At 53.8% G+C, this 57,437-nt stretch carries 55 protein-coding genes and 1 tRNA gene (2 of these 56 only partly in view); 30 read left to right on the plus strand and 26 right to left on the minus strand.

Annotated elements, in window-relative coordinates; genetic code table 11:
- Positions 1 to 103: the start of a magnesium transporter CorA family protein gene (locus CSR02_RS00605; RefSeq protein WP_183172665.1), read on the minus strand. The gene continues 1,088 nt to the left of window position 1, outside the view; only the first 103 of its 1,191 coding nucleotides appear in the window; it begins with the start codon at positions 101 to 103; the stop codon falls past the left edge of the window.
- Positions 104 to 367: 264 nt separating this feature from the next.
- On the opposite strand from CSR02_RS00605, the gene trpB reads away from it, so the two are divergent.
- The 10 genes from trpB to CSR02_RS00655 all read left to right on the plus strand — a co-directional run bounded on the left by trpB (position 368) and on the right by CSR02_RS00655 (position 12,976).
- Positions 368 to 1,612, plus strand: a complete 1,245-nt coding sequence (gene trpB, locus CSR02_RS00610; RefSeq protein WP_052013506.1) for a tryptophan synthase subunit beta — start codon at positions 368 to 370, stop codon at positions 1,610 to 1,612.
- On the plus strand, positions 1,609 to 2,442 hold the full coding sequence (gene trpA, locus CSR02_RS00615; RefSeq protein ID WP_099540084.1) for a tryptophan synthase subunit alpha: 834 nt from the start codon (positions 1,609 to 1,611) through the stop codon (positions 2,440 to 2,442). Before trpB ends, trpA begins: the two co-directional genes overlap by 4 nt.
- Positions 2,443 to 2,475: 33 nt before the next feature.
- Positions 2,476 to 3,729, plus strand: a complete 1,254-nt coding sequence (locus CSR02_RS00620; RefSeq protein ID WP_099540086.1) for a TIGR03862 family flavoprotein — start codon at positions 2,476 to 2,478, stop codon at positions 3,727 to 3,729.
- Positions 3,726 to 5,204 (plus strand): ATP-binding protein, encoded by a 1,479-nt coding sequence (locus CSR02_RS00625; RefSeq protein WP_099540087.1) that lies wholly within the window; start codon positions 3,726 to 3,728, stop codon positions 5,202 to 5,204. The genes CSR02_RS00620 and CSR02_RS00625 overlap by 4 nt, the downstream gene beginning before the upstream one ends.
- A 52-nt stretch (positions 5,205 to 5,256) precedes the next feature.
- Complete coding sequence (locus CSR02_RS00630) at positions 5,257 to 6,441, plus strand: ATP phosphoribosyltransferase regulatory subunit (protein ID WP_099540089.1); 1,185 nt, start codon at positions 5,257 to 5,259, stop codon at positions 6,439 to 6,441.
- Positions 6,442 to 6,506: 65 nt separating this feature from the next.
- Positions 6,507 to 7,796, plus strand: coding sequence for an adenylosuccinate synthase (locus CSR02_RS00635; protein WP_042787086.1), 1,290 nt, complete (start codon positions 6,507 to 6,509; stop codon positions 7,794 to 7,796).
- A 221-nt stretch (positions 7,797 to 8,017) separates the two neighbouring features.
- A complete protein-coding gene (phoB, locus tag CSR02_RS00640; protein WP_099540091.1) occupies positions 8,018 to 8,707 on the plus strand; it encodes a phosphate regulon transcriptional regulator PhoB in 690 nt (229 codons plus the stop codon).
- Between the two features lie 20 nt (positions 8,708 to 8,727).
- Positions 8,728 to 10,035, plus strand: coding sequence for a sensor histidine kinase (locus CSR02_RS00645; protein WP_099540093.1), 1,308 nt, complete (start codon positions 8,728 to 8,730; stop codon positions 10,033 to 10,035).
- Positions 10,036 to 10,109: 74 nt separating this feature from the next.
- Positions 10,110 to 11,144: a phosphate ABC transporter substrate-binding protein PstS gene (gene pstS / locus CSR02_RS00650; protein WP_099540095.1), complete on the plus strand. Its 1,035-nt coding sequence runs from the start codon at positions 10,110 to 10,112 to the stop codon at positions 11,142 to 11,144.
- A 164-nt stretch (positions 11,145 to 11,308) separates the two neighbouring features.
- Positions 11,309 to 12,976 carry an OprO/OprP family phosphate-selective porin gene (locus CSR02_RS00655; protein ID WP_042787082.1) on the plus strand — a complete coding sequence of 556 codons (1,668 nt, stop codon included), beginning with the start codon at positions 11,309 to 11,311 and terminating at the stop codon, positions 12,974 to 12,976.
- Between the two features lie 77 nt (positions 12,977 to 13,053).
- Here CSR02_RS00655 and CSR02_RS00660 read toward each other — a convergent pair whose 3' ends face one another.
- A complete protein-coding gene (locus CSR02_RS00660; protein WP_042787081.1) occupies positions 13,054 to 13,494 on the minus strand; it encodes a hypothetical protein in 441 nt (146 codons plus the stop codon).
- Between the two features lie 236 nt (positions 13,495 to 13,730).
- Here CSR02_RS00660 and CSR02_RS00665 point away from each other — a divergent pair, with 236 nt between their 5' ends.
- A complete protein-coding gene (locus CSR02_RS00665; RefSeq protein ID WP_099540097.1) occupies positions 13,731 to 14,582 on the plus strand; it encodes a glycosyl transferase in 852 nt (283 codons plus the stop codon).
- 49 nt (positions 14,583 to 14,631) lie between these two features.
- Here CSR02_RS00665 and CSR02_RS00670 read toward each other — a convergent pair whose 3' ends face one another.
- Positions 14,632 to 15,927, minus strand: coding sequence for a histidine-type phosphatase (locus CSR02_RS00670; protein ID WP_099540099.1), 1,296 nt, complete (start codon positions 15,925 to 15,927; stop codon positions 14,632 to 14,634).
- Positions 15,924 to 17,246: a hemolysin family protein gene (locus CSR02_RS00675; protein ID WP_042787078.1), complete on the minus strand. Its 1,323-nt coding sequence runs from the start codon at positions 17,244 to 17,246 to the stop codon at positions 15,924 to 15,926. The genes CSR02_RS00670 and CSR02_RS00675 overlap by 4 nt, the downstream gene beginning before the upstream one ends.
- A 226-nt stretch (positions 17,247 to 17,472) precedes the next feature.
- Here CSR02_RS00675 and acuI point away from each other — a divergent pair, with 226 nt between their 5' ends.
- Positions 17,473 to 18,456: an acrylyl-CoA reductase (NADPH) gene (acuI, locus tag CSR02_RS00680; RefSeq protein WP_099540101.1), complete on the plus strand. Its 984-nt coding sequence runs from the start codon at positions 17,473 to 17,475 to the stop codon at positions 18,454 to 18,456.
- A gap of 79 nt (positions 18,457 to 18,535) precedes the next feature.
- Here acuI and CSR02_RS00685 read toward each other — a convergent pair whose 3' ends face one another.
- A complete protein-coding gene (locus CSR02_RS00685) occupies positions 18,536 to 19,267 on the minus strand; it encodes an SDR family NAD(P)-dependent oxidoreductase (RefSeq protein ID WP_099540103.1) in 732 nt (243 codons plus the stop codon).
- Positions 19,268 to 19,309: 42 nt separating this feature from the next.
- The gene (gene argC / locus CSR02_RS00690; protein WP_099540182.1) at positions 19,310 to 20,230 is read right to left on the minus strand and encodes an N-acetyl-gamma-glutamyl-phosphate reductase; all 921 of its coding nucleotides are present in this window, start codon (positions 20,228 to 20,230) and stop codon (positions 19,310 to 19,312) included.
- A gap of 72 nt (positions 20,231 to 20,302) precedes the next feature.
- Between argC and mazG the strand changes: the two genes are divergently transcribed.
- Positions 20,303 to 21,286 carry a nucleoside triphosphate pyrophosphohydrolase gene (gene mazG, locus CSR02_RS00695; protein WP_099540105.1) on the plus strand — a complete coding sequence of 328 codons (984 nt, stop codon included), beginning with the start codon at positions 20,303 to 20,305 and terminating at the stop codon, positions 21,284 to 21,286.
- 52 nt (positions 21,287 to 21,338) lie between these two features.
- Here mazG and CSR02_RS00700 read toward each other — a convergent pair whose 3' ends face one another.
- From CSR02_RS00700 to CSR02_RS00710, 3 genes are all read right to left on the minus strand, one after another.
- Positions 21,339 to 21,866, minus strand: a complete 528-nt coding sequence (locus CSR02_RS00700) for a DUF2501 domain-containing protein (protein WP_099540107.1) — start codon at positions 21,864 to 21,866, stop codon at positions 21,339 to 21,341.
- Positions 21,867 to 22,123: 257 nt separating this feature from the next.
- A complete protein-coding gene (htpG, locus tag CSR02_RS00705) occupies positions 22,124 to 24,001 on the minus strand; it encodes a molecular chaperone HtpG (protein ID WP_042787072.1) in 1,878 nt (625 codons plus the stop codon).
- A gap of 121 nt (positions 24,002 to 24,122) precedes the next feature.
- Positions 24,123 to 25,034, minus strand: coding sequence for an N-formylglutamate amidohydrolase (locus CSR02_RS00710; protein WP_099540109.1), 912 nt, complete (start codon positions 25,032 to 25,034; stop codon positions 24,123 to 24,125).
- A gap of 68 nt (positions 25,035 to 25,102) precedes the next feature.
- Between CSR02_RS00710 and CSR02_RS00715 the strand changes: the two genes are divergently transcribed.
- Positions 25,103 to 25,177, plus strand: a tRNA-Val gene (locus tag CSR02_RS00715).
- A gap of 94 nt (positions 25,178 to 25,271) precedes the next feature.
- On the opposite strand, the gene CSR02_RS00720 is transcribed toward CSR02_RS00715, so the two are convergent.
- From CSR02_RS00720 to CSR02_RS00760, 9 genes are all read right to left on the minus strand, one after another.
- A complete protein-coding gene (locus tag CSR02_RS00720; RefSeq protein WP_042787070.1) occupies positions 25,272 to 25,472 on the minus strand; it encodes a hypothetical protein in 201 nt (66 codons plus the stop codon).
- 1 nt (position 25,473) lies between these two features.
- Positions 25,474 to 25,854 carry a hypothetical protein gene (locus CSR02_RS00725; RefSeq protein WP_099540112.1) on the minus strand — a complete coding sequence of 127 codons (381 nt, stop codon included), beginning with the start codon at positions 25,852 to 25,854 and terminating at the stop codon, positions 25,474 to 25,476.
- A gap of 52 nt (positions 25,855 to 25,906) precedes the next feature.
- Entirely contained in the window at positions 25,907 to 26,254 is a 348-nt protein-coding gene (locus CSR02_RS00730; protein WP_099540184.1) for a hypothetical protein, read from the minus strand.
- A 65-nt stretch (positions 26,255 to 26,319) separates the two neighbouring features.
- The gene (locus CSR02_RS00735) at positions 26,320 to 26,793 is read right to left on the minus strand and encodes a hypothetical protein (protein ID WP_099540113.1); all 474 of its coding nucleotides are present in this window, start codon (positions 26,791 to 26,793) and stop codon (positions 26,320 to 26,322) included.
- Complete coding sequence (locus CSR02_RS00740) at positions 26,790 to 27,296, minus strand: hypothetical protein (protein WP_099540116.1); 507 nt, start codon at positions 27,294 to 27,296, stop codon at positions 26,790 to 26,792. Before CSR02_RS00740 ends, CSR02_RS00735 begins: the two co-directional genes overlap by 4 nt.
- A 48-nt stretch (positions 27,297 to 27,344) precedes the next feature.
- Positions 27,345 to 28,733 (minus strand): CotH kinase family protein, encoded by a 1,389-nt coding sequence (locus CSR02_RS00745; RefSeq protein ID WP_244176705.1) that lies wholly within the window; start codon positions 28,731 to 28,733, stop codon positions 27,345 to 27,347.
- On the minus strand, positions 28,726 to 29,136 hold the full coding sequence (locus CSR02_RS00750) for a hypothetical protein (RefSeq protein WP_099540117.1): 411 nt from the start codon (positions 29,134 to 29,136) through the stop codon (positions 28,726 to 28,728). Before CSR02_RS00750 ends, CSR02_RS00745 begins: the two co-directional genes overlap by 8 nt.
- A complete protein-coding gene (locus CSR02_RS00755; protein WP_099540119.1) occupies positions 29,136 to 30,281 on the minus strand; it encodes a tail fiber domain-containing protein in 1,146 nt (381 codons plus the stop codon). The genes CSR02_RS00750 and CSR02_RS00755 overlap by 1 nt, the downstream gene beginning before the upstream one ends.
- A gap of 5 nt (positions 30,282 to 30,286) precedes the next feature.
- Positions 30,287 to 31,012 carry a hypothetical protein gene (locus tag CSR02_RS00760; protein WP_099540121.1) on the minus strand — a complete coding sequence of 242 codons (726 nt, stop codon included), beginning with the start codon at positions 31,010 to 31,012 and terminating at the stop codon, positions 30,287 to 30,289.
- A 346-nt stretch (positions 31,013 to 31,358) separates the two neighbouring features.
- On the opposite strand from CSR02_RS00760, the gene CSR02_RS00765 reads away from it, so the two are divergent.
- Positions 31,359 to 31,571 carry a hypothetical protein gene (locus CSR02_RS00765; RefSeq protein WP_099540123.1) on the plus strand — a complete coding sequence of 71 codons (213 nt, stop codon included), beginning with the start codon at positions 31,359 to 31,361 and terminating at the stop codon, positions 31,569 to 31,571.
- A gap of 64 nt (positions 31,572 to 31,635) precedes the next feature.
- On the opposite strand, the gene CSR02_RS00770 is transcribed toward CSR02_RS00765, so the two are convergent.
- Positions 31,636 to 32,736, minus strand: a complete 1,101-nt coding sequence (locus CSR02_RS00770) for an acyltransferase family protein (protein ID WP_099540125.1) — start codon at positions 32,734 to 32,736, stop codon at positions 31,636 to 31,638.
- Positions 32,737 to 33,018: 282 nt separating this feature from the next.
- Positions 33,019 to 33,411: a hypothetical protein gene (locus tag CSR02_RS00775; protein ID WP_042787184.1), complete on the minus strand. Its 393-nt coding sequence runs from the start codon at positions 33,409 to 33,411 to the stop codon at positions 33,019 to 33,021.
- 126 nt (positions 33,412 to 33,537) lie between these two features.
- Between CSR02_RS00775 and CSR02_RS00780 the strand changes: the two genes are divergently transcribed.
- Entirely contained in the window at positions 33,538 to 34,320 is a 783-nt protein-coding gene (locus CSR02_RS00780) for a DNA/RNA non-specific endonuclease (protein ID WP_099540128.1), read from the plus strand.
- Between the two features lie 407 nt (positions 34,321 to 34,727).
- Entirely contained in the window at positions 34,728 to 36,944 is a 2,217-nt protein-coding gene (locus tag CSR02_RS00785; RefSeq protein WP_099540130.1) for a hypothetical protein, read from the plus strand.
- Between the two features lie 195 nt (positions 36,945 to 37,139).
- Here CSR02_RS00785 and CSR02_RS00790 read toward each other — a convergent pair whose 3' ends face one another.
- Positions 37,140 to 37,487 (minus strand): DUF3147 family protein, encoded by a 348-nt coding sequence (locus CSR02_RS00790; RefSeq protein WP_099540132.1) that lies wholly within the window; start codon positions 37,485 to 37,487, stop codon positions 37,140 to 37,142.
- Between the two features lie 147 nt (positions 37,488 to 37,634).
- Here CSR02_RS00790 and CSR02_RS00795 point away from each other — a divergent pair, with 147 nt between their 5' ends.
- Positions 37,635 to 38,324: a YfdX family protein gene (locus CSR02_RS00795; RefSeq protein ID WP_099540134.1), complete on the plus strand. Its 690-nt coding sequence runs from the start codon at positions 37,635 to 37,637 to the stop codon at positions 38,322 to 38,324.
- A 9-nt stretch (positions 38,325 to 38,333) separates the two neighbouring features.
- Here CSR02_RS00795 and CSR02_RS00800 read toward each other — a convergent pair whose 3' ends face one another.
- Positions 38,334 to 38,543: a hypothetical protein gene (locus CSR02_RS00800; RefSeq protein WP_099540136.1), complete on the minus strand. Its 210-nt coding sequence runs from the start codon at positions 38,541 to 38,543 to the stop codon at positions 38,334 to 38,336.
- Positions 38,544 to 38,613: 70 nt separating this feature from the next.
- The gene (locus CSR02_RS00805; protein WP_099540138.1) at positions 38,614 to 40,029 is read right to left on the minus strand and encodes a helix-turn-helix domain-containing protein; all 1,416 of its coding nucleotides are present in this window, start codon (positions 40,027 to 40,029) and stop codon (positions 38,614 to 38,616) included.
- A gap of 130 nt (positions 40,030 to 40,159) precedes the next feature.
- On the opposite strand from CSR02_RS00805, the gene CSR02_RS00810 reads away from it, so the two are divergent.
- The 9 genes from CSR02_RS00810 (at position 40,160) to CSR02_RS00850 (ending at position 51,185) form a co-directional block, all read left to right on the plus strand.
- Entirely contained in the window at positions 40,160 to 41,722 is a 1,563-nt protein-coding gene (locus CSR02_RS00810; RefSeq protein ID WP_042787057.1) for an MmgE/PrpD family protein, read from the plus strand.
- Between the two features lie 32 nt (positions 41,723 to 41,754).
- Positions 41,755 to 42,921, plus strand: a complete 1,167-nt coding sequence (gene prpC / locus CSR02_RS00815; protein ID WP_099540140.1) for a bifunctional 2-methylcitrate synthase/citrate synthase — start codon at positions 41,755 to 41,757, stop codon at positions 42,919 to 42,921.
- Entirely contained in the window at positions 42,918 to 43,847 is a 930-nt protein-coding gene (prpB, locus tag CSR02_RS00820) for a methylisocitrate lyase (protein WP_099540142.1), read from the plus strand. Before prpC ends, prpB begins: the two co-directional genes overlap by 4 nt.
- A gap of 55 nt (positions 43,848 to 43,902) precedes the next feature.
- The gene (acs, locus tag CSR02_RS00825) at positions 43,903 to 45,888 is read left to right on the plus strand and encodes an acetate--CoA ligase (protein ID WP_099540144.1); all 1,986 of its coding nucleotides are present in this window, start codon (positions 43,903 to 43,905) and stop codon (positions 45,886 to 45,888) included.
- A gap of 220 nt (positions 45,889 to 46,108) precedes the next feature.
- Entirely contained in the window at positions 46,109 to 47,371 is a 1,263-nt protein-coding gene (locus CSR02_RS00830; RefSeq protein WP_099540146.1) for an MFS transporter, read from the plus strand.
- Positions 47,372 to 47,411: 40 nt separating this feature from the next.
- Positions 47,412 to 48,569, plus strand: a complete 1,158-nt coding sequence (locus CSR02_RS00835) for a thylakoid lumen protein (RefSeq protein WP_099540189.1) — start codon at positions 47,412 to 47,414, stop codon at positions 48,567 to 48,569.
- A gap of 96 nt (positions 48,570 to 48,665) precedes the next feature.
- On the plus strand, positions 48,666 to 49,220 hold the full coding sequence (locus CSR02_RS00840) for a DUF1643 domain-containing protein (RefSeq protein ID WP_099540148.1): 555 nt from the start codon (positions 48,666 to 48,668) through the stop codon (positions 49,218 to 49,220).
- 136 nt (positions 49,221 to 49,356) lie between these two features.
- Entirely contained in the window at positions 49,357 to 50,640 is a 1,284-nt protein-coding gene (locus CSR02_RS00845) for an aminopeptidase (protein WP_244176706.1), read from the plus strand.
- Complete coding sequence (locus CSR02_RS00850; RefSeq protein ID WP_099540152.1) at positions 50,637 to 51,185, plus strand: hypothetical protein; 549 nt, start codon at positions 50,637 to 50,639, stop codon at positions 51,183 to 51,185. The genes CSR02_RS00845 and CSR02_RS00850 overlap by 4 nt, the downstream gene beginning before the upstream one ends.
- Positions 51,186 to 51,254: 69 nt before the next feature.
- On the opposite strand, the gene CSR02_RS00855 is transcribed toward CSR02_RS00850, so the two are convergent.
- The 3 genes from CSR02_RS00855 to CSR02_RS00865 form a co-directional block, all read right to left on the minus strand.
- The gene (locus CSR02_RS00855; RefSeq protein ID WP_099540153.1) at positions 51,255 to 52,268 is read right to left on the minus strand and encodes a cell envelope integrity EipB family protein; all 1,014 of its coding nucleotides are present in this window, start codon (positions 52,266 to 52,268) and stop codon (positions 51,255 to 51,257) included.
- 96 nt (positions 52,269 to 52,364) lie between these two features.
- Positions 52,365 to 54,152 (minus strand): aspartate--tRNA ligase, encoded by a 1,788-nt coding sequence (aspS, locus tag CSR02_RS00860; protein WP_099540155.1) that lies wholly within the window; start codon positions 54,150 to 54,152, stop codon positions 52,365 to 52,367.
- Between the two features lie 122 nt (positions 54,153 to 54,274).
- Positions 54,275 to 55,342: a threonine aldolase family protein gene (locus CSR02_RS00865; RefSeq protein ID WP_099540157.1), complete on the minus strand. Its 1,068-nt coding sequence runs from the start codon at positions 55,340 to 55,342 to the stop codon at positions 54,275 to 54,277.
- A gap of 158 nt (positions 55,343 to 55,500) precedes the next feature.
- Between CSR02_RS00865 and CSR02_RS00870 the strand changes: the two genes are divergently transcribed.
- The 3 genes from CSR02_RS00870 to ychF form a co-directional block, all read left to right on the plus strand.
- Positions 55,501 to 56,121: a 50S ribosomal protein L25/general stress protein Ctc gene (locus tag CSR02_RS00870; protein WP_042787181.1), complete on the plus strand. Its 621-nt coding sequence runs from the start codon at positions 55,501 to 55,503 to the stop codon at positions 56,119 to 56,121.
- Between the two features lie 100 nt (positions 56,122 to 56,221).
- Entirely contained in the window at positions 56,222 to 56,803 is a 582-nt protein-coding gene (pth, locus tag CSR02_RS00875; RefSeq protein WP_003625001.1) for an aminoacyl-tRNA hydrolase, read from the plus strand.
- Positions 56,803 to 57,437, plus strand: the 5' portion of a protein-coding gene (gene ychF / locus CSR02_RS00880) for a redox-regulated ATPase YchF (RefSeq protein WP_003625000.1). The gene runs 460 nt beyond the window's last position; only the first 635 of its 1,095 coding nucleotides appear in the window; its start codon is at positions 56,803 to 56,805; its stop codon lies beyond the right edge, outside the window. Before pth ends, ychF begins: the two co-directional genes overlap by 1 nt.

Here is a 57,437-nt window from a genome sequence, read left to right on the forward strand (position 1 = left end):
GGTCTAAAAGGTCCAGCCATACGGCATCGGCTGCGTCGGCTGCGGTCTCAATAGCCCGTGCGGGCATACCAGGCCGGTGGGCCAGGAACATGCGATTCTCCATTGTGTGCGTGTGCGCTACCGATGGCAGGTAGGGCCAACGTTTTCTGAGCACTGGGTGTCAGATGGCGGTCTGGGCTGCAAATATTCAACACTCTATAAATTATGAGACCTTCTGCATGTTTCTGACAAGGTTACGTGGTTGCAGGGCTGTGCAACGCCTTGCGGTATCTGGTAAGCCTGCGGCTTCGTTATGACAGGCGATGTCAGGCTTTAGCATATCTGGCAGGCGCGGTTTTTTACGCGGTATGGGAGCGGCAGACCAGAAATGGCAGATCCGAAGGAACACGGCACGTCAGCGGTGCAGAGCAATTCCCTCCGGCACCAGCCGGATGAGCGAGGGCATTTTGGTGGGCGTTTTGGGGGCCGTTTTGTGGCAGAAACCCTTATGCCCCTTATTCTGGAACTGGATGAAGCCTATAAGGCCGCCAAGGCGGACCCGGCGTTTCATAAAGAGCTGGAATATTATCTGAAAGATTATGTCGGCCGCCCCAGCCCGCTCTGGTTTGCCCAGCGCATGACAGAAGAACTGGGTGGCGCTAAAATTTTTCTTAAGCGCGAAGAACTCAACCATACGGGCTCCCACAAGCTCAATAACGTCATGGGGCAGATTCTGCTGGCGCGGCGGATGGGCCGCACCCGTATTGTGGCGGAAACCGGGGCAGGCCAGCATGGTGTGGCCACCGCAACCGTGTGTGCCCTGTTTGGCCTGAAATGCGTGATCTACATGGGTGCGACCGATGTAGAACGGCAAAAGCCCAACGTCTTCCGCATGCGTCTGCTGGGTGCGGAGGTGGTGCCTGTTACCTCTGGCGCAGGCACGCTGAAGGATGCCATGAATGAGGCCATGCGGGACTGGGTGGCCAATATTGCCGATACCTACATGCTTATTGGCACCGTGGCAGGCCCGCATCCGTATCCGGCCATGGTGCGTGATTTCCAGAGCGTGATCGGCACGGAAACCAAGGCCCAGATGAAGGCCGCTGAAGGCCGCCTGCCCGATATTGTGGTGGCTGCCATCGGGGGTGGTTCCAACGCTATGGGGATTTTCTATCCGTTCCTGGACGATAAATCTGTGCGTCTGATTGGTGTGGAAGCGGCTGGCCACGGGCTGGATAGCGGCAAAACCGCTGCCTCAATCGAACGCGGCCGCCCCGGCGTGCTGCATGGCAACCGCACCTATCTGCTCCAGAACGCAGATGGCCAGATTGAGGAAGCCCATTCCATCAGTGCCGGGCTGGATTACCCCGGTGTGGGGCCAGAACATTCATGGCTGCATGATGTTGGCCGTGCAGAATATGTGGGCATTACGGATAACGAGGCGCTGGATGCCTTCCAGCTTTGCACACGCATGGAAGGAATTATCCCTGCGCTGGAATCCGCCCATGCCGTGGCCTATGCCGCCAAGATTGCGCCAACACTTTCCAAGGATACCCTGCTGGTGGTCAACCTTTCCGGCCGGGGTGATAAAGATATCTTTACTGTTGCCGAACATCTGGGGGTCAAGCTGTGAGCCGTATAGCAGCCCGTTTTAAAGCCCTTGCCGCCCAAGGCCGTGGCGCGCTTATTCCGTATCTGGAAGCGTATGACCCGGATTGGGAGACCTCGCTCGAACTGCTGCGCAAGATGCCAGCCGCCGGGGCGGACCTGATTGAAATTGGCATGCCTTTTTCAGATCCTTCAGCCGATGGCCCGGTTATTCAGGCCGCCGCCCGCCGTGGCCTTAAAGCCGGAGCCACGTTGGCAGGCGTGCTGGATATGGTTGCGGATTTCCGCCAGCAGGATAACGAAACGCCTGTTATCCTTATGGGGTATCTGAACCCGGTAGAATCCTATGGGTATGAGCGTTTCTGCCGTGATGCCGCAAGTGCAGGTGTGGATGGGCTGATTCTGGTGGATCTGCCACCAGAGGAAGCCGATGTGCTGGCACCATTTGCCAAGGCCAACAAGCTGGATATCATCCGCCTTGTGGCGCCCACCACATCAGACAAGCGGTTGCCTTATGTGCTCTCTCACGCATCTGGCTTTGTCTATTATGTCAGCATCACGGGCATTACGGGCACACGTTCCGCCACCACGCATGATCTGGAAGAAGCCATTCCACGCCTGCGTAAGGTGACAAAACTGCCTATCGCCATTGGGTTTGGGGTGCGCACGCCGCAGCAGGCCGCCAATGCCTCCAGCATAGCAGATGGCGCGGTTGTGGCCTCGGCCCTACTTTCCACTCTGGCAGAAACGCTGGATGACAAAGGGCGTGCTACAGCCCAAACCCTGCCGCGCGTGCTGGCACAAATTGAAGATCTGGCAAAAGCCGTGCGTAACGCAGATGGAAAGGTGGTATGATCCCGCTTTTCCCGCTCTGGTAAGCGTGCGCTTATGACACAGGCTTCCACCACCCATGTTGTTATTGTTGGGGCAGGCCCTGCCGGGCTGGCCGCGGCGGAATATCTGGCGCAGGCCGGATATAGCGTGCAGGTGTTGGAGCGTATGCCCAGTGTTGGCCGCAAGCTGCTTATGGCGGGCCGGGGTGGGTTGAACATCACCCATTCCGAACCGCATGAAGCGCTGATGCGGCGTTATGGCACAGCCCAATCCTGGTTGCGTCCAGCATTGGATGCCTGGACCACGCAGGATATCCAACATTGGATGGAAGGGTTGGGGCAGGCCCATTTTACAGGGTCTTCTGGCCGTGTGTTTCCTTCAGCCATGAAGGCATCTCCGTTGCTGCGTGCATGGCTGGCACGGCTGCGGGAGCTTGGTGTTGTGTTTCACACCCGCACCACATGGAAAGGATGGGATGCGCAGGGCCGCCTACTTGTGCAGCATGAAGGGCAGGATGAACCCCACCCTATGCAGGCCGATGCCACCTTGCTGGCGCTAGGTGGAGCAAGCTGGCCCCGTTTGGGTAGTACCGGGGGCTGGGTGCCTGTTTTGGCGCAGCAGGGCGTGAACATAGCGCCCTTACAGCCAGCAAATTGTGGTTTTGAAACAGCATGGTCTGATCTGGTTCGGGAGCGTTTTGCCGGCTTACCGCTTAAACCTGTGGCGCTCAGCTTTGCGGGGCACCGCGTGCAGGGTGAGGTGACGGTAACAGCCAATGGGCTGGAAGGCGGTGCAATTTATGCGCTGTCTACCTTCCTTCGGGCGGCCATTGCAGAAGAGGGCGTGGCCACAGTTCTGGTGGATTTGCGCCCGGATATGCCGGTGCAGGAAGTAGCGCGCCGTCTGGCGGCCACCCGCCCGCGAGAGAGCCTTTCCAACAAATTGCGCAAGGCCTTGCGCCTGCCACCAGTGGCCATCGCTCTTTTGCGGGAAAGTGGGCTAGATATTCCCACCACACCGCAGGCTTTGGCAGCACGTTTAAAGGCGGTGCCCGTGGTGCTGAATGCCCCGCAACCGCTCGCCCGCGCCATTTCCTCTGCTGGAGGTATTACGCACGATTCCTGCACAGATGGCTTTATGCTGCGTGCGTTGCCCGGTGTGTTTGTGGCGGGCGAAATGCTGGATTGGGAGGCCCCAACTGGCGGCTACCTGCTGCATGCCAGCCTTGCCACGGGGCGTGCGGCGGCAAAGGGTCTGCAGGCATGGTTGCAGGATACAGGGGCTAAGCGGTATCCCCTCCATCCATGAGCAGCATGATAACAATGGGTGAGGTGCCGGGGGCGGGCCCGGCGCAATTAGATTTGGCCGAACTTCTGGCCACACGCCTGCTGGTGCAGGGCAATTCGGGGTCTGGTAAATCACATTTGTTGCGGCGGTTGCTGGAGCAATCCGCACGTATGGTGCAGCAGGCGATTATTGACCCGGAAGGGGATTTTGTCAGCCTTGCGGAAAAATTCGGCCATCTGGTGATAGATGGTGCGGATCATTCCGAAATGGCGCTGCATGCGGCGGGTGAGCGTATGCGGATGCATCGGGCCTCGGTTGTGCTGAATCTGGAAGGTCTGGATGCAGACCAGCAGATGCGCTGGGCCGCTGCATTTCTGGGTGGGATGTTTGAGGTGCCACGCCAATATTGGTACCCAGTGCTGGTGGTGGTGGATGAAGCCCAGCTTTTTGCCCCAGCCGCTGCGGGGGAGGTTTCGGACGAGGCCCGGCGTGCATCCCTCGGCGCCATGACAAACCTGATGTGCCGTGGCCGTAAACGTGGTTTGGCCGGGGTTATTGCCACACAGCGTTTGGCCAAGCTGGCCAAAAACGTGGCCGCAGAGGCTTCCAACTTTTTAATGGGCCGCACATTTCTGGATATTGATATGTCCCGCGCGGCAGATCTGCTGGGGATGGAGCGCAGGCAGGCCGAATCGTTCCGGGATCTGGCGCGTGGCACTTTTGTTGCTCTTGGTCCGGCCTTGTGCCGCAGGCCCACGCCGGTACGTATTGGCACGGTGGAAACAGAAAGCCGCTCAGCCGGGCCAGTTCTTACACCGTTTGAGCCGCCGCCTGCGCCTGTGCATGATCTTATTCTGGCTCCCGTGCCGGTGCAGGATATGCCAGCACGTCCCCGCAAGGCTCCCGTGGCACCGCCACCTGACCTGCTGACCCAGCTTGCCGCACATGGTGAGGCACAGGCCGCCCAGAGCGAACAGGAAGAACCGGAAGAAACATCCGAAACCCAAACCGAGCGTGAAGCCCGCATGCGCGCCATTTTGCGGGACATGATGGCGGATGAGGAAGCCGCTTTCCGTCCGGCTCCTGTTTTGTATCAGGATTTTCTGGTGCGGTGCCGTATTGCCGGTTTGGGGCGCAATGCGCTGGATATGCGGCGCTTTAACCGGGCCTTGGCCACAGCACGCAGCGGAGTGGATGAAGAAACCTCCGCCCAGCCGGAATGGCAGGAGGCTGAAGCTCTGGCTGCTACCTTGCCTGAAGATTTGCAAGCTGTTGGGCTTTTTCTGGCACGTGCCGCGCTGGCCCGGCAACCATGCCCATCGGATGCGGCCATTGCGCGGGTATATGGCACGGTTTCAAAAGGGCGTGCGCGCCGCTTGCTGGGGTGGCTGGAAGACCAGAATCTCATTGTCTTGCGTGCAGATGGTATGGGCCGCCGAGTGCTCACTTTTATTGGAACAGGGTGGGAAACCCTGCCCGGCAACGCAGATGGCTGAAAAAACCACACCAGCCAGAAGCAGATAGCGTAAAAAGTGCCCCTTTGCGGGCATGACGGACACGCCATGCGGTGCTATAGCCCGAAGCATGACGGAAGACCCGCCTTTCAGCCCGGCGCTGCTGCCCGCAGGCTTTGTAGATTTTTTAACGCCCGATGCCCGAACCGAGGCAGAGGGCGTTGCCACGCTTATGGACGTGTTTGCATCCCACGGATACGACCGCGTGCGGCCCCCTCTTATAGAATTTGAGGATACGTATCTGGCTGGTGCCGGTGCGGCCCTTGCGGAGCAGAGTTTTAGGGTGATGGACCCTGATACCCGCCGCATGATGGTGCTGCGCCCCGATATTACGCCACAGATAGCCCGTATGGCGGCAACCCGCGTGGCCAGTACACCGCGGCCGCTGCGCGTTTCCTACGCCGGTGTGTGTGTTGTGGTTTCCCCCGTGGCGGCGGAAGAAAGCAGCCGCCAGATTATGCAAACGGGTATCGAACTGATAGGCCCTGATTCGCCAGAGGCGGATGCAGAAGTCATGTCTGTTGGGGCGGAAGCGCTTGAGCGTCTGGGTGTGAAGGATGTTTCCTTCGATCTCACCATGCCGCCCTTTATTCCGGCATTGCTGGAAGAAAGCAAAGTGCCCGAAGCCCGGCGCGCAGCCCTTATGCGCGCACTGGACCGCAAGGATTCCGCCGCTGTGGCCGAGCAGGGCGGCGCATTGGCAAGCACGCTTATTGCGTTGCTGGAAGCCACAGGGCTGGCAGAACATGCCGTGGCCCGGTTGACGGAAATTGCACTGCCACCCAAGGCCCGCGCGGTTCTGGACCGTTTGGTAGATACTGTGGCTGCCCTGCGTGAGCAGTGCCCCAACCTGCGTATGACGGTGGACCCGGTTGAGTTCCGGGGGTGGAAATATCATACAGGTGTGTGTGTCACACTCTTTACCATTGGTCGCTCGGAAGAGCTGGGGCGTGGCGGGCGCTATCTGTGCAATGATAACGAACCGGCCTGTGGGCTGACATTACGGCCCGATGTGCTGTTCCGCATGATTCCGCCAACACCTGCGCGCCCGCGTGTCTATCTGGCACCGGGGGCAGACAGGCGGGAGGCCGCACGCCTGCGCACGCAGGGATATGCCACATTGGCTGCATCTTCCCTTACCACAGAGCCAGAGGCAGAAGCCCGCCGTTTGGGCTGTTCTCATGTCCTGCGTGGCACCGTTTGCACGGACCTGTCATGATTTTTCCCCAATCGGGGCTTTTCTCTTTCAGTTAGCGGCAAGATTCTTTCAGGAGCACACCATCCATGTCCAACGTAACCGTGATTGGCGCCCAGTGGGGTGATGAAGGCAAAGGCAAAATTGTAGACTGGCTTGCCAGCCGGGCCGATATTGTTGTGCGCTTTCAGGGTGGGCACAATGCCGGGCATACGCTGGTTGTGGGCAATCAGGTTTACAAGCTTTCTCTGCTGCCTTCTGGCGTGGTGAACGGCAAGCTGGGCGTTATTGGCAATGGTGTGGTGGTGGACCCGCAGGCACTGTTGGCAGAAATTGGCCGTATTCAGGAACAGGGGCTGAAAGTAACGCCCGATACGCTCAAGATTGCAGAAAACGCTCCTCTGATTCTGCCTGTGCACGGTGCGCTGGATCGTGCGCGTGAGGCTGCACGAGGGGACCGTAAAATCGGCACCACTGGACGCGGTATTGGCCCTGCGTATGAAGATAAAGTGGCCCGTCGCGCCATCCGCCTGTGTGATCTGGCAGAGCCGGAAACGCTGGACTGGAAGCTGGATGAACTGCTGCTGCACCACAACACCCTGCTGGCAGGGCTGGGTGCACCCGTGTTCACCAAGGAAGAGCTTCTTGCGTTCCTGACTGATATTGCTCCTAAAGTGCTGCCTTATATGGCCCCAACATGGGACATTCTGGATGATGCCCGCCGGGGTGGCCGCCGCATTCTGTTTGAAGGCGCACAGGCCGTTATGCTGGATGTGGACCACGGCACCTATCCGTTTGTGACCAGCTCCAACACGGTTGCCGCCAATGCGGGCACGGGGTCTGGCATGGGCCCCACGGCAGCGGGTTTTGTGCTGGGTATTGCCAAGGCGTATTGTACCCGTGTGGGTGAAGGCCCGTTCCCCACAGAACTGCATGATGAAACAGGCCGCCGCCTTGGTGAACGTGGGCATGAATTTGGCACCAACACAGGCCGCCCGCGCCGTTGTGGATGGTTTGATTCCGTGCTGGTGCGCCATGCTGTGCGCGTTGGTGGCATTAATGGTCTGGCACTGACCAAGCTGGACGTGCTGGACGGTCTGGATGAAATCCGGGTTTGTGTTGGCTACGAACTGGATGGGCAGAAGATTGATCGCTTCCCGTCTGCTCCGGCAGCACAGCAGCGTGTACGCCCGGTTTATGAAACGCTGGAAGGCTGGAAGGAAACCACCCACGGTGCCCGCCGCTGGGCAGACCTGCCAGCACAGGCCATTAAATACGTACGCCGGATTGAAGAACTGGTGGGCGCACCCGTTACCCTGCTTTCCACCAGCCCGGATCGGGATGATACCATTCTGATGCGTGACCCGTTTGAAGACTGATCTGCTGTGCGCAGTCAGTGATACAAAAGGCCTTCTCCATAAGGGAAGGCCTTTTTTTGTTGCAAGTTTGTGAGGGTTTCACAAAACTTTCACACGGGCATTTTTTGCCCGATATATAAGCGGTTTTCGCACATGGTCTCTTTCTTGCGAGGTGATGGGACGTTGTTTTTTGGTGTGGGAAACCCCTATCTTTCAGTCATGTTACAAAAAGCAGGGAAAGCATGAACAAGGCAGATCTTCTGGTGGTTGAGGATGACCCGGAACTCTCCCGGCTTATCGGCTACAATCTTGAAAAACAGGGATATACTGTACGGGTTGTAGGGGATGGCGAGGCCGCACTTGAGGAAGTGCGACAAAAACGCCCCGATCTGCTGCTGCTGGACTGGATGTTGCCGGGTATTTCCGGCTTGGAGGTTTGCCGCCAGTTGCGAGGGCAACCCAAAACAGCAACGTTGCCCATAGTGATGTTAAGTGCGCGTGGGGAAGAAACAGATACCATTCGTGGGTTGGATACCGGAGCGGATGATTATCTTGTCAAACCCTTCAGCATGGATGCCCTGTTTGCGCGTGTAAAAGCCATGCTGCGCCGCTTGCCGCCAGCAGATAAAACATTGCGTTTTGATACACTGGTGATGGACCGCGTAAGCCACAAGGTGGAACGCAGTGGGCGTTTGCTGACGCTGGGCCCAACAGAATATCGGCTGCTTGAATTCTTTATGCTCAATCCGGGTAAAGTTTTCTCGCGCGAGGAACTTCTGAAACATGCATGGGAACGTAGCTCCTTTGTAGAGCTGCGCACCGTGGATGTGCATATTCGCCGCTTGCGGCAAACCCTGAATGAAGGGGATGAGCAGGATCTTATCCGCACAGTGCGTGCCAGAGGTTACGCGCTGGATCTGCCGCAAGGCTAGAACAGGGTTAAATTTTAGGCATGGTTGTACAGGCGTGGCTGATAATGGGGGAAGGGGCCGTGGCTGGCGCAGCCATGGCAACTTTGGGGGGCATGGTGCTTGGGCGCATGCGTGCCGCTGCAAGCCATGTTTCTGTTCTGGCCCGCCGCAGCCCCAGTAAGGAGGTTTCTCAACCTTGTCTGGAGCAGGTTATGGCCTGCCTGCCTGTTGCCATGCTGGTGATAAACGAATCACGCGGGTTGTGCGTGGTGTCCAAAATGGCCGAACAGCAGTTTGATGGAGACTTGGGCAGTATTGTCCGCCATCCGGCATTTCAGGCTAAGTTGGATGTGGTGCTGGCACAAAAGGCAGAGAACACACAGCCAGACCGTGTACGTGTTATTCTGGATATTCCACGTTTGCGGGTGGTGCAGGCTGTTTTGCAAAAACAAAGCCTGCCGGCAGCATTGTTGCCAATAAGCATGCGCCGGGAAAACACAGCCCCAAATGCCATGACAACCCAGGTGTTTGTTGCGCTGTATGATGAAACAGATGCCGTTGTTGCAGAACGTCAGCATACGGATTTTGTAGCATTTGCCAGCCATGAACTGCGTACCCCCTTGGCTGCCTTGCTAGGTTTTATAGAAACCCTGCAAGGCCCAGCAGCGGATGACCCGTTAGCACAAAAAGAGTTTTTGGAAATTATGGCCCAACAGGCCAAGCGGATGCAAAATCTGCTAAACAGCCTGCTTTATCTTTCCCGCGTGCAAATGCAGGAACACCAAAAACCGCGTGAAGTGGTGCGTCTGGCTGATCTGTTGGAGCAATGCCAGACAGAGGCAGACCTTCTGGCAGCAGGGTTACCCGTTACAGTTGATGTGCCGCCCGTGCAGGATAAGAACTGGCAAGTTGCGGGAGATGAAACGCAGCTTTTGCAAGTTGTGGTTAATCTTGTAGAAAACGCCATAAAATATAGCCTTGTTTCAGATAAAACAAAGGCCGGTAAGCCTGTTTTCATTACCATAACCTGCCAGCAGGCAGAGCCAGATGAGCGTTGGCCAAGTACGCCGGGTATTGTGTTGAGTGTAACGGATAACGGGCCCGGTATTCCTGCCCGCCATCTGGCCCGTTTGACAGAGCGTTTTTATCGTGTGGCCAAAACGGCGGCGGCCGTGCAGGGCAGTGGGCTGGGGCTTGCTATTGTGCAGCATATTGTTACGCGGCATGGTGGCCGGTTTGTGGTGGATAGTGCGGTAGGGCAGGGGACATCGTGCCATATCTGGCTGCCGCTTTTGCCTGTGGTGGCCAATCTTTCATCAAACTGTCACCAAACTGTCTTGCAGTCGTAACCCATTTTTGCATCCACTCGCTTACGAAGCAGGAGCGGCATGTACTGTTGCCGTATCTGTGTTGATGCTTAGGGATGCTCCCCAAAATGCGTTTTTCTCTTCGGTCTGAAACCTGCGCTGCCGCGATTGCCTGCTTGCTGGCAGCCGTGCCTTCTTTCTCTCACGCGCAAAGTGTTACTGGGGCGGGTTCCAGTTTTGCTGCGCCCATTTACGAGGCTTGGGCCTCTGCTGCCAAGGCAGATACAGGTGTGAACGTCAATTATCAGACCGTAGGGTCCAGCGCCGGGCAAAACCAGATTTTGGCAGGTACGGTGGATTTTGGAGCATCTGATGCCCCTATGGATGCCAAAAAGCTAGAAAGTGCCCATATTTTTCAGTTCCCCACCGTTATGGGCGGAATTGTGCCAGTTGTGAATATTCCCGGTATTAAAGCCGATACGCTGGTGCTGAGTGGCGATGTTCTGGCTTCCATTTATTCTGGCGATATTACGAGCTGGAATGACCCGAAAATTGCCGCCCTTAACCCCGGTGTTTCCCTGCCTGATACAGCCGTGGCCCCTATCCATCGCGCAGATGGATCTGGCACCACATTTGTATTTACATCTTATCTCGATCAGTCTTCCAAAAATTGGCATGATCAGTACGGTGCAGGCACTTCCATCAGCTGGCCGGGTGGCTTGGGCGCACGTGGGAATGATGGCGTATCTGCCACCGTGCAGAATACGGAAGGTGGCGTAGGATATGTAGAATACGCCTATGCTAGCCGTAACCATTTGACCACCATCCGCCTTAAAAACAGTGCTGGTCAGGCTGTTGTGGCCTCTCAGGCCAGTTTCTCCCAGGCTGCAGAAGCTGCAGATTGGAAAAATGCCTCGCATTTCTCAGTCAATTTGCTGAACACGTCTGGCGCGCAGGCATGGCCAATTGTTTCTGCCACCTATGTTCTGGTGCCCTTGCCAGCGCGTAACCCTGCGCGGGATGAAGCTGTAAAGCGCTTCTTTATCTGGGATTTTGCCAAGGGTGATTCCATTGCTGCAAAGCTTGATTACGTGCCGCTGCCCAAGGCGGTTAAAGACAGCATTCAGGCTGCATGGCAAACTGGGAAATAATCTGTTTTTAACAAGCTTGTTCAAGAAGAATACTTTACTGTGGAAAGCGGCTCCTTTGTGGGCCGCTTTTTTCATGAAACTGTCATGAAACCATCATCTAAGCGTCACGCACAGAAAGGTGAAATAAAGTTATTCACCACGCATCGCTCCTCTTCTCTTTTGGAATGGCCATGATGCGTCGTTGTTCACCGCTTCTTCCATCTTTTGCGTTTGCTTCTGTTCTGATGTCTGGCATCGCCCCAGTGGCCGAGGCTGCCAGCTCAGACGATGCGCAAATCCGGGCATTGAAAGCCGAAATGGCTGAAATGCGCCGCGAGATGATGGGGCAGATTACACATCTTAAATCTCAGATTGCGCAAAACGAAGCACGGCAGAAAGGCCCTGTGTCACGTCGTACCGCACGTGCAACGCCGCAGAGCGGCTACAAGTTTCCGGAAAAATATGCGGATAACGATGTAGATCCTAACGTAAAGTTTGGTGAACAAGTTCCACACAAAAACATTCTGCTCAACAATGGTGTGGGCACGCCCCCATCTGACCGCGGCATGACCACATCGTGGAAGGATTTCAAGGCAGCAACGCAGCAGGATGAAAATGTGCACGTTGGGGGCATGATTATTGGCTTCCCCAAAGGGCGCTTTACGGTTGCATCTGAAGATGGTGCCTATGGCCTGTCCATTGGTCTGGCTTTCCATGAAGACTTTGGTGGCTTTATGGGCATGTCTCCTCGCGGGGGTGAAACCAAGGGTGATTTCTCAAGCTTTACAGAAAATGCACGCCGTTTGCGTATTCCATTCACCTTCCGGTACAAGGACTGGGTCGCAAACGTTACGCCTGATTTCGGCTCTGGCAGCGCGGATGGATCTGACGGCCTGTACGAAGCGAACCTGAACTACACCGGCCTGCACAACACCATTCTGACAGTGGGTTACTTTCAGCCGCGTGTGACGGAAGAAGATTCTGAAAGCTCCAACGACTTTGAAATGATGGAACGCCCGGCCATTACGGATATTGTGCGTAACATTGCCGCGGGCGATGCCCGCTTTAGCGTTGGTGGCCTGCATTATGAAAAACGTTGGTGGATTGCAGGGTATTTCACCGGTCAGACATTTGGCAACCGCGCCAAGGATGCCAATATCGGGGATAGCCAGACAGGGGGTACCTTCCGTGTTGCCGGGCGCCCCTATGTTTCTAAAGACATAGACGTGCATCTGGGCCTTTCTGCCATTAGCGCCTTCAAGGTGAATGATGGCACCAATGGCCGCACCTATACCTTTAAGGAAGCACCGGAAGTTAACCTGACAACCACTGCGCTGTTGAACACGGGGGCCCTGCGCAACATTGGGTCCGTATGGTCTGCTGGCCCGGAACTGGGCTTCCGTTGGAAAAAGCTGGTGCTGAAGGGTGAATATTACCACATTGGCGTAACCCGTAACCAGCAGCAGGGTGGGCAGTCTCTGCCGTCTCTGTCGTTTGAGGGGTATTATGGTGCGGCCAACTATACGCTGTTTGGCAAGCCCCGTATGTATAATGAAAAAGAGGGTGCTTTCTCTGCTCCAGGTGTGGAGCACGAGTTTGACCCCGCACATGGTTACTGGGGTGCGCTGGAACTTTCTGGCCGTTACAGTGTGGCTGATTTTGATGATACGGCAAACAGTGTGCGCGGTGGTCGGCAGACAGTCTGGTCTGGTGGTGTAAACTGGTATCCTAACCGCCACTTCCGTGTGATGCTGGACTTCAACCACTTTATCGTAACACGTAACAGCCAAGCCTATAATGTTCTTGGGCGGGACGGAAATTCTGTGGCAGCCCGTGTGCAGGCTGCATTCTAAACCCGACACTTCCGGATTTAAAAAGGGGATGCTCCAAAAAGGAACATCCCCTTTTTTGTTGTTATGCACTTACGCCATTATTGGGGCGCATACCCTGCGTTTGGTGCGGGCAGTACGTTTTTGTAAGCCACCATGCACGCAACATATGCATTGTTATACTGGGTCTGGATACCACCCTGCTGGCTGTGAGAATAAGCACTGCCACCAATGCCACCGCCCAGAGCACCGGCTGCTGCACCAATACCAGCCCCGGTGCCGCCACCAACAGCAGCCCCCAACCCGGCACCCAATGCCGTGGTTGCCAAGCCACCATAAAGCGCCTTACGGTTTTGGCTTCCTGCCTGTCCATGCACGGCAGCCGCCGCCTGGGAACGGCAGAAATTCTGCTCCTGCAGAAAGGTGCCGTAATCTTTGCCGGGGCCGGGCAGAACCTGTGCGGTTGGCCCCATAGGTGTTTCGGCGCAGGCTGCAAGCAAAAGAGCTGGCAGGAAAGCAAGCGCCACTTTATGAAGTTTCATATATATTTGTCCTTTACATATAAGCCATGATAGAGGCGAATAGATAATGCGCGATCATGCCATTTTTAAGGAAAAGAAAGAATAAAAATATGATCGAGAAGACTCTTTTACAAGATCAACTGCCAGGCAGTAATTAAAAAATAAACTAGAATAAGTTTTGTTTGAAGCTTACCTTCTTTCTGTTATGCAAAATGTATACTGCAGTAACATAAAGTGCAGATGAAAGACTTGATATAATGAGTACCACAGTCAGACTGTTTGTTGGATGTGATCCGAATGATTGTGACTTAGAGCAGTTGATGGTGTTACATTATAGTATTTCCAAGTATAGTAGCTTACCCGTTGATATTACTTTTATGCAGCTTACGCGAGATCCTTCCAGTTTCTGGTATTCTGGCCTCAGCCCGGAAGATGGATGGAACACGACTGAATGGCCCACGCCGTTTTCTGGCTTTCGGTGGGGTATTCCGGCCTATTGTGGTGGCAAGGGCCGCGCGTTGTATATGGATGCCGATATTTTTGCCCTTTCAGATATAGCAGAGCTTTGGAACCAGCCTATTGGGCAAGGCAAGGTGATGCTGGCAGCGGGGCAGGGGCGTGATTTGCGGCTAGGCACCCTGATGTGGGATTGTGAAGCCGCCATGAAGATTCTGCCATCGTTGGCGGATATTAAAAAAGAGGCATCAGCCCATAAAAAGCTGAAGACGTTTTTTGAAAAACATCCTGAATATATTGCCCCGCTGGACCCGGCCTTCAGTAATCTGGATGGTGACGGTATGCCGCTGGAAGCACTGAAGTTTTTACATTATTCGGATATGGGCACGCAGTTTTCGCACAAATATGCCTTGCAGCGCCTTAAAGCCGAGCAACGCCAGCACTGGTTTGATGGCACAATTTACAATCACCCACGCCCGGACCTGCAACAGCAGTTTGATGCGCTTTACAAGGAAGCACAGGATGCAGGGTTTAGCGTAGATACCTACCGGGTAAAGGAACACTTTGGCGTTTTACCCAAAAAAACGCAGGTTCGTTATAAAGGAAACAAAATTACACGCTCGGCGTTCCGGCTGCTTAAACCATTCCGGTAAAATGCCTTTGCCTGCACAGGCGTGTTGCTGTGCGCAGGCATGTTGCGCGTTAATGTTGCGGAACGTTTTTACTTAAATTTTCCAGCCAGCAGGCTGTGTTTTGCGGTTGGGTGCAAAGTGTGCTGGTCAGCGGCATGGGTGCACCTTGCCCGGGTATGTTATCCAGTTTCAGGCCGTCCCTCAGCTGGGCGAGAGATTGATGGAAAACTGCAAAGCGGATTTCCTTGCGGCCGTTAGGGTGTTTCCATGTTTCAAAAGCCAGCGTGGTATCGGGCGCTGTGGGGTCTGGCTGGTCTGTAAAGCTCCAGTCCAGCCCGAACAGCGTTGTCAGCATATCCAGCGTGGTATCATGCCCGGCAAACATCACCACACGGGCCTGCGCAGGCAGCACGCTGCCATCCGGTAAGGACAGGGGCTGTTCATTCAACAGTGCCAGAATAGCTTGCGCCAGCTTTCCACCACGCGGGATGGCAATGGCTGGGGTGCGGCGCATACGTGCACTTTGATAATTATGCACAGGCAGAACACTATTGAGCGTATGCACACTATCCGTATTGGCTACGGTGATGGAGGATGGCAGCCCCTGCACATATTCCAGCAATAAGGCTTCTGAAACAGTGGACCCTAAGGCCAGCCCGTTTTCTGCATGGGATGTGCCTTTTTTCCATGCTAGGGGCGCATGTTTGAAAAAACACGGCGTGGCGCCAGTTGTGCAGGCATTGGGGGCAAACAGGGCCTGCAAGGTCTGAACGCCGGATTGCACAGGCGGGGGCAAGTCCGTATCCGGCATTGGCGCAGGATCCAGCTCTTTTTCTACGCTATCGGCATCCAGTGTCGTTTTTTTTGCAGCCAGAGCGTTAAACAGCGGATCATGCGTTTTGGCGGGCATAGAGCGCGCCTGTGTCTGGCAGCCATCGCTTAATGCGGCGGCCAGAATATCGCCACTGTGCTGGGTGCGGCTGCTGGCGGAATCTGCCCAGATAAAGGCAGGCTGTTCAGGCAGGCAGCGGGCTGCGGTATCCCGGCTGGCAACGTGATAATAGCTTTTTAAAAACTGCCCCATTAACCCCAGATCAAACTGGCCATGTGCTGTCATTTCACCGGGGGGAACGGGCCAGGGTGTCCATGTATGGCGGGTCTTTTTTTCCAGCTTGTCCAACGGCTTGGTCGGGCTGCGGATTCCGTGGCGGGAAACCAGCACAACCCGTTCCAGCACAGCATCAGATGTTTCTGGCTGCACGGCTGGCGCTGATGTGGCAGCCCAAACCGGTGCAGACAGTGTGAGGGAGGCACTTAACAAACTGGCAGAAAGAAAAAAGGCGGAACGGGAAAACGAAAAAGTCATGAAGTCTCTGTCATACGCGTTACAAGAAGCTGGTTGATACGGAAGCCTTCCACATCCACCACCTCAAAACGGAAACCCGCAGCATCTACCCGGTCTGCCTTGCGGGCCATACGGCGCAGACGGTGCATAATAAAGCCGCCAATTGTGTCAAACTGCTCACTGTCTGGCAAATCCACCACATGCAGTTCGCGAATAACGTCTCCAATGGGGGCCGCGCCATCCACCAGCCACGAGTTTTCATCACGCTTTACAATGGCCTGTTCTTCAAACGGGCTGGCCAACCCATCCATCAGCACACCCATAATGTCCTTAAAGGTAATCAGCCCCACAACCAGCCCGTATTCATTAACAATCAGGGCAAAGCCGGTGCCGTGTGTATCAAACTGGGCCAGTGTATCCCAAAGGTTCAGTGTTTCGGGAACAGAGAGCACCTCACGCCGCATCCGGGCAATGGGGTTGCTGTGGGGGCGGCCAGAAGGCGCAATGGAAGGATCCACGACAGAGGCCAGCACGTCTTCCGCACGGATGGAGCCGATAACCTTGTCCAGCCCACCATTACACAGCGGGTAACGGGAATATGGGTTGGTGCGTACCTTCTCGTGGTTATGTTCGGGCGTGTCCTGAATATCCAGAAAGATAATTTCATCACGTGGGGTCATGGCGGAGGTGACGGAGCGTGCCTGTAGGGCCAGCACATTCTCAATCATCTGGTGTTCCTGTTGCAGCAGAACGCCAGATGCCGTGCCAGCGGCCAGAATGGCGTGCAGGTCTTCTGGCGTAATGGGTTCTACCGCAGAAGCCGCTGGAATTTTGAGCGCACGCAGAATGGCATCGGAAATTTTGGAGAAAATCCACACAAACGGGTACAGCACCCGCAGCGCCACGCGGGGGAACCAACCCACCGCCATAGCCACTTTGTCCGGGTTGTTCATGGCCACGCGCTTGGGCAGCAGGTCCGCAAACAAAACAAAAGCGCCGGTTACAAAAATAAAGCTGAAGGTAGAGGCCAGGTTTTGCGCCCACCAGTCTGACATACCCCAGCTGCTTAAAAACGCGGTAACAGGTGGGGTAAACATTTCGGAACTGGCAATACCGCCCAGAATACCCACACCGTTCAGGCAGATCTGGATGGCCGTCATCACCTGCCCGCTGTTACGGCGCAGGGCCAGAAAGTCCTGGGCGCGTTTGTCTCCTGCTTCTGCGCGACTGCGAAGCCGGACCTCCCGCGCCGCGGCAAAGGAGATCTCGGAAAGTGAAATCAGAATGCTGACAGCAATCAGCAGCACAAGGGTCAGCAGACCCATAATAAACAGGAACAAGAGAACGTCCGAAATTAAAGTGAAACCTGTAATGGTGGCTTTATCTATACCCGCAGGCCAGACAGATACCTAGTTTAATTTTTGTTCCTGACCGGACTGATAGACAAACTTCAAAATACTGTCATGCAGGTACAGATGGGCTTTTCAGGCGTTGATGTCCTGCGTACCGTGCCGCACATTCTGGCCGGTTTGTGGGTGCCAAAAGCTAACCAGCGGTGAAAAAAGCATGTTCAAAGCCCTGTATGTAGAAAAAACAGAAAGCGGCCAGCAGGTTGTTACGCTGCGTGATCTGGCAGAAACAGACCTGCCGGAAGGGGATGTCACAATTCGGGTGCAATGGTCCTCCCTGAATTACAAGGATGCGCTGGCACTTACAGGCAAAGGCCCGATCATACGTAACTGGCCCATGGTGCCGGGCATAGATTTGGCAGGCCGGGTAGAAGCTTCCACTCATCCTGCCGTTTCTGTGGGGCAGGATGTGCTTGTTACGGGCCACGGTATGGGGGAAACCCGCTGGGGTGGTTTTGCCCAACTGGCGCGGGTGCCAGGCCTATGGGTTGTTGCGCAACCTTCGGAGCTGGATGGACGGCAGGCCATGGCGCTGGGCACGGCAGGGTTTACGGCCATGCTGTGTGTGCAGGCACTCCAGCGTGAAGGGGTGGAACCTTCCAGCGGGCCGGTGCTGGTAACCGGTGCCAGTGGTGGTGTTGGCAGCGTGGCTATTATGCTGCTTTCGCGTTTGGGGTATCAGGTTGTGGCCGTTACCGGGCGGCTGGAGGAACAACCCTATCTGCATAGTCTGGGTGCTGCGGAGGTGTTGCCGCGTGCCCATTTTGCCGCACCATCTCGCCCGCTGGAAAAAGCCCGTTGGGCCGGAGCCGTTGATGTTGTGGGCGGGCAGGTTCTGGCCTCTGTATGTGCGGGCATGCGGCCTCAGGGTGTGGTCACGGCGTGTGGATTGGCCGGAGGGATGGATTTTCCCGCAACGGTGGCACCTTTTATTCTGCGTGGTGTTACGCTGGTTGGCATTGATAGCGTGCAATGCCCCCGCGCAGAGCGTGTGGCGGCATGGGCGCGTCTGGCTGAACTGATCAACCCCAGACAGCTTGATGACATGGTGCATGAAATTGATCTGGCGGAAGCGCCACAGGCTGCAGAAATGCTTTTGGCTGGCCATGTGCGTGGGCGTCTGGTTGTGCGTATTCCCTAAACGCTTTCAGGCAGAAAAAACCCTAACACCTGTAGGCAGGATGTTAGGGTTGCAAAGCATTTTTGTAAAAGTGCCGTGTTTAGGCTTCCAGCCCACCATCTACGGGAATAGCAGCACCTGTAATGTATTCGGCCTGTGGGCTGGCAAGAAAAGCAACCGCAGCGGCAATATCACTCACCTTGCCATAAGCGCCAGTGGTCACAAAGCTGCTGATCAGTTTTGCAACATCGCCAGTGGCCGGGTTCATGTCCGTATCAATCGGGCCGGGTTCAATCACGTTGGCTGTAATGCCTTTTGGCCCCAGATCACGCGCCACACCTTTGGCAAACCCACGTAAAGCCGCCTTTGTAGCTGCATACAGGGAAATGCCGGGAAAAGGCGCACGTGCCCCAAAGGCAGACCCGATAAAAATAAGGCGGCCACCTTTTTGCATATGCCGTGTGGCTTCTGCGGTTTCAATCATCACAGCACGCACATTTAGATTAAGGACTTTTTCAATATCCTCGGCGCTGCTTTCATCAATCGGGCCGTAGGGGAACATGCCTGCATTACACACCAGCGCATCAATACGGCCAAAATCTGCAATGGTTTTGGCAATAACAGCCTTGTTGCCCTCTACCGTGGCGCCGTCGGCCTTGATGGTGATTGCCTTGCGGCCTAATGCGCGCACTTTGTGGGCCACCTTTTCAGCAGCCTCTGCGCTATTGGCGTAAGAGAGGGCAATATCGTAGCCATCTTTTGCCAGAGCCTCAACAATAGCGGCACCAATGCCGCGGCTTCCGCCGGTTACGAGGGCAACACGGTTGTTCATGAATGTCTTACCTTTCTTTCTTATCTTACGTGCGGGGGGAGGTCAGGCTGCATTCAGCCCCAGCATGAGCCGGATATTCTGCAAGGCTGCACCAGATGCCCCTTTACCCAGATTATCCAGCCGGGCCGTAAGAAGGGCCTGGCGGTTCTGGGTGTTGGCGTGTACGCGCAGCTCCATTCTGTCGCTGCCTGCCAGGGCTTCGGCAGAAAGTTTTGGTTCTGCGGCCAACACACGCACATGGTCCTGCCCTGCGTAGTGTTTTTCCAGAATATTGTGCAGGTCTTCCCCGCTTACATTGTTGCTCAGATCATCCAGATGCAGCGGAATGGAGACAATCATCCCACGCGGAAAGTGCCCAACAGAAGGCACAAAAACCGGCCTGCGTTTTAGCCCCGCATGCTGATGAATTTCGGGTACATGTTTATGTTCCAGCTTTAAGCCATATAGTTCAAACGCCGGGCCACCATCGCGCTCATGCGCTTCAATCATGCTGCGGCCACCGCCGGAATATCCGCTAATGGCATTGATGCAGACCGGGTAATGGGCATCCATCACACCGGCATCCACCAATGGGCGCAGCAGGGCAATGGCCCCAGTGGGGTAACAGCCGGGGTTGGCAACGCGCGGAGCAATGGCAATGGCTTCTGCCTGCCCGGCGGCCAGTTCGGGAAAGCCGTAAACCCAGCCCGGTGCTGTGCGGAAAGCTGTGCTGGCATCCAGAATACGGGGGGCGGCATCACCCAGACTTGCGGCCATTTCAACCGCCTCGCGGGAGGCGGCATCGGGCAGGCACAAAACAACCAGATCTGCGGCCTGCATGGCCTCTTTGCGCGCAGCCAGATCCTTGCGGTGTGCGTGATCTATGGAATGGAGTGTGACGGGCAGGGGGGCAAGGCGTTCGCGTATTTCAAGCCCTGTTGTGCCAGCTTCACCATCAATAAAGATTACGGGTTTGTGTGTCATGCCTTCCCTCATTCTGGTTCTGGCGGCAGATTAGGCTTTCTGGTTGCTGCCGCATAGACGGCACGGCTGTTTATGGCAAAATGCTTTTATTATCTTTTGCACCGGGTGGCGGTGCATGTGTGTAAACCAGAGGCAGAAACAGGCATGACCACTTCCCCCGTATCCGGGCAACCAACCCAAAGTGCAAAGCAGGGCGGTAGCCAGCAGGCGGCATACGAACTGCAACGTCTGCTGGCCCTTATGGCCCGCTTGCGAGACCCCAAAGAAGGTTGCCCGTGGGATAGGGAACAAACGCATGAAACCATAGCACCCTATGCCATTGAAGAAGCATATGAAGTGTTGGATGCCATCCAGAAACAGGACTGGAACGCTTTTCCCGATGAATTGGGGGACCTGCTGTTGCCGGTTGTCTATCAGGCCCAGCTTGCGCAGGAAGAGGGGCGGTTCGATTTTGCAACCGTTGCCCGCATGATTACGGAAAAGATGATCCGCCGCCACCCGCATGTGGTATTTGGTGCCGATGTGCTGGAAGACCATGCAGTTGCGGAAGCTCCAAAGCCGCAACAGGATATTCCCGGCCAGTGGGAAATGCTGAAGGAGCAGGAACGCCGCCGCATTGCCGGGCAAAAGGGAAAAGCAACGCCAATGCCCGGTGCTTTGGCAGGTGTGCCGCCAGCATTGCCAGCGTTACTGCGGGCCTCTAAACTGGCAGCGCGGGCGGCCCGCGTGGGGTTTGACTGGCCGGATATTTCTGGCGTGGTCGCCAAGGTGCATGAAGAAATTGAAGAGTTTTCGGTTGAGCTGGAAGCCGGGAACCGTGCACGCATGCAGGATGAACTGGGTGATGTGCTGTTCTCAATTGCCAGTCTGGCGCGGCGTTTGAAGTTAGACCCAGAAGCATGTTTGCGCCAGGCGTGTGACAAGTTCACCCGCAGGTTTGAAGGGGTGGAAGCCGTTCTGGCGGAACAGGGGCTCTCCATGCCTGACCAGAGTGTGGAAACGCTGGATAATATCTGGAAAGATGTCAAAAAGGCAGAACAGAACCACACAAAATAACATGAAAATGGCGCACAGGGTGGGGCAATGGGTTGCCCCACGTGCTTCAGGGTTAGTTTGTCAGGCTTTGTCCCTTTTTTGTAAGATCGCTGCACAGCTTTACGCGTTTGGAAAGATCAAGCGTAGCAATGTCAAAAGGCTTGGATGTGCCGTTTTGCAGCAACCCTTGCCCGCCTAGAGAATAGCCCTGATCGTTCCGTACATCTGGCCGTTTGGAAAGGTTGCGAGCTACGCTGCGTGGCGTTGTGCCAGAAGCATAATTTTTGTGTACACAATAGGAAAGCAGCCCCGCCACATTGCCGGTGCTTGTGTTCTCTATAGATGGCAGGCCACCTTCTCCCAAAACGCCGGGGGTGGAGGTTGTGGATGTGCCTGAAACATTCCCCACGAGCTGCGCGCCCTCAGTGGGGGCAGAAGCTGGGTGTGCCGGATCTGTAACCGGAAGGGCGCCCGAAGGTGCCGCCGGAAAAGTTGTGCCTGTTGGAATACGGACGGGCATATTTTGCGCATGTGCCATACTTGCAGCGCTTAAGCCCAGAATACAGCTTGCGGCCATGATTGTTTTTTGTGTGAAGAACATTCAGATCGTCCTTTCAAAATTTTTCATGCAACAGGTTTTATTCAAAAAATACCGCTATCTTTTGTAATAAGTGCTCAATAGCGGGCTCTGGGAATGAGAATGCGCCAGAGTGGCAAAAGTTCTTTGTGCTGCTTTCTGCCGGGTTTTATCGGGCTGGTTCTGTAAAATAGATTTTGGAAAAATGTGTTTTGTAAACAGGAAAGGCCCGGCAGAACCGGGCCTTTCTGAAGCAGATAAATATTTTGTGAAGCTGTGGTTTAGGCCTTTGGAGCTTCGGGCTTTGTATCCTGCGCCAGATATTCCATCAGACGGCGGGAAAAAGCATTTACATCCTTGGGTGTGTCACCATTCTGGATACTGGCAACATCCAGCAGAATGTGCGCCAGTGCATCCACTTTTTCTCCCGCCTTTACCTTCTGTGCCAGCGTATGCACGATGGGATGCGCCGGGTTGAGTTCCAGAATGGGGGCTGCTTCTGGCATGTTCTGGCCGCTGCGCTGCATGAGTTTGCGCAGTTGCAGGTCTGGCCCACCTTCTGGCGCGCTCAGCACCATGGCGCTGGAAACCAGACGATCCGTTGCACATACGTCTGAAACATCCTCGCCCAATGCGTCTTTCAAAGCCGGAATAAGGGTGTCCATATCTGCTTTTTCGGCGGCAGTTTCTTCCGGTGCGCCAAATTTTTCCAGATCGGTTATGCCCTGTGCCACGTTGCGCAGGCTTTTGCCCTCATACGTGCCCAGTCGATCCGGCCAGAAGGAATCAACCGGGTCAGACAGCAGCAGAACTTCCACACCACGGGCCTTGAAACCCTCAATTTGCGGAGATGCCGCCAGCACTTCCGCACTGTCACCTGTTACGTAGTAGATGGCATCCTGTTCCGGCTTCATACGGCTGATGTAGTCATCCAGAGATGTCAGACCATCTACAGCGCTGGAGCGGAAGCGGCTGAGTGCTGCAACTTCTGTGCGGTGTGTGGGATCATCCCACATGCCTTCTTTCAGAACCGGGCCAAAGTTTTCCCAAAATTCGGCATAGCTTTCAGCATCCTTGGCACGGGTTTTCAGTTCACCCATCACCTTGCTGGTCACGGCCTTGCGAATACGGGCCAGAACCGGCGTGGCCTGCAACATTTCACGCGAGACGTTAAGTGGCAGATCTTCTGTATCAACCACACCCTGCACAAAACGCAGCCAAGGCGGCAGAATTTCGGCTTCATCCGTAATAAACATGCGGCGCACATGCAGGCGCAGCTTGCTTTCACGTGTCTGTTCCGCAAATTCAAAAGGCCGCATGGAAGGAATAAACAGCAGGGCTGCAAATTCTATGGTGCCCTCTGCGCGCCAGTGTAGCGTGTCCCACGGTTTATCAAAATTGTGGGTCAGATGGCGGTAGAATTCTTCAAGCTGTTCTTCTGTAACTTCACTTTTGGGTTTCAGCCACAGGGCTTTGCCTTCATTGGCGGTTTCTTCCTTGCCTTCGCGCAGGATGGTAACTGGCCATGCAATATTGTCTGACCATTTGCGGATAATGGTTTGCAGGCGGCTAGGGTCCAGAAACTCTTCGGCATCAGATTTAATATGCAGGGTAATATCCGTGCCGGGCTTGTCACGCGTGGCGGGTTCCAGCGTGTAAGATCCGCGCCCATCGGAAGACCAGCGCCATGCTTCATCCGAACCGGCACGGCGAGAAACCACATCCACTTTATCCGCCACCATAAAGGCTGCGTAAAAGCCCACACCAAACTGGCCAATCAGGCTGGGGCGATCTTCGGGTTTGGCATTTTCAAGCTGCTGGCCAAAAGCACGGGTGCCAGACCGGGCAATGGTGCCAAGGTTGTTGATCAGCTCTTCCTTGGTCATGCCCGAACCATCATCGGTAATGGTTAGCAGGCGGGCATCTTTGTCTGGGTTGATATGGATTTTGGCATCATCTGGCAGGGCACGTGCGCCATCTGTCAGGGCTTCAAAACGTCTGCGGTCTGTGGCATCTGCGGCGTTGGCCACCAGCTCACGCAGGAAAATTTCTCTTTCAGAATAGAGAGAGTGGACAACCAGATCCAGCATCCGCCCAACTTCTGCACTAAACTCCCGTGTTTCGGCATTGGGTGTGGTGTTCTGGGCTGCTTCTGTCATGTTTGCGTCCTGTAATATCTTGTTGGCTTTTATGTGATTTATCAGATGTGGTGAGGGCGCGGCATTTTCAATATCCACGCTGCCAGAGAATGCGTATGCTTCTTTTCAATAAATTGAATGATTAGGGGAAAAGCTTTAGAAGTTTTTCTGTCACCACAGCCAATGCGCTGGCCAATGGCGCAAACCCGGCATGGCAGATGTGGGTTTCTTCATGCATATACAGGCTTCTGCGCATCTCAATTTGCAAGGCATGCAAGTTATGTTGCGGCCTGCCGTAATGGCGTGTGATATAGCCCCCAGCATAAGGCTGGTTGCGCGTGGTGCGAAACCCCAGATCCTGCAAGGTCTGTTCAGCTGTGCGGATAATTTCAGGATGGCATGTGGTGCCGTGTGCATCACCCAGTACAAAGTCCGGGTTTGTGGCTTCTGGTGTATCGGGCATGGAATGCAGGTCCAGCAGCAGGCAGGTTCCATGCTTGGCGCGCGTCTTGTCCAGCATATCCGCCAACATGGCATGATACGGCATCCAGTAATGGCGAATGCGCAGGGCGGCTTCCATAAATGGCAGACGATGCCGGTAAATGGGTTTTCTATTTCCCACAATGCGGGGGATGGAGCCAAGCCCTGCAAGGCCGCGTTCTGTTGGGCGCACAAAAGCGGGAATGGGGCCGTGGAACATACGTGTATCCAAATCCCATGCGCCACGGTTGACATCACAAAACACACGGGGGAACGTGGCATGCAGCAGGGCTGGCCCTAGTGCATGCGCCTGTTCTGCCAGGAGGTGAATATGGCTGTCTTCCCCACTGCGTAAAACAGACAGGGGCTGGCGTGCATTTTGCACAAAGGCTTCTGGATAAAATTGCCCCGAATGGGGGGAGGCCAGCACAATAGGGGCCTCTAATGTTCCCAGCACTTTAAACGGCGCAGGGGCAATTGCCCGGGCTGCCTGTTCTGGCAGGTGTTGTTCTGGAGTGTTTTCCAGCAAACGTGCCAAATGACGCGGCAGCAGGGAGTGGGCAAGATTTTTCATGTTGCCGCTATTCTAAGGGGTTGCGTTTGCCGTGCAAGAAGGATAAAAGGCGGCCCACGGTTACGGATGGGCGCATAGCTCAGCGGTAGAGCACTATCTTGACATGGTAGGGGTCACAGGTTCAATCCCTGTTGCGCCCACCATCCCTAACCAGAACTTTCCATCCGATGACCAATATAATGGTGGCAAAAAACATGCCCACGCCACCAACAAGCATTCCACACTCAAAATCCGGCGTCATGCAGACTGAATAGCCGTATTGTCGGCCTTGCATTTGGCAAAGATGGCTTCAATATCCGCCACGCTTGGTCCCGTTTTACTTTTGGACTGTTCCAGAGCCGATTTCACCGTGTCATACACTTCCGGTCCGTATTTCTCGGCCAGACCAGCCACGGTGCCCACTATGCCCAGAATAGCGCTGATTTCTGTTGCGTTCATGTTATTTGCTCCCGCCAATGGCTGCGCAGGCGTCCGGCGTTGTGCCGGTTTTCAGGCCTGTCCAGCAGGTTTCGAATGAAAGAAAATCGGTCTGGAGCGCATTCACCGCTGTCTGGGTGATGCTGTTGCCATCCTTGATGGAGTTTTCCAGAGACGCGATTTCATTAAACACGCTCTGGCTTGCCCGCTTGGCAATGTCCTTTTGCGTGTCTGTCAGGGTGATGCCGGGCACGTTGCCTTTAATGGCATCGGGAATCGGCTGCGCCAGAACGTGATAGGAACTGTCCACATCGAAAACAGTCTGGTTCATCTTGGCCTGCGGCGTTGAGCCACAGGCAGCCAGAAGGGGCAGCAGCCCCAGCGCGAGGAATGCTTTTTTCATTTTATGATGTCTTTCGTTTTCAGATCATTTTCCCGGCGTCAGGAAAATGGTCTCACTTGTTGTCCTGCTGGATCTGCACAACGGAACCGGGTCCAGCCTTGGGTGGTTCAGTTTTGGTAGATATGGCGCCACGCATCATGACAGCTGCGTTGGCTGCGTACTTCCAGTTGAAAGCAAGGAAGTTGATGATCCGGTACACCAACCAGAGCTTGCCAGACTGATTGGCCGGAAGCGGGATCAGGGTTGCCGCAAATCCTGCCGAAGCAAATGCAGCGCAGGCATAAAGCACCCATGTTGCTTCTGGCTGCGGCAATGCGGCCGCAAGAGTGGGGAGCGACAGCCCCGCCGCAATGGCTTTGGCTGTCTGGGCAATATTTGCTTTTGCGGGCGTGTCAGCCATGGCTGGGCTGTCCTTTCCAAGTAAACGCCATGCCAACTGGCGCATGAGCGGCAGGAGACCGCGCCTCACGCATCAATAGCCTGCTGGAACAGGGTGGTGTTTGCGCTGGCATTGGCCTGCCCCAGTGCCGTGTTGTAATAGGCTTTGTGATAGGCGCTGAGGGCCGCAGCATCTGTGGGAGATGGCAACGGTGCAGGCACACGCAGATATTGCGCCCGACACAGGCAGGCTGAATAAATGCGGTTGCTTACGAGGTTTTTTGCATCCGGCAGGCCGGTCAATCCACTGGCAGCAAGGATGCGGTTAGCCAGATTGGGTCGGTAGCGCAGAAAGTTCAGCCAGATGTCCTCATGGGTTGCGGGCTCCATCTGGAACCAGCCCAACGCTGGGCCGTTGATTTGCCGGTCATGGATGAACCCGCTTTCCACAAGCCCTGTGCCTGTCACAAGGTTTACGGCAGCATCTCCGCCAAGATGGATGGCTTCCAATGCTGGGCAGATGATCGTGTGTTTGATCTGTGCAAGATTGGGTCGGGTCATACGGCCTCCATGTCACGCGGGGGCAATGCATAGGGGGTTTCCTGCTGTTGTGGTGCAGGTTGCGCAGGTGCATCCCACGGCTCACGCCAGTGCAGCCATTTTACCCAGATGGTGCTGGCCACTTCCTGATCAGAAAGCAGGGTGGAGCCCACAGCAGCGCCAAGTGTGCAGAAAATACCAATAATCACGGCCAGTTTTTTCCAACGCCTCAGGCTGTCTTCCGCCAGTCTGTTCCGTTCTTCCTGCGCCCCCGTATGGGCTGCAATCTGACGTGTGAGATCGGAAAGCTGAAGGCCTATCCTGTCCATTCCCGCATTGGTGGCCTGCTGGCGAGCATTACCTTCTGCCCGCACAGCTGCGATATCCTTGCTGATGCTGTCCAGCTTGCCATCCGTAATGTCCTGCCGCCTTTCAACAGCGGCAAGGCGTTCCTCATGATCATCCAGACGTGCGCGCACGCCATCAGCCGCGTAGGCACCACCCACGCTCTGTTCTTCTGTCATTCATTTGTCCGAGAAAACAGGCTGCCCTGTTATGGGCAGCCCATGCCGTTATGCGCCGCTGTAACCAAACTGCTGGTCAAGCCATGCCATGCGCTGGTGCGCAATGTTTGCGATGTATGCTGTGGAATGTGCGATTTCGATAATGCCATACTGGTTGCCCGTATAGGCGCTTGTGGGCCAGTTGGTGATATCCTGCACCATCATGTCAGGGTTTATCATTGCCCCGTATGTATTGATGAACTGCGAGACAGCATTATCAGAAATCACCCCGGCATCGCGTAACTGTGCCCAGCGTGCCCGCAATTCCGGGCGCATCTGTTCACGGATAACTGCAAAAATGCCCGCAGGCTGATTGTTCCCGCCACCGCCTGTTTCTGTCACCCAGCCAAATGTTGGGTCAATAGAGCCGTTTGCTTTTAAGAACCATGCTACGCCCCATGTCTCATCTTCATCATAGGGCCAGAAATACCAGATGCCGGATGTGGGGGTTGCAGTCCAACTGCCCAACATGAAGTTGTTGTTCAGACTATCAAAAGACAGCGCCCATTCCGTAATGAGAATGTAATCCAGTGCACTCGTGAGGTCCAAATATGCGTTATAGGTAGAACGGAAATCCGTTTTCCCCTCACAGCAGGAGACCATCCAGTTTACGATACGCGCGGCGGCATCGTTCACGGTGGGGTTCAACTGCGACATATCATCGCCAGTGTCATATTTTTTCACGTCCGGAGACGGAAAATCCCACACCGTGCTGTTGAATGAAGCTGACCACATATTCCCAGCATGTTGCGGCTGGATAAGAATGTGCTGGAGGTTGCTGTCATCCATCAGATAAGACGGCGGGTCATTATCTGCACGCATGACATAAAGGCCAAGAAATTCGCCGTTATTCCAAATTTCAACAGGCACACCGGCGGTAGAAAATAGCGCGGATTGATGCACCCCAAAATCTGCACTGTCAAAATATGAATAAGCAGATAGCGGGGCCAGATAACCGGACGGGTATTTATGAATATTGCGCCAGAGTTCGGTCGTCATGCTGTCACGCATCAAGGTGCGGTCTGCGCCGTAACCCTTACAGGTAATGCTGGTCATGCTGAACCAGCCGCCGACTTTTATAGCCAGCTTATTCCCTGTTTCTGCATTGCCAAGTTTGAACTTCCAGTTCTTTTTGTTGGCAGTTTCAGAAGATTGTCCCTGCGTTTGCCATGTGCCAGAAGCCGAAAATAACGGCGTTGTGCCTTCAAAAAAGGTCACGGACATATCAGGTGTTGTGGAATTGGTAGGCAGCTCGCCCTCAACCAATAGCCGCAACGGCTGCGTTGGCATGGGGATTGTTACGTAATCCCACTGTTCGGACATATTATCCGGGCCAAGCTGAACAAGGCTGCCGTTATCCATAAAACCCGTTGTGGGCGTTGCGTAGGACTTAGCCAAAGATCAAACTCCCATAATAACGGGATAAGCCATCCCACATAATTTCCACACAGCACACGGTCCCATTCCGGCTATCCACAAAAGGGGCGCTATCAGCCCAGATTACGTTGTCAGGCCACGCAATTTCGCAATTTCCGCCCTGGGGTTGCTGAAGAATAACGCGCATGGTCTGTAATTCACCGCGATTGCCCCCGGTAAAAGACAAGGAACAATTCTGGTTCAGCAGAACGCGGTAGCCAATATTCCCGCGATTGGCGAAAGGCAGAGCGCAGGCAGCGCCGGGGTTTGTCTTGGTCAGCATGGGTGTGCCGTTTGTTACGGCATCCACAATCTGGCCGCCGGAGAGGGTGTTTCCACCCGCCCCGGTTGCAACCCCCGCCGAAAAATCAAGCAGGGTTGACATTAGCTGGCACTCCCCGTTGCCGGGGCTGCGCTTTTTGCTTCAAGCGCGGCAACACGCGTAGTCAATGCAGCCAAAGCATTGTCCTGTGCTGCAATCTTGGCTTTGCAGGCTTCAAACAAGACGCACAAAATCTGATCATAGCGCAACATCTGCGTATAAACCTGATTGCCGCGGGCATCTTTTTTCAGGCTGGTAACATTTTCTATGATGGCATTGCCCTGTGCGTCTTTTTTCCCTGTATCAACCTCTGTGGTTTCGTAAACAGGGCTGTTCGTCCACAGGGCATATTTGGCCGGGTCCAGACCTGCTGCGGTGATTGCGGCTTCTACCTGCTGCGCAATAAAGCCTGCATGCAGCCGCGCATTTGCCGCACCTTTGGTAGCGATGGAAGCGTTAAGCTGGAACATTGCTGTGTTCAAGCCAAACAATGCAGAAGCCAATTTCTGCCCATCCGCATAATTGGCATCGCCCAAAGAGCCAATTATGGTTTTCTGCGTGGCGTCAGAAGTAACCTGCACAGCCGTTTTGGAATAGATATTATTCCAAGCCATAGAGGCCATGCCTAGATCGGTATAACCGTCCCCATACGAACGCACCCTTTGGATATAGTTCAGGGTGAGTGCTGTATTTTTGTCTGAGTCTGTAATGCTCCAGATCTGCGCTGGCTTATTGCTTGCACCAGAACCATAAAAATTAAGAACAGACTGTGCCCCAGACGCTGTTACGCCTTCGTTAAATGTAATTACGGACGTTTTGTTGTCCTGCGTAGATGTAGGGACAAGAATTCCTGCGTAATTATCCAGCGCGGAATATCCATTTGGCTGGCCTGCCATAGATGTCGGAACTGCTGCGTTTGCTGTGGTCTGGGCTGCTGCTGCTGTAGTTTGCGCATCCTGTGCGGTTGTTAAGGCCGTGGCCGCGCTGGCTGCCGCCGCTGTTGCGTTTGTCTGCGCTGTGCCAGCACTGGCCGAAGCCGCAGCAGCAGTTGTCTGCGCGGCAGATGCCGCGTCCTGTGCAGCCGCAACAGCCGTTGCATTATCCGCTACAGCCTTGCCCAGATCGGCAAGTGTCTGCATGGTTGAGCCGCCGGTTGCGGTAACGTTACAGGCAGAAAGGTCAAGGTTAGTTGGTGCGCCATATGCCATGATAATTACTCCGAAACGGCGCACAGAACGCCGATGTTGTTAAGGGTATTGGGAAAGAAAATGCTGCCGTCCGTCTGCACAATTCCGGTTTTGGCATCTACGGACAGGCCAGCAGGAAGCGCCGAGGGATTGCTGATGTATGAGGCCGGGGCGATATAGACATTCCCGTTCACGCTGAAATCCTGCGGGATGGTGCCGGTAACTGTTGGCCGTGCAACGACAGCACCACCGAGAACAGTCTGGTAATCACTGTCCTGTAGGGCTGTGCCGATTTCAGAAAGCGTCACATCTCCATTATCCGTGCGGATTTGTGTGCTTTCATCCAGCGGCAGAAGCGGCTTGAGAGTGGCTGTCTGTGTTTGCGTAGCGGGCACAACCGTAAGGGCAGACTGCAACGCGCTGCCATCTGTCAGGGCCAGATTGCCGCTGGCATCCAAGGCCGCAACGCCGTTTGCCTTACCGCGTGCCGCACTTAAAGCGTTGGTGACATTATCCGATGCCAATGAAGCCTGTGCCGCAGCAGAGGCCGCAGCTGCCTGTGCGGCTGACACAGCATCATCAAGGCCGATGGTTTCAGAAATACCCGTCGCCAGAACAGAAACCGGAACCTGTTCGGCCTGCGATGTACCATCTGATGTGACAACACCCACAAGCGTATCTGAACCAGTTACAGAACTGGCCTGCGGTAAAGACGAGATGGGAATGCCAGAGGACGTGGTCGTCCCCGACATTATGTATGTTCGTCCATAAGGACGCCTCCATTTTTGAAATGGGAATCTGAGCGTCAATACATGACGGTATTCAGAAACTCCCTGATTTTTTCATCTGGAATGAGATTCTTTATTTCCGAGATGATGAGGCAGGAATAACAGTGACCACGCAGGAACGTCAAGAACAAAATGAGAACAAATGTTCTTATATCGAAAATCAGGTGCAGCAGAGGGTGCACCCACCTGTGGCACGGATGCCAAAATCCAGATGACGTATTTTCTATCTGGTCGCCAAATATGCCTTGAAGCGCAGGCTCCTCAAGGCCACATACATTTGCGCAATAATATTTAAGGGAAAGTCAGTCTTATGAGCACCGTTACGATTTCTGTTCTGAAACAGTTTGTCCCCAAAGCGTCCGCTCTGCATCAGACATGGAAAGCAGGTAAGCCTTCAGCGGCTGAACTTTCCTGGCGGGAATGTGTGGAAGATGAAAACTACAAAGATGCTGTAGTGAATGAAGATTTTCTGGCAGAGCTTACAAAAGCCAATATTCCATATGAATTGTCTGAGGCTGTTTGAAAAAAGCAGATATGCTCAGATAACTGGATAAGAAAAAACCGCCTTTCGGCGGTTTTTTTTGTAACTATTTTAGAGTTGGTTCCAGATCTGATTTTTTTCTGTAAAATGGCAGCTCAATCAGAAAATAAGAGAATGTTGCAAAAAGAATGGCCATGCTGATGCCGGAAACTGCAAAAAGTTCGGATGATATTCTCAACCCATAAGACTGACGAATATCTTGCATGATATCCCAGATAACAATGTGACACAGATAAAAAGAATACGTTATTTCTCCACCCCAGTAGCTGAGAAACACCAGTGGTTTGGGCACTGTTAAAGTGCCACATTTTAAGGCCGCATAAACAACACAAACACAGGCAAGAAGAGAGACAATGCTGATGGCAAAAGGCATCATCTGGTTCTGAAATGCAGCAGGGATGGCTGTAGATGCAACAAGCCCAAAAATCAGCAAAAAGAAAGAAAGCAGAGCAGGAATTTTTGGGGCCTTTGCACGAATAACATCACCTATACCCTGGGTGTTTACAACATGATATGCAATGAGCCCCCATATAAACCCGGTGGGCCGATACCATCCCCAGTCAACGCCACCAGGCAACCAGAAAAGAAACAGCCCGGCCAAAGCATAAATGCAGGGGATAAAAAACTTTCTGCCAATGGTGAAGAACAGAAGTGGCAGAACAATATAAAACTGATTTTCGAGGGATAAAGACCAATACCAGCCTAACGGACTGGGAGAAACCGCATTTTCAAAGTTTCTGATATAGAAAACAGATGTCAGCCATTTATAAAACAGGCTGGTTTGATCTCCCCATAATCCCCGGTTGGATGAAACCATGCCCGCAACAAGTGTTACAGTTATCCAGAAAAAAGCTGCGGGAAAAAGTCTGAGAAATCTTTTTCTAAAAAAATCTATGGAGAAGGAAACCTTTTCTGATAATTCCATATTAGGCTTGGATTTTCCTAAAACCATGTATCCCATGAAATATCCAGATATCACAAAGAAAATATCCACACCCAGCCAAGGGCGTAAAACGGTTCCCAAACTTTCTCCAAAATGTGGATGAATATTGGTGCGCAAAGAAGCCTGATGCGCCATGATAACCAAGGCGATGGAGATAATACGCATAAGCTGTATTTCAATATTTTTGTTATATTTTCGTGCCATCTGACCCTGCTTTTTTCATATTTGTAGGGTTCATATCGGGCAGGGTTGCAGTTGACCAGATTTCTTCAAGACTATCGGACAAACTACAGCCATGCATGATACGGGACGATAAGGGAAAATATAAAAATCTAATCCTCGCAGTATGGGCTGGTCATGGGTAAAGCATCAGCATGACTCACATAGGTTGTGCCCGTTATCCACAGGCTTACCCACCGGAGCATCCGCAGAATCTGTGGACAAGGCGCTTTCATTGAGCAGTCAAGATCCCAACGGGTAAAAATATTACGGCTGATATAAATCCTGCTTCAGAAAAATGGTGATACGCTGGAAAGCTTCTTCCTCGGTTTCATTTTCCGCAATGCCGAGCCATGAAGGCTTGCGGCGGGCAATCCAACCCAACATTTTGCCGCTGAGGTTACGGCAGAGCGGAAGATCTTCTGCCAATAATAAAATACCCAAAGGGAGCATCCACACGCCCAAAACGGGCAGGAAAGAAAGCAGCCCCCCCAAAATTAACAAGAGGCCGGAAGGTAAACGCACCCATCTTTGTTCGGGTTTGCGTAGCCACTGTATGGCGCGGCGCATTTTGGCGGGAAGTTTTGCAACAATCATTTGTGTGCGTTTTTCACGCAGGGTTTCTGCTGTATTGGGCTGGGAAGAGAGTGGCTGCGCCATGCGTGCTCCATAACAGTGCCTTTGTTTCGGCATTTTCTTTTCTATAAAGGTTTTACGGTGTTTTATGGCACCAAACAAAGGCGGCATTGTGTATTTAAAACAGGATTTTATGTTGGTACCTGCTAAATGAGGCAACGTGTATTGCAGGTTTGTTGTGGTGTTGTAGCCTTTATGGTGCATGCTACTGCGTGGGCGCAGGAAAACTCTGCATGTCAGGCTTTTGGGCCAGATAACAGATTACCGGTAATAACTCGGCCATTCATGCTGAAACAGACAGAATTGCTTTGCAATACTGGTTACGCTGTTCTGGTTTCATCTATCACGCATACGCCGTTATGGGCTGCGGAGCATTTGCAGGCCGATACTGTGCGCCTTGCAGAGCGTTTGATGCGTGCCGGTTCTTTTTATGAGGATTCTCGCTGGCCGGGCGGAAGTGGAGATCAGGATTACAAAAAATCTGGTTATAGCAGGGGGCACATGGCCCCAAGTGCAGATCAGCCAACCCCAGCGGCGCAGTTTGAAACATTTGCCTATTCCAACATGGTGCCGCAAACTTTGGCCCTTAATCAGGGTATTTGGGCACGTATTGAATATACGGTGCGAGAATTGGCGGTGCGGGAAGGGGATCTGTATGTGGTGACTGGCCCGGCTTTTCATGGTCATCCAATTTCAACCATAGGGCCTCACCATGTATTCGTGCCATCTTCCACATGGAAGGCTGTGTATTCCGCGCAGCGTCAGGCTGCCGGTGTGTATGTGTGTAAAAATGTACAGCACGCGCCACACTGTGATCAGGTTACAGTGGCCACTCTTATCCGTAATACGGGTGTGGATCCGTTTCCGGCTGTAGCAGATAAAATCAAGCAGAGCTTCTGGCGGCTGCCGTCACCGCGTAAAATGCGGCGGTAAACAGCGAAATATGGGCAGTACAAGCCCCATCTTTCAACTGAGTTGTACACATTATCCACAGGCTTACCCACCGGAGCATCCGCAGAATCTGTGGGCGACTCTGGGTTGTGTATTTGTCAATGTATAAGAGTGTAAAATATTGATTTTTATCAGAAACTGGTCTGGCCGTTTGTTGTTTTGGGATTATTAAACATATTTTCCCATTTACTGAAGCTCAGATTTGTTGCGATGATACTTAGTACATTCATAAAGTTTGCTACGCGTATGGAATAGCAATGCACGCTTTGAAGTACTGAAGGAGAAACATTTCAGTATAAAATCAGAATAACACTCTGCATATTGGGCATACTTATACGCCGACAGCCAGCGCCCACATAGTCGACATCTCAACTGAAGAAATTAAAATCATGAAAAAACAGCTTGTTTATATTTTTGTAGGGGCAGGACTGCTTGCATCTCCCGCTTATGCTGACCGATATAATCGGTTTCAGCCACCAGGAGGCATGGATCAGTCTACATCCTCGCCAGGAGTGTATACTGATGGAAGTGCCAGAACTGCAGAGCAGATTGCGCAAATGGCGGCAGGGAGTGTGCAGCGGACTGATGCCAACCAGCCAAATGGGTATCCAAAACTGGATGCCAACAGAAACATAACATCCCCGCTGCTGAACAATACCCGGGTAGGGGGATCAGATAATGGAACAGATGTCAGTGCGGCGCTTGCAAACGGCGTTCCGTTAAAAAACGCAATTAACGCATGCCGTCAGGCCAGCCCTAATGTATTTTATGGAGCAGTCAATTCATCATCTCAGATGGGGATTGCCAGTAATACAGAACATCTGCGGGCATCTGGTAATGTGCTCCCTTATTTCAATATTGCTGCTATCGCTGCTACTGTTTACGGTGCAGGCGGTGCAACATCTGATATATCCGGGCCTATTGGTATTTCAGGATTCCAAAATATCCTGAAAACAACAGGTGTAAACGGGATTGTTGAAATGTCATACAGTCAGTTTATGACACCCGATATTGCATCTGGTTATTGGCAGAATGTGAAAGTGTCAGATGGTTCAGCTAGTATTGATGATAAAAGGCTTTTAGCGCAGACTGGTTTTAAACCTACTATTGCCATGTTAAATATGGCACGCGACATAGATGTGGGCAGGGTTGCTAATGATGATGATACGTTTTTTACTAAGCATGACGTATCTAATTTTGCGACTGGTATGCAAAATATCAAAACCAACGCACCTTCTATTCAACAGGTATGGCCTTGGATAAGTGGGAATAATAAGCATAATTTTGATGCATCTGACCCTTGGTGGGCTAATAGTATTAAAATTATGAAAATGGCAGGTGGTGTGGGTTTAGATATGCCCGCCGGTTTAAGTGTTATGAATGGGCCAGATAGTATAGCTGGTATGGTTGCCCAAATTAAATGGGCAAATAGTCAAGGTATCAAAACACTTATTCTGCTCTCACCATATGGAGAAGATACACCGCCCGGATATGGCACCCAAGTAACGCCACAGTGGCGATATGATAAAGACTTTGCATCGCACGTTAAAACACTGATCTCATGGTTCGTTGCAGCAGATGCACTGCCTACAGCATATGCCGTAGTAAATTATAGCCCTACACAATACTATAATCCTGCTTCTGGATTCCATAATGGTAATTGTTCTGGATGTAAGGTGATTACTGCGAATTACATGGGGGCAGACAATGACAGTGTAAACCAGACGGTTTCATATGTTGCACGTTGGGTGGCTGAAAATGCCCCGACTTCACCTTATACATCTATGCCAGATATGGGTACATCATTACCTTCTGCATGTGCTACAACCGTTATGGGTGGTTATAAAACAACAAAATCTGTTATTAGCACAGCACAGATAGGGCTTGGTTCTCTTGCTTACCAAGATTACGATAAAACAAAATTACAATATCCATCTATATATGGAGCACAGGTGAGAGGGAATTTTGATTTTCTTGGAAGAAACCAAATATCCTTCGGTGCTGGAGCGACAACCAATATCGGTATGCTGGGATGGAATACAGCGCATGGAGGAATTACGTTTCAAAACGCTCCTGTTTTTATAGATAAATATAATGTTAACCTTGTAGATGGCAGCAGTTTATTTTTAGAGGGTGGCAATATGTCGTTTGCCAAAACTGGCACCAACGGCATACAATTCCAAAATGCGGATGACTCAGCTTCCAGTTGGATTATTGGTGATGGTCATGGCGGTATAAACATAGGTTCTGCAATAAATGTCGCGCCAGAAATGGTAACTTTTAAGAAAATCTTGTCTCTATCAACACACAAAGGTACATCAGAAGCTACATTGTTCTTGAATGCATCTGGCAACCTCGTAATAACAAGTGTGGGGAATATACAGCATCTTGTAGAAACACGTTTTTCTGCCGATAAAACTTTCAGCGACCCTGATACTGGTGTTCGGCGTGATGCCAAATTCGGCTCTAAAGGGATAGCTGTTAAAGGGGGGACGAAAACTGATACGCTGAAAGTGACCGGACTAAAAGGTAAAGGAAACGCATATGCTTGCCTGGATGCATCCGGTAATCTCTATCGCAGTACTACGGCATGTGTGAGTAATTGATCCAGATTTATACTTGTCTTTTTATTTCTGGACGGAGGCATGGGCGAGTGCCTGCGCCAAGCTTTCAGACAACAGCTACAGCATTGCCAGTTTAAATGGGGCGTGGGTGGTGGGGAGATGTTCCTCGCCACCCTTATTCTTTCTGGGGCTGGAGATTGCCAGAGAAAAACCCATCAGTGCTTAGGCAAATGGTTTTTATTGGCTGATGCCAAGCCATGGGCCAGCCCAGATCATGAGCAGGTACAAAACAATGGTCAGGCCACAGCCGCTGGCCAGAGCGGCCCAGAAATGAATGCCGCACCGCATAAGCCACGGCATAAATAAAAACATGGGCAATGAGGGCAGAACATACCAGAATGTGGCGCTGACATGGGCTTCCATCCGTGCTGGATCATGCGTTTCCAGCCAAAGCCAGATCATGCCAAATACGGAAACAAGGGGCAGGGCGGCCACCAATGCACCAAAACCGGGGTAGCGGCGCGCCAGAGTGGAAACCAGAGCAATAATCAGAGCGGAAAGAAGCGTTTTAAGAAGAAAGAACATGCAGTTATCAGACAAGAAATAAACAATGCCTGACTGTAATATATTTTTTAATCTAGATGAATTGTATCATTCTACATGGCGCATTAAATTAAAATTCAGGATATCATCCGTTATCTTTGAATATTTGAATCAGTCTGGATTAGTTTTATGCGTTTGAAATCTCTTTTCGCAGCGTCTGCTGCATTGCTCACCAGTTTTTCCGTGGCGCAGGCGGGTACAGTGCATACCACGTGGGAGAAGTTCAAGGCGGGTCATGCCATGCATCGCCTTTCCGTAGATGGCCAGAAAGCCATGATGGACGTGTTTCAGGCGCGTGATCTGCTCGCTCAGGGTAAAACCGATGCCGCCATTCCCCCGCTTTATGATGCGCAAAAGCGCTTTAAGGCTGCCAGCGCAGATAACAAGAAGTTTTTTGCAGCGGAAAGCCAGCTTCAGCCTGCACCACAGCATCCGGTTTCTGCCACGCATACGCCAGTTGCCAACCCAACAACATGGGTGCCGGTTGGTGGTGAGTTTATTGTAAGCGAAACCCTGGCGCCAGAAAAACAGGCAGCACTGGCAAATGCCAACAAGCAGTTCCAGGCCGGGCAAACCCAGCAGGCACAGCAGAGCCTTCAGGTTGTGGGGGAAGATGCTGATTTCATTCTCGCCCTTGCACCGTTGGAACAGAGTGAAGGTGCCCTGTACCGCGCAAAAGTATTTACAGAAGGCCGCCAGCCACAGCAGGCTGTAGATGCCCTGAACCAGCTTTTGGATGGCATTATCTTTGTTTCTGATGATGTGGTGGAAAAAGCAGCTTCTGGTTCACCGGCAATGCCGAGCACAAAATCCAACTAAAACAATAAACTAAACCGGAAAGCCGGGATGGAGAGCAAAAAAGTTCTCCATCCCTGTTTTTTTTGTGTTGCTTTTATTGAGAATGGTTCTTATTATCATTTTTGCCGCGACGATGAAGGCGTTTCTGCTGGTGGGGCAAGGGGCATCGTCGCGGTAACTCTTGGTTCGTCTTGATTTATCCCGTTCAATCCCCGGTGCCTTTAAGGAATGTTTTTGCATCCCCGGTCATTCCTTAAAGGTTTGTTAAGTTCCCCTTGCCCCACCAGACTATGTTTTTCCTTATAAATTATCAGGATTTTTCAGGAAGTGCGCGGTATGGCACAACGCCTCTGGCATCGCTGCCTGTATCCAGCATGCGGCCAGAAACAGGTAGGGATCTGTGGCTGCAAGTATCCCGCATACAGGCACGGCACCCAGGGCCAATAGGCACAACCAACCTGTGGTCATTCAGGTTCAGGCCATCTGCATAAACAGTTTTTGTGGCATCGTTTATGGTGCAGCCCAGCACAATGGCAATCTGCCGCGGGCGGTCTGTATAAGTTACCCCTTCATGCCCAACAGTGCGGGCAACATTCAGGTAAATAGAATCATCCGTGGTTTGAGAAAGCTGTACCTGCACCTGCCCCGGCGTGGCAAAAGCCCGAAAGATGTTCCACAATGGGCAAGGGCCGCCAAACCGTGCCTGAGAAAAGCGGTTGGCAGAAAAACTTTTTAGAATATTTCCCGCAATATCCAGTTTCAGAAAATAAAAAGGGATACCCTCCATACCGGGGCGTTGCAGCGTGCTTAACCGGTGGCTTATCTGTTCAAAACTGGTGCCAAAGTGGCGGCGCAGGCGTTCAATATCATAGCGCATGGTCTGTGCCGCGTGCAGGAAGCGCGTATAGGGGAGCAATAGTGCCCCGGCAAAGTAATTGCCCAAATAAACCCGTCCCAGTTCCAGCGCATTTTTCTCCTTTGGGCCTTCACGCCGTAAAATGGTGTTTATCAGGCGGCTATGGTCACGCTGGCCAATAATCTGTGCCAGATAGAACAGGGTGCTTTCAGGCGGTTGATCTGGGGGCAATAAAATGGTGCGGTGGTGCCTGTCTATGCGCCACACCAGCCCACTTTCTTCCAATGCATGATCCTGTTGTGTGTGCAGGCCGTGCTGGGTGAAAAGATAAGCTTTCAGGGCCTCGGCAAGTCCATTTTGCAAATCAAGATTTTCGTAAAATTTTTCGGCAGCACAATCAAGTTCATGAAAATAGTTGCGGTGTTGCTGCACCCAGTCTCCTACTGTTTCATAGGGTTCCAGAGGAGCGGATGGCAAATAGGCATCGTTCTCACGCTCCTGCTCAAACTTGTAAGCCCGATAGAGCGTGAGAAACGCATCGCACAGATCTGGATTGGTTAAAACAGCATCGGCCATTTTGGCTAATGGCAAGGGTGCATTTTTAAATACCGGGTCTGCCATGGTTTCGCGCATGGCCTGTACGGTATGGGCTTCTCTGGTATTGCTGAACCAGGCAGGCGTCAGGCCAAAGCATTCGCAAAGTTTTTGCAACAGGTGGTGCGGCACAGGCCGGTGGTTACGCTCTAGCTGGTTCAGGTAGCTAGCTGATATCTCAAGGGTTTTTGCCAATGTTGCCTGAGTGAGCTTTTCGCGTTGGCGCAGTTGTCGCAAGCGCGGGCCAGCAAAAAGCTTGGTTCTGGTCTGGGGCATGGTACAAACTTCGCAACCTTTGCAAACGGGAACATTCCCTTCGCCTCTTTTTACTCTTATCCCTCTGCCGTTCAAAACAACACTCTGCAACATTCACCTCACGATCAAATTCCGATCATGAGGTAAAACAATGCAGTATCATGATGTGCGTGTTCATCCAGAAAGCGACCGCCTGCCGCGGTCTGAGCAGCTTGCGTGGAAAATTGCGCAAGTGGCGGCAGATCCGGTGCCGGTGGAGGCCGCAGTTGCGGATATGATCATCAATCGGCTTATAGATAACGCATCTGTGGCGATGGCATCTGTCAACCGCCATTCCGTGATGAGCGCACGGGCCGAGGCACTGGCGCATCAGCGTGAAGGAGGGGCAACGGTATTTGGCATGGGCCCCAATGTGCGCGTGCATGCTGAATGGGCAGCATGGGCCAATGGCACAGCCGTGCGGGAGCTGGATTTTCACGATACATTTCTGGCGGCAGAATATTCTCATCCGGGTGATAATATTCCCGGCATTCTGGCTGTTGCACAACAGTGCCGCCGGAGTGGCGCAGATTTTATCCGTGGTGCTGCCACGGGGTATGAAATTCAGATAGATCTTGCCCGTGCCATCTGTTTGCACAAACACAAGATAGACCATGTGGCCCATCTTGGTCCATCGGTTGCTGCGGGCATTGGCACGCTTATGCGCTTGCCACCTGCTGTTATCTATCAGGCCATTGGGCAGGCCCTGCATGTTACGACGGCAACACGCCAGAGCCGCAAGGGTGAGATTTCATCATGGAAGGCTTATGCTCCTGCCCATGCCAGCAAGATGGCTGTAGAGGCGGTTGATCGTGCCATGATGGGTGAAACATCCCCAACCCCGATTTATGAAGGGGAAGATGGTGTGATTGCATGGATGTTGGATGGCAAAGATGCGCATTACCGCGTGCCATTGCCAGAAGCGGGTGAACCCAAACGCGCCATTCTTTCCTCCTTCACCAAGGAACATTCAGCGGAATATCAAAGTCAGGCCCTTATTGATCTTGCCTTTCGTATGGGTGAAAAAATCAAAAACTGGGATGATGTGGAAGATGTGCTGATCGAAACCAGCCATCATACACATTACGTGATTGGTACGGGCTCGAACGATCCGCAAAAGTTTGACCCTCAAGCCTCGCGGGAAACGTTGGATCACTCCATCATGTATATTGTGGCTGTGGCCTTGCAGGATGGTAGCTGGCACCACGTACATTCCTACGCGCCGGAGCGGGCACGCAGGCCAGATACCGTGCGGCTATGGCGCAAGATCCACACAATTGAAAAACCTGAGTGGACAAAACGGTATCATGAAACAGATCCGGATAAAAAAGCCTTTGGTGGGCGCATTATCATCCGCATGAAGGATGGTTCGGTTATTGAAGATGAGCTGGCAGTTGCCAACGCACATACTCTGGGTGCAACGCCCTGGCAGCGCGCGGATTATATTGGCAAGTTTCTGACCCTTTCAGAAGGGATTGTCCCCCAGAAAGAAGCAGAAAGATTTCTGGAAGTTGTTCAGAATCTGGCTAACCTGAAAGCTGGAGATCTGCATCTTTTGGAAATTGCCATTCCAGAGCGTGATATTCGCCAGAACTCTGCTGAAGGTATCTTTAATTTTGGGCAGGGGAAGCTCACAGCGGTTACGGCTTCCACCACCAAGGCTCTGGCTTCCTAAACCGGTGAGAACACACAGGAAGGAATAGAAAAATGACAACGCACCTGCACAGAAAACCAAAAAAATCTGTTGCGCTGTCAGGCACAGTTGCGGGCAACACGGCGCTCAGCACTGTGGGGCACAGCGGGAATGATCTGCATTATCGGGGTTACGATATTAAAGATCTTGCACGCGCCAGCACGTTTGAGGAAGTCGCGCATCTGCTTATCCACGGCTATCTGCCCAACAGTGCAGAGCTGGAAGCTTATCGCCAGCATCTGGCCAGCATGCGCGATATTCCTGCCATTGTGCGTGCGGCGTTGGAGCGCCTGCCAGCTGCCACGCACCCCATGGATGTTTTGCGCACGGCTGTTTCCGTTATGGGCTGCGCCTTGCCGGAGCGGAGCGATTGCCCACCCGCAGGTGCGCGGGATATTGCAGACAGGCTTGTGGCATCCTTAGGGTCTATGCTGCTGTATTGGTATCATTTCTCCAATCATGGGCGACGGATAGAAACCACTACGGATGATGAAAGTGTGGGCGGGCACTTTTTGCATCTTCTGCACGGAAAAACTCCAGCAGAAGATTGGGTGCAGGCCATGCATACATCTCTTATTCTGTATGCCGAGCATGAGTTCAATGCCTCTACATTCACGGCTAGGGTGGTAGCTGGTACGGGCTCGGATGTGTATTCTGCCGTTACAGCAGCCATAGGGGCACTGCGTGGCCCCAAGCATGGTGGTGCCAATGAGGTGGCGCTGGACATTCAGCAGCGCTACCGCACAGCGGATGAGGCTGAAGAGGATATTGTTAAACGTCTGGAAAACCGTGAAGTTATCATCGGTTTTGGTCATCCTGTTTATACAATAGCCGATCCGCGTAATGAAGTTATCAAGGAAACCGCACGTAACCTTTCACGCCGTAATGGCAACATGCGTTTGTATAACGTGGCTGAGCGGATTGAGCGGATTATGGATGAACATAAAAAGATGTTTCCAAATCTGGATTGGTTCAGCGCGGTTTCCTACAACGCCATGGGTATTCCCACGGCCATGTTTACACCTATCTTTGTTATTGCCCGCGTAACTGGGTGGTGTGCGCATATTATGGAACAGCGGCAGGATGGCAAAATCATTCGGCCATCTGCCAATTATGTGGGGCCGGATGCACGGCCTTTTGTGCCCCTGCGTGAACGTGATGGGCTGGAGCATGCAGCATGACATATCTGGTTGGCAGGGATCTGCCGCAAACACCAGCCGGGCAGCGTTTTCGCGCTCTGCTGAACACAAAAGGCATTATGCAAATTCCCGGTGCACATAACGGGCAGGCTGCGTTGCAGGCCAAGGATAACGGCTTTCAGGCTCTTTATCTTTCGGGTGCGGCCATGTCTGCCAGTATGGGGCTGCCAGATCTGGGCATTATCACTATTGAGGATGCTTGTTTCTTTATTCGCCAGATTGCGCGGGCCTCTGGTCTGCCATTGCTGGTGGATGGAGATACCGGGTATGGCGAAGTTCTGAATGTCATGAACATGGTCAGGGCTTTTGAGGATGCAGGTGCTGCCGCCGTACATATTGAAGACCAGATTTTGCCGAAAAAATGCGGGCACCTGAATAACAAAAAGCTCGCTTCTCCGCAGGAGATGGCACAAAAGGTGGCTGCAGCAGCCAAGGCTCGGCGCGATATGGTGATTATTGCCCGCACAGATGCTGCCGGTTCAGAAGGGTTGGATGGTGCCGTTGCTCGTGCCCGGTTATATTATGAGGCCGGGGCAGATGCCATTTTCCCCGAAGCACTGATTTCTGAAGATATGTTCAGGGAGTTTGTGCGCCGGATGCCGGATGTGCCCCTGCTTGCCAACATGACAGAGTTTGGCCGTTCCCCATATTTCACGGCATCCCAGTTTGAAGATATGGGGTATCGGATGGTCATCTGGCCGGTCAGTTCCCTGCGGGCGGCCAACAAGGCGCAGGAGGATTTGTACAAAACCATTGCACGCACAGGGGGTACGCAGGAAATGCTCACCCGCATGCAAACGCGAGAGGAATTGTACAAAACACTCCGGTATTACGATTATGAATCATTGGACGCAGGCATTGTGGCCACGGTTCTGCCGCATATCGGTCAGGCCGATCAGGCAGCCTGAACAGCCTCTTTCTTTCCCGAACAACAAAAAACAAAAAAGTAAGGGAGACGGGACAATGTCGGAAAACGTTATCATCTCACCCACCCAGTATGCAGACTATCCTGCGCTGATGCCGCCAGAAGAACTGGCCGCCATGCAACGCCAGGCGCAACGAGACCCGGATGGGTTCTGGTTGCAACAGGCCAAGCGCGTGCATTGGCACCGCAAACCCAGGCATGGTTTTAAAGGCAGCTTTTCAGGCGATGTGTCTATTAGCTGGTTTGAAGATGGCCTGCTTAATGCCTCGGTATGCTGCATTGACAAGCATCTGACGGACAAGGCGGATCAGGTGGCTTTGATCAGTCACCGCGAAGGCCAGGCCGAGGCTGAAAAACTTACATACGCCATGCTGCATGAGCGGGTTTGCCGCCTGTCTAACGCGCTTGTGCATTTGGGGGTGGAAGAAGGGCACCGTGTGGCTATCTGCCTGCCCATGATTTCAGAAGCCGTGGTGGCCATGCTGGCCTGTGCGCGTATTGGGGCTGTGCATGTGGTGCTGTTTGGTGGTTTTTCGGCAGAAGGCATTGCAGAGCGTATTGTAGATAGTGGGGCTGTTGCGGTTATTACGGCCAGCGAGAGCACGCGTGGCAACAAGATAGTGCCTTTTAAGGCCATTATGGATGAGGCCCTGTGCAAGGCGGGTGCAGATAGTGGTGTGCGCGCCGTTCTGGTTGTGCGCACATCGGATGCACCTGTTCCGATGCTACCCGGGAGAGATTACGATTTTCATGATTTTGTAGATTCGTTTGAGGCAGATTTCGTGCCCGTTGTCATGCGGGCGGAAGCACCCTTGTTCATGCTTTATACATCCGGCAGCACAGGCAAGCCCAAGGCTGTTGTGCATTCCACTGGTGGCTACATGGTGTGGGCGGCGTACACCATGGGTATGGTGTACCATCATCAACCTGGTGACGTCATGTGGTGCACGGCAGATGTGGCATGGATAACCGGGCATACATCTGTTGTGTACGGCCCGTTGGCCAATGGTGGCACCACCATGATCTCAGACAGTCTGCCCTCATACCCGTATCCGGGTCGGTGGCTGGATCTGGTGGATGAACACAAGGTGACCATGCTGTTTACCGCCCCCACAGCCGTACGTGCCATGATGGCGGACGGGGATGATGTGGTAAACGCCCGTAAGCTGGATTCTCTCCGCCTGCTGGGTGTTGCGGGTGAACCCATAAGCCCGGATGCATGGTTGTGGTACCATGATGTTGTGGGCAAAAAGCGTTGCCCCGTGGTGGATACATGGTGGCAGACAGAAACAGCCGGTATTGTGCTGGGGCCGTTGCCGGGGGTGCAGGCGCTTAAACCCGGTTCTGCCAGCACACCTCTGCCGGGGCTGGAAATGGTGATAGCCGATACACAGGGCCGGCCAGTACAGGGGCCGGCAGAAGGCAGCTTGTGCATTGCACGCTCATGGCCGGGACAGGCGCGCACGATCTGGAAAGACCATGCACGCTTCTGCCAAACCTATTTCAGTATGGTGCCAGGGCATTATTTCACCGGAGATGGCGCACGGCGAGATGCAGATGGTTACTACTGGATTACGGGCCGCATGGATGATGTTATCAACATTGCGGGGCATCGTTTGGGCACCGCAGAGGTGGAAGATGCGCTGGCAGCAGATCATCGTATTGTGGAATCTGCTGCAGTGGGCATACCGCACCCGGTAAAAGGGCAGGCGCTGGCAGTATTTGTTATCCAACGCCAGAACGTGGCCACAGAGCTAACAGAAAAGGGCATAAGCCGCCTTGTTTCCGGTATGCTGGGGCGTTATGCCACGCCAGAGGCTGTTTATCTGGTGCCAGATCTGCCACGCACCCGATCGGGCAAGATTGTACGCCGCCTGCTTCGCAAAATTGCCAGCGGGGAAGTGGAGAATCTGGGAGATCTTTCATCACTGAATGATCCAACCATCGTGCAGATGCTGTGTGATAGGGTATGGAGCCACATGTCCTTTGATGAACCTTCATCTCGTGTGCAGGCAAGAGCCTGATCTTAAAACGAGATTTTACAAGCTTGCTTCGCGCGGCAAGAACCTTCAGGGCCGGGGCTTCCTCGGCCCTGTTGCTGTGGTGCGCCAAGCCAAAGGGTGGTGGGACGTATCACGCAAAAATGGGTGCACTGTCGGGGTCGTGATCTCTGAATCACTGGTTGGTTTGGGGGCTTGCGTGGCACCATCACGGTAAAAACAGGTTGCATAACCGGAGCTGTGAATGACCGAGCCTTCCTTTTCGTCTGTAATGCCGTCTGCTCTGCCTGATCAGTCGGTTGATAAAGCAACAGCTCGCCATGTTGTGCTGGCATCCTTTTTGGCATGGATGCTGGATGCGTGTGATTTCTTTATTGTATTGTTTACACTTGATGATGTGGCACGCAGTTTTAACGTTTCCCTGCAAAGCGTTCTGCTTGCCCCAACACTTACACTTGTTACCCGCCCATTGGGGGCATTTTTATGTGGGCGCGCGGCAGACAAATATGGCCGCAAGCCGGTGCTTATTTTAACAATTATCATTTATTCTCTGATCGAACTGGCATCGGCCTTTGCGCCAACGCTTGTAATATTTTTGGTGCTACGCACTCTGTTTGGCATTGCGCTTGGGGGAGAATGGGGGGTGGGCACATCCCTGATTATGGAAAGCGTGCCCAAATCCTGGCGCGGCACGGCTTCGGGCATTTTGCAGGCGGGGTATCCTGCGGGATATCTGCTGGCATCTCTGGTGTTTCTGCTATTGCCCGTTCTGGGGTGGCGTGGGCTGTTTGTGTTAGGTAGTGGTGCTATCTTTTCTGCCCTTTATATCTGGCTACGCGTGCCAGAAAGCCCAGATTGGCTGGCCCGGCAAAAAGCAGATAAACAGCATGGTAAGCTAGCGGAACATATTGGCCTGCTGGCTGTTATAAAAGGAAATCCGGCATTATGCGTTTTTGCTGTCGTATTGATGGCAGCTTTCAATTTTATGAGCCACGGTTCTCAGGATTTATACCCCAAGGTCTTTCTGGCGTTGGAACGGCATGTACCGCCTGCCTCCATTACCACTGTGGTGGTGCTGTATAATCTGGCAGCCATTGCTGGTGGGTTGTTCTTTGGAGTTCTGTCACAAAAAATCGGGCGGCAATATGCCATTGTTCTTGCCGCAGCCCTTACATTGCCTTTGCTGCCATTATGGACACTCCCACACTCCCTGTTCTGGTTGGGGTTGGGGGCAATATGCATTCAGTTCTGTATTCAGGGGGCTTGGGGTGTGGTGCCGGCCTATTTAAGCGAGCTTTCGCCACCTTCCGTGCGGGCTACGTTTCCGGGGCTTGCCTATCAGTGCGGGAACCTTATCGCTGCCAGCAACGCTTTGCTTCAAACATGGTTTGCCACGCAGTTGGGTATGGGGCTGGCGCCTGCACTTATGCTGGCAGTAGGGGGTGGCGCAGTGGTTGTGCTGGTGCTTACACTCCTGAACGCTCGGTTGTATCCGCAACGGATCTAGGCAGCAGGTGGGCGGCTACGCGCAGGAAGGAAAAAACGGTTTGGCTTTTATAAGGTATCTGGGGGCATGTCTGGTGCTGGCTGGCGCAGGGGTGCCATATGCGCGGGCTTACGCCGCAACACAGGCAGAACCGGCAGAACAGCGGATGATCACGCGCAATGTGCCGCCACGCCCGGTGCCACCATTGGCAACGGCACAGGTGCAGGGGGAAGACCAGCACGCAAAGGCGCGCCCGGTAACTCTGTCTGCCCAAGGTTTGCAAGCGGATGTAAAGGTGGCAGACAACCAGCCATGCCCTGCCAATAGCCTGCTTTTGGGGAAGGATGAAAACCCAACACCCGGGCAAACATGCCGTGTTGCCACCCTGGAAGTCACTGCGCCGGAACACCCCGCATTTATCCAGACAATAGGCAGCCTGATGGCGGAAGATAGCGGTGGGCTAATGGACCTGCATCTTTCTCTGTACCAGCTTGCGCCCGATGCGCAGAAAACAATCCTGCCGCAGGTTGTGGTTTCGGGGTACACGGGTGGGGCGCATTGTTGCCAGGCCGCCGCTATTATAGAGGCCGCGCCGCAAGGCCAATGGCGTGTGGTGCCGCTTCCTGCACAAAATGGCGGAGGGGAACCCATAGTGCAGGATGTTGCACGAGATGGCACGCGCCAGCTTATTTATACGGATGAGCGGTTTGATTACGCTTTTGCCTCTCATGCAGGGTCGGCCATGCCAGTGGTGCTGTACCAGTATCAGGATGGCCAGTTGCAGAATGTGACAGCACAGCCGCGTTTTGCCGCCTATTTGCGCAATCAGCTTGCGCAGGATTCTGCACAATGGCGCAAAGCAGGTGTTACAGAAGTAAACGGCTATCTGGCCGCCTATGTTGCCACCAGCGCGAATATAGGGGAACTGAACGCAGGCTGGCGTTACATGATGGCGCGCTATGATAATCATTCCGGTTTTGCAGAAACATGGTGCGCGCTGGATAAATCTGCATGGCCCCAAAGCAAGGATGGTACATCCTGCCCCAAGCAGTTTGTAAAAATCGTGCCGTTTCCGCAAAGTCTGGCGCAGTCTCTGGTGCAATGGGGATACATCACATCACAACAGAGTGCGGCTCTTGGCTATGATGTGGAAAAAATAAAGCAGAACCAGCAGCAGGTTATTTCTTCCACCACCAAAGCATGGCGCACCGCGCATTAACCACATGGCGGCCCTGCTGGCAGGCAGATTTGTGCCAGAACGGAACACGGCCTAAAAGTTGGGTCTGTTTTGCCAAGTTCTGCCAGCGGGAGCGTAATGGAAGATCTGTTTGAAGGGCATAATGTCGGCACTGCCCGCCCTCTGAAACTTTCAGAAGATGTTGTCAGCACCGCAACCTATGGCGGGCCAGACAAATGCTACCGTTACAAGCTCAAACGGGTGTGGGATCCCACGCGCCCGCTGGTAATGTGGCTGATGATGAACCCATCTGTTGCCACAGAATACGGGGATGACCGCACCGTGGCCAAATGCCAGCGTTACGCCCGCGCATGGGGCTATGGCGGCATTTTGGTGGGCAATACCTTTGCGTATCGGTGCACGGATCAGCTTCGGCTTTTGGAAACGCCAGATCCGGTAGGGCCGGAGAATGACAAAGCCCTGCTGGAAATGGCGCAGGAAGCCAGCAAGGTGATTGCAGCCTATGGCACGCCACACCACAAGGCTTTGCTGGCGCGTGGGCCGGAGGTGGTGCACATGTTGCAAAAGCACGGTATTACAGTGGATGCCTTGCGGTTAAGCAAAACGGGTCGGCCGTGCCATCCGCTTTATTTGCCCGCCACTTTGCAACCTGAGCCTCTGCCCGAAATCTGAAGGTAAGAAACAGAAAGCAGCTTTCTGCCCATGAGTCTTGACGCCCGGCCTTGTTCAGTATCCGATGCACAGGAAGATGTCTGATTTCTGCATTTCATGCCAGTCAGGCTGCAAAGTTAAGGGAAATACGCATATTATGGCCTTACAGAACACGCAGGATGCCGCAGGCGGTTATCTGGCATCTGCTGAATTTGCCACCATGCTGGACAAATTGGGGGAAGTGGCCGCACGTACGGGCCTGAACGTGGCCCACGGCCAGCAGGTTATTATTACCGCGCCATTGCATGCTGTGCCGCTGGTGCGCCGGATTACAGAACACGCCTACAAGGCCGGGGCCTCACTCGTCAGCACGTTTTACTCGGATGAGGAAACCACGCTGGCCCGTTACAAATATGCGGCGGAAGATACGTTTGATACCGCAGCAGGTTGGCTTGCTGGCGGGATGACGGAGGCCTTCCGTAACGGCGCGGCCCGCATGGCCATTACAGGCTCCAACCCGGCATTGCTGGCGGGGCAGAATCCGGAACATATTTCCCGCGCCAGCAGGGCTAATTCCCGCGTGAATCGGCCTGCTATGGAAATTATCACCAATTTTGATGTGAACTGGTGCATTGTAGCGGCGGCTTCTCCGGCATGGGCGGCGCAGGTGTTCCCTGATCTGCCCGTTGATGAGGCAGTGGAAAAACTGTGGCAGGCCATTTTTTCCGTCTCGCGCATTACGGGCGAAAACCCGGTGGCAGATTGGGCCGCTCATAATGCCGTGTTGCACCGCCGCGCTGCGTTCCTGAATGATGCGCGCTACAGTGCGCTGCACTTCAAAGGCCCCGGCACAGACCTGATGGTAGGGCTGGCAGATGGGCACGAATGGGCAGCCGGGGCGGAAAAAGCTGGAAACGGCATTGTGTGTAACCCCAACATTCCAACCGAGGAAGTGTTCACCACACCGCATCGCCTCAAGGTGGATGGCACGGTGGCGGCCACCAAGCCGCTCTCACACCAAGGTACGTTGATTGAGGATATTCGCGTCAGGTTTGAAGGTGGACGCATTGTGGAAATGCACGCCAGCAAGGGCGAGGATGTGCTGGCCCGCGTGTTGGATACAGATGAGGGCGCGCGCCGTTTAGGGGAAGTGGCGCTTGTGCCCAATTCCTCTCCTATCTCGCGCAGTGGCATTTTGTTCCAGAACACATTGTTTGATGAAAACGCCGCCAGCCATATCGCATTGGGGCAATCTTACACCAAATGCATGCGTGATACGGCCGGGCAGGATGAGGCCGCATTGGCAGCGCGCGGGGCCAATAGCAGTATGATCCATATAGACTGGATGATTGGTTCTGGGGACATTGATGTGGACGGCGTGGATGCCAAAGGTGAACGCGTGGCATTGATGCGCAAAGGTGAATGGGTGATAGAAGCATGAGACATACTCTAAAACTTTCCTTCCGCTCTGCTCTGCTGGGCGTTATGGGGGCTGCGGCACTTGTGGCTGGCACAGCGGCACAGGCGCAAACAGTTTCCACCGGTGGCAACGGTGCCCCCAATTTAACGCCAGAGCAGGTAGCAACCTTGCAGCATGATATGGATACCGCGCTGCATTACCATCTGGCCCCCGATGTGCTGCCACGCCTGACCACAACCCTGAAGGAAATTCAGGCCGCTGGTATTCAGCCGCCCTCACGCTTCGGGATGTCTCTGAACCAGCAGATTGCTCTTGTGCAGCAGGTGCCGGGTTTAGAACCGATTTTGCAAAAGAACGGTTTTTCATCACATGATTTTGTTATGAGCCTGACCTGCGTGGGCCTGACGGGCAGCTTGATGAACGTGCCCCCCAACCCCAGCAACACCAAGATGCCACAGCCTGAACCCGCCAATGTGGCCATTCTCAAATCCAACCCGCAGGATTTGCAAAATCTGGTTACGGTTCTACGGTCTGCCCATCAGGCCGGTGGTGCGCTTTCGCACTAATTTCAACGCATACATATTGGTGTGTAAGAAAATGGCAGGTTTTTCCTGCCATTTTTTGTTTGTGGCTGTTCAGTTTTTCTTCTGGTGCGGTTTGGCATGGCATGTTTCTGCTTTGGGCAAATCCAGCGTATGCAATGTGCCCTTCATGCGGAAATCGCCAAAATCCAGTGTCAGATTATCAGAAACACCATTGGCAAAATAGCGCATGCCCATTTCATATTCCGGCATCATGTTTGGTGGCGTGCGTGCAAAAAAGGCCACATGCACGTGGCCAGATTGCAGGGCGTTCAGGGCAGAAAAATCTGTGGGCGGCGTTGTCTTGCCCCAACCCAAAAGCGTTATGTAGGTATCTGTTGCACCATCTGGTGATGTGCCATCAAAAATAGGGGCCGAAATCTCGGTTTTTCCGCTTCGGGCGGCATCCAGAATGGAAACTGTATGCTGGATGGGGAACAACGTGCCTGCCGGAAGTGTCAGTGTTTTAGCCAAGGGTTTTTCATAGTGCGCTGTGCCAGATCCATCGGGGTGCAATGTGGCCTCACCACGCAGGTTTTGCAGTAGCTTGCCGTTGGATGTTTCCATGGTGCGAAAAATCAGGCTATGCCCATCCGCACTTTCAAAGGTGGAATAATCAGAAATCATGTGTTCCACGCCGTTTTGGCGTGTCACACTTTGAATATCCAGCCGTTGCTGGGTGGACCATCCGCTGCACCCGTGTCGCACGCTGTAAAGCATGGTGCCTGTGGCAGAGAGCGTTTTGCCACCAGATGTTTCTGTCAGCGTCAGGTCATACACAGCCCGTTGCGAGGCAATCTGGTTAATATCTGCTGCAGAAAAAGATGGTCCAGTGGTGGGTGTAACATTGGGGTGGGGCGCCACGGGAGCTGTGCTTTGTGCCCCTGTGCCAGAAGGCACCACAGCACCGGCTGTTTGTGCATGTGCCAAGTGTAACGGAACGCTCACAACACCACCCAACATTACAAACGCAACAGCCCTGCCTGCCGCATAGGCTTTATACGCCCGCGTGGCGCAAAAATTTCGGGCAAGGGGTGGGATCAGTGGCAGGCGGCGTAAACGTCTCATACATGGCACAAAAAAACATCCGGCGCGGTCTTGCAACCACCCGGATGCCAAAAGGGCCGGGGTGTGGCCCTTTTACATGCATATGTGAAAGCCCGATTAGTCTTTTTTGACAGCGGGCTTCAGGTTCAGCGCGAGGGAGAGTTCCTTCAGGCGTTCTGGCGGCACAGGGGCCGGGGCGCCCATCATCAGGTCTTCACCCTGCTGGTTGAGCGGGAACAGAATCACTTCACGGATGTTCGGCTCATCAGCCAGCAGCATCACAATACGGTCCACACCCGGGGCAGAACCACCATGCGGCGGCGCACCGTAGCGGAAGGCGTTGAGCATACCGCCAAAGCGGGCTTCTACTTCGCTTTCCGGGTAACCGGCAATTTCAAAGGCGCGGATCATCACATCCGGCAGATGGTTACGGATAGCGCCGGAGGAAAGTTCGATGCCGTTACACACAATGTCATACTGGTAAGCCAGAATATCCAGCGGATCCTTGGTGTTCAGCGCTTCCAGCCCACCCTGCGGCATGGAGAACGGGTTATGAGAGAAGTCAATCAGTCCCGTTTCTTCATTCAGCTCGTACATCGGGAAGTCCGTGATCCAGCAGAAACGGAAGGCATCCTTTTCAATCAGATCCAGCTCTTCAGCAATGCGGGTGCGCACAAGGCCAGAGAACTTGGCCACATCATGCCCCTTGCCAGCGGCAAAGAACACGGCATCACCCGGCTTCAGCCCCAGCTTGGTGCGAATGGCTTCTACACGGTCGGCTTCAAGGTTCTTGGCAATCGGGCCCTGGCCACCTTCTTCCGCAAAGGTGATGTAACCCAGACCACCAGCTCCGTTTTCACGCGCCCAGGCGTTCAGCTTGTCATAGAAGGAGCGGGGGCGGCCACCAGCGCCGGGGGCCGGAATGGCGCGCACTTCACCACCATCGGCAGCAATGCGGGCAAACAGGCCAAAGCCGGAACCGGCAAAATCTTCCGTTACATCTGTAATCAGCAGCGGGTTGCGCAGGTCTGGCTTATCAGACCCATACACCTTCATGGCGCGAGCGTAGGGAATACGCTCAAACGGTGCGGTGCTTACGGCGCGGCCCTTACCGAATTCCGTAAACAGGCCAGACATCACTTCTTCCAGAACGGCAAAGATTTCGTCCTGCGTGGCAAAGGCCATTTCAAAGTCGAGCTGGTAGAACTCACCGGGGGAGCGGTCCGCGCGGGAGGCTTCATCACGGAAGCACGGAGCAATCTGGAAGTAGCGGTCAAATCCGGCCACCATGGCAAGCTGCTTGAACTGCTGCGGAGCCTGCGGCAGGGCGTAAAACTTGCCGGCATGGGTGCGGGAAGGCACCAGAAAGTCACGTGCGCCTTCGGGGGAGGATGCTGTCAGGATAGGGGTCTGGAACTCGGTAAAGCCCAGATCCGTCATGCGGCGGCGCATGCTGGCAATAATGGCGGAACGCAGGCGGATGTTGGCGTGCACCTGCTCACGCCGTAGATCAATATAGCGGTAACGCAGGCGCAGCTCGTCAGAATAATGCTCCTGCCCGGCAACCTGTAGCGGCAGCACAGCGGCGGAGGACTGAACAACCAGCTCACGCGCGCGCAGTTCAATATCACCGGTGGCAAGGTCTGGGTTGCGGGTGGTTTCATCACGCAGCACCACCTCACCAGTTACGGTTATCACGCTTTCCACGCGCAGGTGCTCGGCAGTTTCCATAACGGGGGAACCGGCGGGAATCACAATCTGTGTCAGGCCCGTTTCATCGCGCAGGTCAATAAACAGCAGCCCGCCGTGGTCCCGCTTGCTATGCACCCAGCCTGACAGGCGCGCGGTGGTGCCGGCATCGCTGGCGCGAAGGGCCGAACAGCTGTGGGAACGGTAAGGATGCATGGTCTTGTCCTGAAATCTGGCCCGGCGTTGCAGCAGGGGCGGTTTTTGGCAATGATTCCGTTGTGCCCGGAGGAAGCAGGGGAGCAGCGCTTATGTCAAGGCCACACTGTATATCTTGCGTCTTATAGGTTGCCTTGCCCGCGCACGCAGCTACGCAAATCTGCGGCCAATGTGGCAATGGCTTCAGGTTTGGCATCCCATGCAAACATAAAGCGGCAGATACCTCCAAAAAACGTGTAAAAGCGCCAGCCACGGGCGCGCAATTCATTCATCACAGGTTCGGGCATCAGCAAAAACACGGCGTTGGATTGCACGGGCCATGCCAGTTTAACAGTGGGAATATCCTCCACCGCCTGTGCAAACTGGTGTGCGCTGGCATTGGCATGGCGGGCGTTTTCCAGCCATGCGCCGCTGTGGATCATGGCCAACCACGGGGCAGACAGAAAGCGCATTTTAGAGGCAATTTGCCCGCCTTGCTTGGCGCGCTCGGCAAAGCCCTGGGCCATGCTGCGTTTAAAAAACACCACGGCTTCCCCCATGGCCATGCCGTTTTTGGTGCCGCCAAAACTCAGGGCATCCACGCCAGATTGCCATGTTATGGCCGCGGGTGTGCAGCCCAGTGTTGCAATGGCGTTGGCAAAGCGTGCGCCATCCATATGCAGCTTCAGGCCATGATCATGGCAGGCATTGGCAATGGCCCGAATCTCATCCACGGAATACACAAGCCCGTTTTCCGTAGGCTGTGTAATGGTTACCACAGCGGGGGTGGAGGCTTGCGGGCTGCTGGCGCGGCGGGCGGCCAGTTTTATGGCTTCTGGTGTCAGCTTGCCATCTGGGGTGGGGGGCGTAATCAGCTTGGCACCCCCGGTAAAAAACTCTGGCGCCCCGCGCTCGGATGTTTCGGCATGCGCGACTTCCGAGGCAATAATGCTGCAATAGGGCGGGCATAATGTTGCCAGCGCCAGTGCATTGGCTGCGGTGCCTGTCAGCACAAAAAAGACTGCGGCTTCAGGCGCTTCAAACACATCTGCCACAGCCTTGGCGGCAAGGCGTGTCCAGGCATCATCCCCATATGCGGGGGTGGATCCTTTGGCGGCACGGTTTATGGCTTCCAGTGCTTGTGGGCATAGGCCAGCATAATTGTCACTGCCAAACTGTTGTGGGGGCGTGGCGGCTTGGGGCAGGGACATAGCAGGTTTCTCCAGCGTGGCGATGGGGCAACAGGTGCCAAAGCCTGTTCTATAGCACAAGCCATGCCTTGCTCCTGCACAGCTTTTGCTGTAAGGCGCAGCCACTGCGTGGGCACCCCTGGAGGCCCGCGTGATTGGTTTTTTATGGAGAAGTCAACGTGTCCAAGATTACATCTATTGAAGTTTCGGCGCGCGCGAAGGCTGGTAAGGGGGCAGCGCGGGCAACGAGACGTGCAGGCCTTGTGCCCGGCGTTATCTACGGCGGCAAGCAGGAACCCACCCTTATTGCGATTGACCCGCGCATCATCATCAAAGGGATCCAGACCTCCGGCTGGCGCTCCCGCGTGTATGAAATCAAGGTTGGTGGCAAAGCAGAACGCGCGCTGGTGCGTGATGTGCAGCTGCACCCGGTGAAGGATTCCCCCGTTCACGTTGACTTCATGCGTCTGGCTCCCGGCTCTCGCGTGCATGTTGAAGTGTCTGTGCACTTTGAAAACGAAGAAGCCTGCCCCGGCATCAAGCGCGGCGGTGTGCTGAACGTTGTGCGCCACACCATTGAAGTGGACGTGCCGGCAGACAACATTCCGGAATTCTTTACGGTTGACCTGTCCAAGCTGGACATCAACGACAACGTGCGTTGGGAAGACGTAAAGGGCACCGAAGGCACAACCCCGCTGACCCACGAAGAAAACTTTGTGGTGGCTTCCATTGCCGCACCAAGTGTGGACACCACAGAAGCTGCTGAAGAAGAAGCCACGACAGAAGAAGCCGCTTCCTGATCGCGAAGCCGGTTTATTCGGAGTGTCTGTTAGGTGTGGGGGGTGCGTGCAGATGCGCGTGCCCCCCATGCTGTTCATAACGTTGTAGGTGGAATCAGCAATGCTGCTCTGGGTTGGGTTGGGTAATCCCGAATCCTCCATGCGTCGGCACCGGCACAATGTTGGCTTTATGGCGGTGGAAGCCATAGCCCGTAAGTACGGGTTTACGCCATGGCGCAACCGCTTTAAGGGCGAGGTTGCCGAGGGCCGCATAGGCGGGCAGAAGGTTTTGCTGCTGCTGCCCATGACCTATATGAACAAATCGGGTGAGAGTGTGCAGGAAGCTGCCGCCTTTTACAAAATTGCACCCGAAAATATTACCGTTTTTCATGATGAGCTGGATCTGGCACCGGGCCGCCTGCGCATAAAGCGTGGGGGAGGGGCCGCGGGGCATAATGGTTTGCGCTCTACAGATAAAATGTTGGGCACGCCGGAATACTGGCGTGTGCGCATAGGCATTGGCCACCCCGGCGCCAAGGAACGGGTGCACGGCTGGGTGCTGGGCAATTTTACGGAAACAGACCGGCAGGAATGGCTGGAACGGCTGCTTGATCGCATGGCCGATGCCGCACCCCTGTTGGCAGATGGGCGGGCAGACCAGTTCATGACAAAGGTTGCACTGCCGGAAGGGAGCAAGGGCTGATGGGTTTTAACTGCGGTATTGTCGGGCTACCCAATGTGGGTAAATCCACGCTGTTTAACGCGCTTACGGCCACGGCCACGGCGCAGGCAGCCAATTATCCGTTCTGCACGATCGAGCCCAATACAGGCCGCGTGGCTGTGCCAGACCCCCGGCTGGACAAGCTGGTGGAAATTGGCAAATCGCAGCGCGAAGTGCCCACCAGCCTTGAGTTTGTAGATATTGCTGGCCTTGTGCGCGGGGCTTCCAAAGGGGAAGGGCTGGGCAACCAGTTTTTGGCCAACATCCGTGAAGTGGACGCCATTATCCATGTGCTGCGCTGCTTTGAAGATGATGACATCACCCACGTTGAAGGCGGCGTGGACCCGGTGCGTGATGCCGATATTATTGAAACGGAGCTGATGCTGGCGGATCTGGATTCGCTGGAAAAGCGTCTGCCCAATCTGGAAAAGCGCGCCCGCAACCGGGATGCCGAAGCCACAGCCCAGCTTGCTGTTATGGCGCCGCTGATGGAAGCGCTGCGAGAAGGCCGCCCAGCCCGCACCGCCATTCCGGCAGGGGAAGAAGAAGCCGTACGCCGCCTGCAACTGCTTACCACCAAGCCGGTGCTGTATGTGTGCAACGTGGATGAAGACTC

It is taken from the genome of Acetobacter pomorum, assembly GCF_002738225.1.
Lineage (GTDB): Bacteria > Pseudomonadota > Alphaproteobacteria > Acetobacterales > Acetobacteraceae > Acetobacter > Acetobacter pomorum.

Coding starts and splice junctions, on each gene's coding strand:
- trpB (WP_052013506.1), top strand. CDS start 368: ATGGCAGATCCGAAGGAACACGGCACGTCAGCGGTGCAGAGCAATTCC.
- CSR02_RS00620 (WP_099540086.1), top strand. CDS start 2,476: ATGACACAGGCTTCCACCACCCATGTTGTTATTGTTGGGGCAGGCCCT.
- CSR02_RS00625 (WP_099540087.1), top strand. CDS start 3,726: ATGAGCAGCATGATAACAATGGGTGAGGTGCCGGGGGCGGGCCCGGCG.
- CSR02_RS00630 (WP_099540089.1), top strand. CDS start 5,257: ATGACGGACACGCCATGCGGTGCTATAGCCCGAAGCATGACGGAAGAC.
- CSR02_RS00635 (WP_042787086.1), top strand. CDS start 6,507: ATGTCCAACGTAACCGTGATTGGCGCCCAGTGGGGTGATGAAGGCAAA.
- phoB (WP_099540091.1), top strand. CDS start 8,018: ATGAACAAGGCAGATCTTCTGGTGGTTGAGGATGACCCGGAACTCTCC.
- CSR02_RS00645 (WP_099540093.1), top strand. CDS start 8,728: ATGGTTGTACAGGCGTGGCTGATAATGGGGGAAGGGGCCGTGGCTGGC.
- pstS (WP_099540095.1), top strand. CDS start 10,110: ATGCTCCCCAAAATGCGTTTTTCTCTTCGGTCTGAAACCTGCGCTGCC.
- CSR02_RS00655 (WP_042787082.1), top strand. CDS start 11,309: ATGGCCATGATGCGTCGTTGTTCACCGCTTCTTCCATCTTTTGCGTTT.
- CSR02_RS00660 (WP_042787081.1), bottom strand. CDS start 13,494: ATGAAACTTCATAAAGTGGCGCTTGCTTTCCTGCCAGCTCTTTTGCTT.
- CSR02_RS00665 (WP_099540097.1), top strand. CDS start 13,731: ATGAGTACCACAGTCAGACTGTTTGTTGGATGTGATCCGAATGATTGT.
- CSR02_RS00670 (WP_099540099.1), bottom strand. CDS start 15,927: ATGACTTTTTCGTTTTCCCGTTCCGCCTTTTTTCTTTCTGCCAGTTTG.
- acuI (WP_099540101.1), top strand. CDS start 17,473: ATGTTCAAAGCCCTGTATGTAGAAAAAACAGAAAGCGGCCAGCAGGTT.
- CSR02_RS00685 (WP_099540103.1), bottom strand. CDS start 19,267: ATGAACAACCGTGTTGCCCTCGTAACCGGCGGAAGCCGCGGCATTGGT.
- argC (WP_099540182.1), bottom strand. CDS start 20,230: ATGACACACAAACCCGTAATCTTTATTGATGGTGAAGCTGGCACAACA.
- mazG (WP_099540105.1), top strand. CDS start 20,303: ATGGCAAAATGCTTTTATTATCTTTTGCACCGGGTGGCGGTGCATGTG.
- CSR02_RS00700 (WP_099540107.1), bottom strand. CDS start 21,866: ATGTTCTTCACACAAAAAACAATCATGGCCGCAAGCTGTATTCTGGGC.
- htpG (WP_042787072.1), bottom strand. CDS start 24,001: ATGACAGAAGCAGCCCAGAACACCACACCCAATGCCGAAACACGGGAG.
- CSR02_RS00710 (WP_099540109.1), bottom strand. CDS start 25,034: ATGAAAAATCTTGCCCACTCCCTGCTGCCGCGTCATTTGGCACGTTTG.
- CSR02_RS00720 (WP_042787070.1), bottom strand. CDS start 25,472: ATGAACGCAACAGAAATCAGCGCTATTCTGGGCATAGTGGGCACCGTG.
- CSR02_RS00725 (WP_099540112.1), bottom strand. CDS start 25,854: ATGAAAAAAGCATTCCTCGCGCTGGGGCTGCTGCCCCTTCTGGCTGCC.
- CSR02_RS00730 (WP_099540184.1), bottom strand. CDS start 26,254: ATGGCTGACACGCCCGCAAAAGCAAATATTGCCCAGACAGCCAAAGCC.
- CSR02_RS00735 (WP_099540113.1), bottom strand. CDS start 26,793: ATGACCCGACCCAATCTTGCACAGATCAAACACACGATCATCTGCCCA.
- CSR02_RS00740 (WP_099540116.1), bottom strand. CDS start 27,296: ATGACAGAAGAACAGAGCGTGGGTGGTGCCTACGCGGCTGATGGCGTG.
- CSR02_RS00750 (WP_099540117.1), bottom strand. CDS start 29,136: ATGTCAACCCTGCTTGATTTTTCGGCGGGGGTTGCAACCGGGGCGGGT.
- CSR02_RS00755 (WP_099540119.1), bottom strand. CDS start 30,281: ATGGCATATGGCGCACCAACTAACCTTGACCTTTCTGCCTGTAACGTT.
- CSR02_RS00760 (WP_099540121.1), bottom strand. CDS start 31,012: ATGTCGGGGACGACCACGTCCTCTGGCATTCCCATCTCGTCTTTACCG.
- CSR02_RS00765 (WP_099540123.1), top strand. CDS start 31,359: ATGAGCACCGTTACGATTTCTGTTCTGAAACAGTTTGTCCCCAAAGCG.
- CSR02_RS00770 (WP_099540125.1), bottom strand. CDS start 32,736: ATGGCACGAAAATATAACAAAAATATTGAAATACAGCTTATGCGTATT.
- CSR02_RS00775 (WP_042787184.1), bottom strand. CDS start 33,411: ATGGCGCAGCCACTCTCTTCCCAGCCCAATACAGCAGAAACCCTGCGT.
- CSR02_RS00780 (WP_099540128.1), top strand. CDS start 33,538: ATGAGGCAACGTGTATTGCAGGTTTGTTGTGGTGTTGTAGCCTTTATG.
- CSR02_RS00785 (WP_099540130.1), top strand. CDS start 34,728: ATGAAAAAACAGCTTGTTTATATTTTTGTAGGGGCAGGACTGCTTGCA.
- CSR02_RS00790 (WP_099540132.1), bottom strand. CDS start 37,487: ATGTTCTTTCTTCTTAAAACGCTTCTTTCCGCTCTGATTATTGCTCTG.
- CSR02_RS00795 (WP_099540134.1), top strand. CDS start 37,635: ATGCGTTTGAAATCTCTTTTCGCAGCGTCTGCTGCATTGCTCACCAGT.
- CSR02_RS00800 (WP_099540136.1), bottom strand. CDS start 38,543: ATGCAAAAACATTCCTTAAAGGCACCGGGGATTGAACGGGATAAATCA.
- CSR02_RS00805 (WP_099540138.1), bottom strand. CDS start 40,029: ATGCCCCAGACCAGAACCAAGCTTTTTGCTGGCCCGCGCTTGCGACAA.
- CSR02_RS00810 (WP_042787057.1), top strand. CDS start 40,160: ATGCAGTATCATGATGTGCGTGTTCATCCAGAAAGCGACCGCCTGCCG.
- prpC (WP_099540140.1), top strand. CDS start 41,755: ATGACAACGCACCTGCACAGAAAACCAAAAAAATCTGTTGCGCTGTCA.
- prpB (WP_099540142.1), top strand. CDS start 42,918: ATGACATATCTGGTTGGCAGGGATCTGCCGCAAACACCAGCCGGGCAG.
- acs (WP_099540144.1), top strand. CDS start 43,903: ATGTCGGAAAACGTTATCATCTCACCCACCCAGTATGCAGACTATCCT.
- CSR02_RS00830 (WP_099540146.1), top strand. CDS start 46,109: ATGACCGAGCCTTCCTTTTCGTCTGTAATGCCGTCTGCTCTGCCTGAT.
- CSR02_RS00840 (WP_099540148.1), top strand. CDS start 48,666: ATGGAAGATCTGTTTGAAGGGCATAATGTCGGCACTGCCCGCCCTCTG.
- CSR02_RS00845 (WP_244176706.1), top strand. CDS start 49,357: ATGGCCTTACAGAACACGCAGGATGCCGCAGGCGGTTATCTGGCATCT.
- CSR02_RS00850 (WP_099540152.1), top strand. CDS start 50,637: ATGAGACATACTCTAAAACTTTCCTTCCGCTCTGCTCTGCTGGGCGTT.
- CSR02_RS00855 (WP_099540153.1), bottom strand. CDS start 52,268: ATGAGACGTTTACGCCGCCTGCCACTGATCCCACCCCTTGCCCGAAAT.
- aspS (WP_099540155.1), bottom strand. CDS start 54,152: ATGCATCCTTACCGTTCCCACAGCTGTTCGGCCCTTCGCGCCAGCGAT.
- CSR02_RS00865 (WP_099540157.1), bottom strand. CDS start 55,342: ATGTCCCTGCCCCAAGCCGCCACGCCCCCACAACAGTTTGGCAGTGAC.
- pth (WP_003625001.1), top strand. CDS start 56,222: ATGCTGCTCTGGGTTGGGTTGGGTAATCCCGAATCCTCCATGCGTCGG.